This is a genomic window from Streptacidiphilus melanogenes, assembly GCF_000787835.1.
Lineage (GTDB): Bacteria > Actinomycetota > Actinomycetes > Streptomycetales > Streptomycetaceae > Streptacidiphilus > Streptacidiphilus melanogenes.
This window is the reverse complement of record NZ_BBPP01000020.1, coordinates 32,377-73,075: the sequence shown is the minus strand read 5'-3', so window position 1 is coordinate 73,075 and position 40,699 is coordinate 32,377. Positions and strand designations below refer to the sequence as shown.

The 40,699-nt window shown below is 72.0% G+C and carries 34 protein-coding genes, 2 pseudogenes and 1 riboswitch; of the genes and pseudogenes, 14 read left to right on the top strand and 22 right to left on the bottom strand.

The genetic code is table 11. From position 1 onward, the window contains the following. A partial coding sequence (locus TR49_RS21540; RefSeq protein ID WP_042383893.1) for a GntR family transcriptional regulator occupies nucleotides 1–327 on the bottom strand: 327 nt, incomplete at its 3' end. Nucleotides 328–374: 47 nt separating this feature from the next. On the opposite strand from TR49_RS21540, the gene TR49_RS21535 reads away from it, so the two are divergent. Next, nucleotides 375–863: a carboxymuconolactone decarboxylase family protein gene (locus tag TR49_RS21535; RefSeq protein WP_084725207.1), complete on the top strand. Its 489-nt coding sequence runs from the start codon at nucleotides 375–377 to the stop codon at nucleotides 861–863. Here TR49_RS21535 and TR49_RS21530 read toward each other — a convergent pair. The 4 genes from TR49_RS21530 to TR49_RS21515 all read right to left on the bottom strand — a co-directional run bounded on the left by TR49_RS21530 (nucleotide 853) and on the right by TR49_RS21515 (nucleotide 4,876). Continuing rightward, the gene (locus TR49_RS21530; RefSeq protein WP_042383892.1) at nucleotides 853–2,499 is read right to left on the bottom strand and encodes an NRAMP family divalent metal transporter; all 1,647 of its coding nucleotides are present in this window, start codon (nucleotides 2,497–2,499) and stop codon (nucleotides 853–855) included. The genes TR49_RS21535 and TR49_RS21530 overlap by 11 nt on opposite strands. 285 nt (nucleotides 2,500–2,784) lie before the next feature. Then, nucleotides 2,785–2,952: riboswitch (M-box (ykoK) riboswitch) on the bottom strand. A gap of 71 nt (nucleotides 2,953–3,023) precedes the next feature. After that, the gene (locus tag TR49_RS21525) at nucleotides 3,024–3,563 is read right to left on the bottom strand and encodes a tetratricopeptide repeat protein (RefSeq protein WP_084725181.1); all 540 of its coding nucleotides are present in this window, start codon (nucleotides 3,561–3,563) and stop codon (nucleotides 3,024–3,026) included. 9 nt (nucleotides 3,564–3,572) lie between these two features. Further along, entirely contained in the window at nucleotides 3,573–4,217 is a 645-nt protein-coding gene (locus TR49_RS21520) for an HhH-GPD-type base excision DNA repair protein (protein ID WP_042383888.1), read from the bottom strand. A 107-nt stretch (nucleotides 4,218–4,324) separates the two neighbouring features. Then, nucleotides 4,325–4,876 carry a DinB family protein gene (locus TR49_RS21515; RefSeq protein WP_174501596.1) on the bottom strand — a complete coding sequence of 184 codons (552 nt, stop codon included), beginning with the start codon at nucleotides 4,874–4,876 and terminating at the stop codon, nucleotides 4,325–4,327. A gap of 221 nt (nucleotides 4,877–5,097) precedes the next feature. Here TR49_RS21515 and TR49_RS21510 point away from each other — a divergent pair, with 221 nt between their 5' ends. The 4 genes from TR49_RS21510 to TR49_RS21495 are packed head-to-tail and all read left to right on the top strand — an operon-like array spanning nucleotide 5,098 to nucleotide 8,842. Further along, a complete protein-coding gene (locus TR49_RS21510; RefSeq protein WP_042383887.1) occupies nucleotides 5,098–6,078 on the top strand; it encodes a metal ABC transporter solute-binding protein, Zn/Mn family in 981 nt (326 codons plus the stop codon). 8 nt (nucleotides 6,079–6,086) lie between these two features. Further along, entirely contained in the window at nucleotides 6,087–7,046 is a 960-nt protein-coding gene (locus tag TR49_RS21505; protein ID WP_236653475.1) for a metal ABC transporter ATP-binding protein, read from the top strand. 6 nt (nucleotides 7,047–7,052) lie between these two features. Further along, nucleotides 7,053–7,958 carry a metal ABC transporter permease gene (locus TR49_RS21500; protein ID WP_042383885.1) on the top strand — a complete coding sequence of 302 codons (906 nt, stop codon included), beginning with the start codon at nucleotides 7,053–7,055 and terminating at the stop codon, nucleotides 7,956–7,958. Next, on the top strand, nucleotides 7,955–8,842 hold the full coding sequence (locus TR49_RS21495) for a metal ABC transporter permease (protein WP_042383883.1): 888 nt from the start codon (nucleotides 7,955–7,957) through the stop codon (nucleotides 8,840–8,842). Before TR49_RS21500 ends, TR49_RS21495 begins: the two co-directional genes overlap by 4 nt. A gap of 214 nt (nucleotides 8,843–9,056) precedes the next feature. On the opposite strand, the gene TR49_RS40220 is transcribed toward TR49_RS21495, so the two are convergent. From TR49_RS40220 to TR49_RS21425, 13 genes are read right to left on the bottom strand one after another with little or no spacing between them, the layout of a single operon-like run. Further along, nucleotides 9,057–10,298 carry a hypothetical protein gene (locus TR49_RS40220; protein ID WP_152627393.1) on the bottom strand — a complete coding sequence of 414 codons (1,242 nt, stop codon included), beginning with the start codon at nucleotides 10,296–10,298 and terminating at the stop codon, nucleotides 9,057–9,059. Nucleotides 10,299–10,316: 18 nt separating this feature from the next. After that, entirely contained in the window at nucleotides 10,317–11,597 is a 1,281-nt protein-coding gene (locus tag TR49_RS21480) for an MFS transporter (RefSeq protein ID WP_084725179.1), read from the bottom strand. Continuing rightward, nucleotides 11,594–12,904: an ATP-grasp domain-containing protein gene (locus TR49_RS21475; protein ID WP_042383879.1), complete on the bottom strand. Its 1,311-nt coding sequence runs from the start codon at nucleotides 12,902–12,904 to the stop codon at nucleotides 11,594–11,596. The genes TR49_RS21480 and TR49_RS21475 overlap by 4 nt, the downstream gene beginning before the upstream one ends. Nucleotides 12,905–12,921: 17 nt before the next feature. Continuing rightward, nucleotides 12,922–13,674 carry an SDR family NAD(P)-dependent oxidoreductase gene (locus TR49_RS21470; protein ID WP_042383877.1) on the bottom strand — a complete coding sequence of 251 codons (753 nt, stop codon included), beginning with the start codon at nucleotides 13,672–13,674 and terminating at the stop codon, nucleotides 12,922–12,924. Further along, nucleotides 13,667–15,232, bottom strand: coding sequence for an aromatic amino acid ammonia-lyase (locus TR49_RS21465; protein ID WP_063770145.1), 1,566 nt, complete (start codon nucleotides 15,230–15,232; stop codon nucleotides 13,667–13,669). Before TR49_RS21465 ends, TR49_RS21470 begins: the two co-directional genes overlap by 8 nt. Before the next feature lie 12 nt (nucleotides 15,233–15,244). Continuing rightward, entirely contained in the window at nucleotides 15,245–16,531 is a 1,287-nt protein-coding gene (locus tag TR49_RS21460; protein ID WP_042383876.1) for an amidase family protein, read from the bottom strand. Further along, a complete protein-coding gene (locus TR49_RS21455) occupies nucleotides 16,528–17,775 on the bottom strand; it encodes an AMP-binding protein (RefSeq protein ID WP_052434504.1) in 1,248 nt (415 codons plus the stop codon). Before TR49_RS21455 ends, TR49_RS21460 begins: the two co-directional genes overlap by 4 nt. After that, complete coding sequence (locus TR49_RS21450) at nucleotides 17,772–18,875, bottom strand: class I adenylate-forming enzyme family protein (RefSeq protein ID WP_052434503.1); 1,104 nt, start codon at nucleotides 18,873–18,875, stop codon at nucleotides 17,772–17,774. The genes TR49_RS21455 and TR49_RS21450 overlap by 4 nt, the downstream gene beginning before the upstream one ends. Next, nucleotides 18,875–19,162: a phosphopantetheine-binding protein gene (locus tag TR49_RS21445; RefSeq protein ID WP_042383875.1), complete on the bottom strand. Its 288-nt coding sequence runs from the start codon at nucleotides 19,160–19,162 to the stop codon at nucleotides 18,875–18,877. The genes TR49_RS21450 and TR49_RS21445 overlap by 1 nt, the downstream gene beginning before the upstream one ends. Beyond that, nucleotides 19,159–19,587, bottom strand: a complete 429-nt coding sequence (locus TR49_RS40215) for a hypothetical protein (protein ID WP_052434502.1) — start codon at nucleotides 19,585–19,587, stop codon at nucleotides 19,159–19,161. The genes TR49_RS21445 and TR49_RS40215 overlap by 4 nt, the downstream gene beginning before the upstream one ends. Nucleotides 19,588–19,604: 17 nt before the next feature. Continuing rightward, nucleotides 19,605–21,365 (bottom strand): prenyltransferase/squalene oxidase repeat-containing protein, encoded by a 1,761-nt coding sequence (locus TR49_RS21435; protein ID WP_052434501.1) that lies wholly within the window; start codon nucleotides 21,363–21,365, stop codon nucleotides 19,605–19,607. Further along, nucleotides 21,362–22,693: a phenylacetate--CoA ligase family protein gene (locus TR49_RS21430; RefSeq protein ID WP_063770148.1), complete on the bottom strand. Its 1,332-nt coding sequence runs from the start codon at nucleotides 22,691–22,693 to the stop codon at nucleotides 21,362–21,364. The genes TR49_RS21435 and TR49_RS21430 overlap by 4 nt, the downstream gene beginning before the upstream one ends. After that, nucleotides 22,680–24,053, bottom strand: a complete 1,374-nt coding sequence (locus tag TR49_RS21425) for an aspartate aminotransferase family protein (protein ID WP_042383874.1) — start codon at nucleotides 24,051–24,053, stop codon at nucleotides 22,680–22,682. The genes TR49_RS21430 and TR49_RS21425 overlap by 14 nt, the downstream gene beginning before the upstream one ends. Before the next feature lie 366 nt (nucleotides 24,054–24,419). Between TR49_RS21425 and TR49_RS21420 the strand changes: the two genes are divergently transcribed. The 3 genes and pseudogenes from TR49_RS21420 to TR49_RS21410 all read left to right on the top strand — a co-directional run bounded on the left by TR49_RS21420 (nucleotide 24,420) and on the right by TR49_RS21410 (nucleotide 27,813). Beyond that, nucleotides 24,420–25,385 (top strand): helix-turn-helix domain-containing protein, encoded by a 966-nt coding sequence (locus TR49_RS21420; protein ID WP_152627392.1) that lies wholly within the window; start codon nucleotides 24,420–24,422, stop codon nucleotides 25,383–25,385. A gap of 114 nt (nucleotides 25,386–25,499) precedes the next feature. Beyond that, nucleotides 25,500–25,976: pseudogene (locus TR49_RS21415) on the top strand (endonuclease III domain-containing protein); the annotation flags it as partial. A 40-nt stretch (nucleotides 25,977–26,016) separates the two neighbouring features. Continuing rightward, nucleotides 26,017–27,813, top strand: coding sequence for a recombinase family protein (locus TR49_RS21410; RefSeq protein WP_052434498.1), 1,797 nt, complete (start codon nucleotides 26,017–26,019; stop codon nucleotides 27,811–27,813). Between the two features lie 96 nt (nucleotides 27,814–27,909). Here TR49_RS21410 and TR49_RS46775 read toward each other — a convergent pair. Both TR49_RS46775 and TR49_RS21400 read right to left on the bottom strand, forming a co-directional pair. Continuing rightward, a pseudogene (locus tag TR49_RS46775) lies at nucleotides 27,910–28,407 on the bottom strand (recombination directionality factor); the annotation flags it as partial. 170 nt (nucleotides 28,408–28,577) lie between these two features. After that, entirely contained in the window at nucleotides 28,578–29,087 is a 510-nt protein-coding gene (locus TR49_RS21400; protein WP_042383871.1) for a helix-turn-helix transcriptional regulator, read from the bottom strand. Between the two features lie 341 nt (nucleotides 29,088–29,428). On the opposite strand from TR49_RS21400, the gene TR49_RS42995 reads away from it, so the two are divergent. From TR49_RS42995 to TR49_RS21370, 6 genes are all read left to right on the top strand, one after another. After that, nucleotides 29,429–30,421, top strand: coding sequence for a hypothetical protein (locus tag TR49_RS42995; protein ID WP_152627391.1), 993 nt, complete (start codon nucleotides 29,429–29,431; stop codon nucleotides 30,419–30,421). Between the two features lie 278 nt (nucleotides 30,422–30,699). Then, nucleotides 30,700–31,734 carry a DUF2637 domain-containing protein gene (locus TR49_RS45755; protein ID WP_236653474.1) on the top strand — a complete coding sequence of 345 codons (1,035 nt, stop codon included), beginning with the start codon at nucleotides 30,700–30,702 and terminating at the stop codon, nucleotides 31,732–31,734. Between the two features lie 419 nt (nucleotides 31,735–32,153). Then, nucleotides 32,154–32,693: a plasmid mobilization protein gene (locus tag TR49_RS21385; RefSeq protein WP_042383868.1), complete on the top strand. Its 540-nt coding sequence runs from the start codon at nucleotides 32,154–32,156 to the stop codon at nucleotides 32,691–32,693. Further along, nucleotides 32,690–34,471, top strand: coding sequence for a relaxase/mobilization nuclease domain-containing protein (locus TR49_RS21380; RefSeq protein WP_052434495.1), 1,782 nt, complete (start codon nucleotides 32,690–32,692; stop codon nucleotides 34,469–34,471). Before TR49_RS21385 ends, TR49_RS21380 begins: the two co-directional genes overlap by 4 nt. 153 nt (nucleotides 34,472–34,624) lie before the next feature. Beyond that, on the top strand, nucleotides 34,625–37,297 hold the full coding sequence (locus TR49_RS21375) for an ATP-binding protein (protein ID WP_152627390.1): 2,673 nt from the start codon (nucleotides 34,625–34,627) through the stop codon (nucleotides 37,295–37,297). Between the two features lie 146 nt (nucleotides 37,298–37,443). Continuing rightward, complete coding sequence (locus tag TR49_RS21370; RefSeq protein WP_042383867.1) at nucleotides 37,444–37,752, top strand: hypothetical protein; 309 nt, start codon at nucleotides 37,444–37,446, stop codon at nucleotides 37,750–37,752. A gap of 45 nt (nucleotides 37,753–37,797) precedes the next feature. Here the strand turns inward: TR49_RS21370 and TR49_RS40195 are convergent, their stop codons facing one another. Continuing rightward, a complete protein-coding gene (locus TR49_RS40195; protein ID WP_052434493.1) occupies nucleotides 37,798–39,444 on the bottom strand; it encodes a serine/threonine-protein kinase in 1,647 nt (548 codons plus the stop codon). Nucleotides 39,445–39,580: 136 nt separating this feature from the next. Further along, on the bottom strand, nucleotides 39,581–40,699 hold a 1,119-nt coding region (aspS, locus tag TR49_RS21360; protein WP_042383866.1), incomplete at its 5' end, for an aspartate--tRNA(Asn) ligase.

Below are 40,699 nucleotides of genomic sequence, written 5' to 3'. Positions count from 1 at the left end.
TCGGGGCGGTGGCGGTGGGCGCGCGCGGGTCGCCCGCCGCTCGGGGCGGGCGACGTCCGCGACGCGGGTGCCCGAGCCGTGACGGGCGATCAGATAGCCCTCGGCGGTCAGCTGGTCGTAGGCGGCGCTGACCGTCCCCCGGGAGACGCCGAGCTCGGCGGCGAGGACGCGGGTGGCCGGCAGCTGCGCGCCGGAGGAGAGGCGTCCGCCGCGGATCGCGTCGCGCAGCGACCGCTCCAGCGCGGCGCGCACCCCCTCGCCGGAGGCCCGCCCCGCGGTCAGGTCGAGGTGGAGGTCGACACCGAAAGTGGACCATTCATCTGCCATGGAAATGGACCTTATCGTGGGTCCACTGCTGGACCAGACTGATGGGCATGACGACGAACACGAACACCGCAGCCAAGAACGACAACCCTCAGATCGCCGTCCGCATCGCGGCGGACAAGCTCGCCCCCGCCGCGATGCGCGCGATGGTCGCCCTCGACAAGGCCACCGCCGGAAGCGACCTGGAGGCCGGGCTCAAGGAGCTCGTCCGCGCCCGTGCCTCGCAGATCAACGGCTGCGCCTACTGCGTCGACACCCACAGCGCCGACGCGCTGGCCGGCGGCGAGGACCAGCGGCGGCTCCTGCTGCTGCCGGTCTGGCGGGAGACCGGTCTCTTCTCCCGCCGCGAGCGCGCCGCCCTCGCGCTCACCGAGGCGGTGACCCGCCTCTCGGACGGTCCGGTGGGCGACGAGGTGTGGGCGGCCGCGGCCGAGGAGTTCGAGGAGACCGAGCTCGCCGAGCTGGTGTGGCTGATCACCACCATCAACGCCTGGAACCGCGTCAGCGTGGCGGCCCAGGCCTGGCCCGTCAACGAGTGAGGGCGACCTCGACGATCTTGACGATCACCAGCACCATCGCGACGAGCAGGTAGCCGCGGAGGGCGCTCATGCCGATCTTGCGGCCGGTGGCCATGACGGGCCGGGTGAGCGTCTCCAGCGGCGGCATCCGCCAGCTGTCCCGGCCCGTGCGGTCGAGCTCGTCCTCCACCGTGGCCGTGCGGCGCTTGGTGAAGGCCGCGTACCCGGCGGCGAGGACGCCCGCGACACCGCAGGCGGCCATGATGTCGACGATCGCGCCCGCGCTGATGTCCGGGAACAGCACCGAGGCCGTCAGCACGACCGACAGTGTGACCAGCACCCCGACGACGGCCGCCGTGAAGGCGTTCGTCTTCGGGCCGTTCACCCACGGGCCCAGCACCTGACGGTCGTTGCAGAGCAGCAGCAGGAACACCGTGGCCGAGGGGAGCAGCACGCCCGCGAGCGTCTGCACGCCCTCGGTCAGCAGGCCGAGCGGCGAGCCGGGGACCAGCACGACCGCGGCCGCGAGGCCCACGATGCCCGCGTAGACGGCGTAGAAGCCCTTCGCGCCCTTGAGGCCGCGGTGCAGCGAGTGCTTGATGCCGAAGACGTCGCCGATGGCGTAGGCCGTGGAGAGCGAGACCGCGAACGCGCCGATGACCGAGGCGTCCAGCAGCGCGACGGCGAACAGCACCCCGGCGACCCTGCCCGCGTGGGCCTCGATGCCGTGGGCGAGGCCCGCCGCGTCGGTGAAGCCGCCGGAGCCCGAGGTGCCGGCGAAGGCGGCCGCGGTGGCGCCCATCAGTGCGGCGGCGCCGAGGACGACGACCACGATGCCGAGCCACAGGTCGGCCTTCTCGTACGTCATGAACCGCGGGGTGATCCGCTTGTCGATGACGTAGCTCTGCTGGAAGAACAGCTGCCACGGCGCGACGGTCGTGCCGACGATGCCGATGACCAGCAGCATCACGCCGGCGAGCTGCCCCTGACCGCCCGGCAGGTTCGGCACTGCGAAGTCGTGGACCATCTGTGAGGTCCTGGGGTGGGACAGGAAGTAGACCGGCACCAGCAGCAGCGAGCCCGCGCACAGCGCGACCGCGATCCGCTCGAACCGCTGGAAGGAGCCGGTGAACGCGGAGGCGATGATGACCGCGGCGGCCAGGACCACGGCTGCGGCCCTGGGCAGGCCCAGGTAGCCGGCGGCCAGCGTGATGCCGATGAACTCCGTCACCAGTGTGAGCGCGTTGAGGACGAACAGGTCGACGACGCTGAACGCGCCCCAGAACCTGCCGAAGCGCTCCAGGATCAGCCGGGCGTGGCCGACTCCGGTGACGGCGCCGAGGCGCAGCACCATCTCCTGGTTGACGTAGAGCACGGGGACGAGCAGCAGCAGCGTCCACAGCAGCTGGGTGCCGTAGTTCTGCCCGGCCTGGCCGTAGGTGGCGAAGGCGCCGGCGTCGTTGTCGCCGACCATGACGATCAGTCCGGGGCCGACGATGGCGAGCAGCGTCTTGAGCTTGGCGGACAGGCCGGTGCGGGCACCGTGTTCCTCCAGCCTGATCGTGCCGAGCGCGCCGCGGATGTCGCCCAGGTGCGCGTCGTCGAGCACCGCCGAGCGGGTGGCGCCGGTGACCTGGGGGTCGAGCGTGGTGGTCATGAGAATCCCTCCCTGGGGCGCCACGGGCGGGCCGTGGGCCGGTCGGAGGGCATGCAGCAGCCGGCCGCCCCGCGCGCGTCGGCGCACGCAGGCGGAGCGCCTCGACGGGCGCAGGGGCAGGTGGTTACCGCATGCCGAAAGAAGACGAGGTCAAGCGGGTTTCGTGGGGTCGTTTCCGACCCGGACTACTGCAGTCCACTGCTTCTCGCCTCCCTCCGGTCATGACGCGTCAGTCGCGTCGCAGCGGCAGGGGGCACACCGGACCCGGACCGTCGGAACCGGTCCGGTACACCCCAACTCGTCAGAGCTTTGGCACTCCACGGCGTAGCGCTGCGCGCAGCCACTTGGCCTCAACCCTTAGGTCGGGAGGAGGTGTCCTGATCCGGAGCGTCTCTCGACGGTTGGGATCAGTGGCCTGTGTCCGTGGAGACGCCTCACCGAACGAGGTGTCTCATCTCAACAACCCGTCCAGGTTCGCCCCGCTCTGAGAACTCTGTCAAATCCGTTTACGCGTTCCTGACGCGTCAGTCCGCCCCCAGCGAGTCCCGGAGAGCCCGCGCGTCCGCAGCCTCCGGGACGTCCAACTGCTCGTAGAGCTCCGCGGCCCGGCCGGCGTGCTCGCGCGCCTCACCCAGCCGCGCGAGGCGCTGCTCCGCGCGGGCGAGGCCTTCGTGGGCGCGGGCGCGTTCGGGGCGGCTGCGCGACTCGGCGGCCAGCAGCAGCGCGGCCGTGTGCTCCGCCACCGCCCGGTCCGGGGTGTCCGCCGCGAGCGCCGCCTCACCCAGGCCGTTGCGCGCGGCGGCCTCGCCCAGCCGGTTGCCCAGCGTGCGGTGCAGCGCGAGGGCGGCGTCGAAGGCGTCGTGGGCCTCGTGGCACAGGTCCGAGCGCTCCAGCACCTGGCCGAGGTTCCCCAGCAGGTGTGCCTCGCCGACCTTGTTGCCGGTGGCGCGGGCCAGCGCCTCGTCGTAGCAGGCCCGTGCCTGCTGCAGCTCTCGGAGCCGGAACGCAACGTTGCCAAAGGTGTTGAGTGCCCGTGAGCGATCGTAGGCGCCGCCGTTCGGCAGACCGTCGGCTCAGCCGGTCTTGGCCGCCTTCGCGGCCTTCGCCGCCGCCTTCATCTCCTGCTTGTGGGAGCGGACCTTCTCCAGGGACGCCGGGCCGGTGATGTCCGCGACCGAGCGGAAGCTGTCCTTCTCGCCGTAGGCGCCGGCCGCCTCACGCCAGCCCTTGGGCTGGACGCCGAACTGCTTCCCGAGCAGCGCGAGGAAGATCTGCGCCTTCTGGCGACCGTAGCCCGGCAGGTCCTCCAGCCGGTCGAGCAGTTCCGTCCCGCTGGAGACGTCCCGCCACAGCGCCTCGGCGTCGCCGTCGTAGTGGGCGTCGAGGTAGGCGCACAGCTGCTGGATGCGCTTGGCCATCGAGCCCGGGTAGCGGTGGACGGCCGGCTTCTCTGCGCACAGCGCCGCGAAGGCCTCGGGGTCGTAGTCGGCGATCGCGTGCGCGTCCAGGTCGTCCCCGCCCAGGCGTTGCAGGAGCGTGTAGGGGCCGGTGAAGGCCCACTCCATGGGCACCTGCTGGTCGAGCAGCATCCCGATCAGCGCGGCCAGGGGGCTGCGGCTGAGCAGGGCGTCCGCGTCCGGGTTCTGGGCGAGGTGGAGGTCGGTCGCTACGGCGCTCTCCTTACGGTCCTGGGCACGCTCCTGGGCCCACGGACCCATGTGCCCACACAGGTGCCATTTTCCGTGTGCCCGCCCTTCGACGCCCGGCGAAACGCCGCGCTGCGCGCAGCCCGCGGATCGTCGGGCGTCGAAGAGCCCTGCGGAGCTCAGAGCCCGACCGCGCCGTCGATGCGTTCGCGCAGCAGATCGGCGTGGCCGTTGTGGCGGGCGTACTCCTCGACCATGTGGATCAGCACCCAGCGCAGCGAGACCGGGCCGCGCCACGAGTCCTCGCCGCTGACGTCCAGGTCGGGCGCGGCGGCGGTGAAGGACTCGGCGAACGCGACCTCCTCGTGCCAGCCCGCCCAGGCGGCCGCGACCTGAGCCGGATCGCCCGTCGCGGCGTCGAAGTCGGCGTCGGGCCGCTCCGGCGTGGCGTAGCGGTCCGGGGCGTCCTGTCCGGCCAGGACGCGCCGGAACCAGCGCCGTTCGACGTCGGCGAGGTGCCGGACCAGGCCGAGCAGCGACAGTGTCGACGGCGGCACCGAACGCGTGGCCAGCTCGGCTCCGAGGCCGGCGCACTTGGCCTCCAGCGTCGCCCGCTGGGCGCCCAGCACGCCGATCAGCACCTCCCGCTCGTGCCCGACGGCCGGCGTAGCGAACCGGGGGTCGCTCTCCGCGCCCTTGAACAGTTCGGCCCGCCTGCGGGGCTGGCTCATCGCTCGACATCCCTTCGCCCGGTGTTCCCGTGCCTCGGTGCACCCCTGCTCCCGTGCCCTCGGGGTCGCACCCCTAACCACCCCGAAGCCGCCCGGCTCCGCCGCGGTCAAGATTCGGTAATGATTTTCATCCCACACCCGTTCGGGCTAGAGTATGAAAACCGTTTCCATTTAATCTGGAGGCGCCAGCTCCGGCCACGTCTGCCCTGGGGGTCACCACCATGCGCTCGTCCGTCCCGTCCCGTTCGGTCACCCGCCGCGTGTCCCGTGCGGTGTCGTCCGGTGCGGTGATCGCCCTGGTGGCGACGGTCAGCGCGTGCGCGACGACGGCTCCGCCCGGCTCCCGCCCGGCCACCGCCTCCGGCGTGGCGGCGGACCACGGCAGGGTGATCCAGGTGGTGGCGGCGGAGAACTTCTGGGGTTCGATAGCCACCCAGCTGGGCGGCTCGCATGCGCACGTGACCAGCATCATCAGCAACCCGGACACCGACCCGCACTCCTACGAGCCGACCGCCGCCGACGCGCGCACGGTCACCGGCGCGCAGTACGTGATCGTCAACGGCATCGGCTACGACGCCTGGGCGGACAAGCTGCTGGGGACCAACCCTGGCAGCGGCCGCAGCGAGCTCAAGGTCGGCGACCTGGTGGGCGTCCAGCCGGGCGGCAATCCGCACCGCTGGTACTCGCCGGACAACGTGCACCAGGTGATCGAGAAGATCACCGCCGACTACAAGAGGATCGACCCGGCCGACGCCGCCTACTTCGACCTGCAGAAGCAGACCTTCGAGACGCGGACCCTGGCGCGGTACGACCAGCTGGTCGCCGACATCAGGGCGAAGTACGCCGGCACCCCGATCGGCGCCTCGGAGTCCATCGTCACCCCGCTCGCCGAGGGCCTGGGCCTGAGGATGATGACGCCGGAGACGTTCCTGGACGCGATGAGCGAGGGCACCGACCCGACCGCCGCCGACAAGGCGACCATCGACCAGCAGATCAAGAGCAAGCAGATCAAGGTCTACGTCTACAACAGCCAGAACTCCACCCCCGACGTAGTCGCCCAGGTGAAGCTGGCCAGGTCCGAGGGCATCCCCGTCACCACCGTGACGGAGACCCTCGCGCCCGTGGGCGCGACCTTCGAGCAGTGGCAGACGGCCCAGCTCCAGGGCATCGAGCAGGCCCTCCACCAGGCCACCGGGAAGTGAGGACGCACGTGAACCCTGTCGTGGCGGCCGAGCCGCAGCACAACGCGGAGCAGCAGGATCCCGCCTCCGCCCCCCTGCCCGAGTCGGGCGCCGGGGCGGACCTCGAGACGAGCGGTCAGGCGGCGCCCGTGCTGCGCCTGCGCGGCGCGGCGGTGCGCGTCGGCGGCCGTACGCTCTGGTCCGGCGTCGACCTCGAGGTCCGGGCCGGGGAGTTCGTCGCCGTGCTCGGCCCGAACGGCGTCGGCAAGTCGACGCTGGTCAAGGTGCTGCTCGGGATCGTGCCCGCGGCCGAGGGCGAGATACGCGTGCTGGGCCGACGCCCCGGCGAGGCCGGCAGCCGCGTCGGCTACCTGCCGCAGCGCCGCAGCTTCGACCCGGACCTGCGCATCCGCGGCGTCGACGTAGTCAGGATGGGCCTGGACGGGGACCGCTGGGGCGTGCCGCTGCCCTGGTCGCGCAACCGGCGCGAGCAGGAGCAGCGCGTCGACGAGGTGATCGAGCTGGTCGGTGCGTCGGCGTACGCCCACCGGCCGATCGGACAGTGCTCGGGAGGCGAGCAGCAGCGGTTGCTGATCGCCCAGGCGCTGGTCCGCCGCCCCGAGGTGCTGCTGCTGGACGAGCCGCTGGACAGCCTGGACCTGCCCAACCAGAGCGCGGTCGCCGCGCTCATCGGCCGGATCTGCCACCGGGAGAACGTCGCGGTCGTCATGGTCGCCCACGACGTCAACCCGATCCTGCACCACCTCGACCGCGTCGTGTACATCGCGGAGGGCGGCGCGGTGTGCGGTCCGCCGAGCGAGGTCGTCAACTCGGAGACGCTGACCCGCCTCTACCGCACCCCGGTGGAGGTTCTCTCCACGCAGGACGGCCGCCTCGTCGTGGTCGGCCAGCCCGAGGCGCCCGCCGTCCACACCGACCGTCACACCGGCCACCACCATCACGGTCACGGCGACCGTCGCGCGGGGTGAGCTGAGATGGGGACACCGGTCTTCTCCTGGAACCTGCTCTACGACTTCCAGCTGATGTGGTCCTACCCGTTCATGGTCAACGCCTTCCGCGCGGGTGCGATCGTCGCCGTCGTCGCGGGCGCCGTCGGCTGGTTCATGGTGCTGCGGCGGCAGACCTTTGCCGGGCACACGCTCTCCGTCGTCGCCTTCCCCGGCGCGGCGCTGGCCACGCTGGCCGGATTCAGCCTGAGCCTCGGCTACTTCGGCTTCTGCGTCGCCGCCGGGCTGGTGCTGGCCCTGATGCGGCGCGGCCGCGAGCCCGGAGGCTCGGAGGAGTCGGCCGCCACCGGGGTCGTGCAGGCGTTCCTGCTGGCCTGCGGCTACCTGTTCATGGCCCTCTACAAGGGCCTGCTGGAGGGACCGCAGGCGTTGCTCTTCGGCAGCTTCCTCGGGATCACCTCCGGGCAGGTCGCCACGCTCGCCGTCGCCGGGCTCGCGGTCCTGCTGGCGCTGACGGTGCTGGGCCGCCCGCTGCTGTTCGCCTCCGTCGACCCGCAGGTCGCGGCGGCCCGCGGGGTGCCCGTGCGCGCTCTGTCCGTCACCTTCCTGGTGCTGCTGGGCGTGGCCACGGCGGAGGCCGCGCAGATCACCGGCGCGCTGCTGGTCTTCGCGCTGATGGTGCTGCCCGCCGCGACGGCGCAGGTGCTGACGGCCCGTCCGGGCCTGAGCCTGCTGCTGACCGTGGTCCTCGGCTTCGCCGTCACCTGGGCAGGCCTGGTCGCCGCCTTCTACTGGCCCTACCCGCTCGGATTCTTCGTGACCTCGTTCGCCTTCGGGCTCTTCCTGCTCGCCCACGTCGCGCGCTCCACGGCGCGAGCGTTGGAGCGCCGTCGTGACGCCTCGGGCGCCGCCCTCGCCGGGGGCGCGGCATGAGCGTCCTCCTCGCCTCGGCACCGTCCGCGGCGCCGGCGTCGGCCTGGTCCCAGCCGTTCTTCCACCACGCGCTGCTGGCGGGCACGTTCATCGCGCTCGCGGCCGGACTCGTCGGCTACTTCCTGGTGCTGCGGGCGCAGATCTTCACCGGCGACGCGCTCAGCCACGTCGCGTTCACCGGCGCGATGGCCGCGCTGGCGGGCGGCTACGACCTGCGCCTGGGGCTCTTCGTCTCCTGCGTCCTGGTCGGGCTGCTGCTGGCCGGGGTCGGCCGCCGCGGCAAGGCGGACGACGTCGTCATCGGCAGCGCCTTCGCCTGGGTGCTCGGCCTCGGGTCGTTCTTCCTCACCCTCTACACGACCTCTGCCAGCGGCAACGGCAACGGCGGGGCCGGCACCTCGGTGCTGTTCGGCTCCGTCTTCGGCCTGGACGGCGGCCAGACCCTGGTCGCGGTGCTGATCGCGCTCGCGGTCTCGCTCGCCGTCCTGCTGATCGCCCGGCCGCTGCTCTTCGCCACCCTCGACGAGAACGTCGCCGCCGCGCGCGGGGTCCCCGTCAGGGCCCTCGGCCTGGGCTTCCTCGCCCTCGTCGGCGTCACCGCGGGCGAGGCGACGCAGGCCGTCGGATCCCTGCTGCTGCTCGGCCTCCTCGCCGCCCCGGCGGGCACGGCGATCCGCCTCACCGACCGCCCCTTCCGCGGCCTCGCCCTCGCCGCGGGCCTCGCGGTGGGCGAGATGTGGGCCGGTCTGGCCGTCGCGGCCTGGATCCCGCAGTGCCCGCCGAGTTTCGCCATCATGACCGCGGCCACCGCCGCCTACGCGGCCACGTGGCTGCGCCCGCGGCGGGACCGGCACACCTCCGGCCTGGCGACCGCCGAGAGCTGACCACGTCGGACGGCGGCCGAGCCCGCCCACCGGCGGCCGGACACGACCACGGCGTTGCAGGGCACGACCACGGCGTTGCCGGGCACGACCACGGCGTTGCCGGGCACGACCGGCCGCATCGCGCCCGCTTCGTGCGGGCCGGGCGGGGCCGGTCGTGCGTTCGGCGCGCGACGCCGCCTGCGCGGCAGCACAGCGGCTGGAGCCGGCCGTGCCATCACTTCGTCCCGGCGACGGCCTCCGAGGTTTCGTAGCGGACCGCGTTCCCGGCCCAGTCGGCGAACTGCTCCAGGCGGTCGAGCACCTCGGCCCGGGTGTCCCCGGTGACCAGACAGCTCGCGACGGCGTCGATGCTGGACCCGGCGCCGTACAGGCGGTCCCTGGCACGGACCGAGACCGATGCCTCCACCATCCACCCCTGGTCGAAGTGGCCGTCCGGTTGCGAGGCTGCGAGAACGGTTCCCGTGTGCGGCGGTATCAGGGCCCATCCGGCGCACTGCCGCGGTCGGGCAGGAGGGGTGGGCTCCTCCTGCCCGAGGACGGCCAGCCGGACGTACCGGCGCATCAGATGGACGTCGAAGGCCGCGCGGACCGCCGGGCCGATCTTGCCGCCCCCCTGGCGGGCGGCGATCTCGTTCATCAGCAGCGTGCCGTCCGGCGTCCGCCACAGCTCGGCGTGGAAGATCGCGAGTTCGGTGGAGGGCAGGCCCTCCAGGCTGCGCCTGACCAGGTCCCGGCAGTCCGCGACGGCCGGGTCGTCCGGGTCGAGCATCGCGCTGAAGGTGGGGCGGCGCTCGTGGAAGCCCAGCAGCGAGGTGATGGTCGACGGCCAGGCGATCTCCATCTCCCCCGCGTTGTAGAGGCCGTCGACGTGCAGCATCTCGCCCTCGACGAAGGACTCCACCATCCAGGTCGAGATGTCGGAGAGCGGCAGTGACCAGCACTCGGTGAGCCACCGGTGGACGTCGTCCTCGTCCCTCAGGACGGCGACCGCGCGGGATCCCGTGCCCAGACGGGGCTTCACCACGACCGGGAAGCCGTGCTCGCCGACGAAGCCCGCGAGGTCGGCCGCGGTGCGCAGCGGCGCGTAGGCGGTCGCCGGAACGCCCGCGTCCCGCCAGTGGTCCTTCATCACGACCTTGTCGCGGAAGGCCAGGGCCCCGGCATAGTCCTGTCCGGGGAGCCCGAGCACCTCGCGCAGGCGTCCCGCGCGCATCAGGTCGTACTCGGAAAGGGCGATGATCAGGTCGTAGGGGCGCTCCCGGTACATCTCGACGGCGGCCTGTTCCACCAGACCGGAGGAGTCGTAGTCCTCGATCACGACCACCCCCTCGGGCGCCGGCCGCCCCCCGAGGGCGCCCGGGCCGGTGATCATCCGGATGTCGATGTCAGGGCCGAGCCACTCCCCGTAGGGCATGTGGATCAACGGGGGGCGGTTCAGTACCAGGATGCTCGTCATGGTGATCACCTCACTGGATCAGGAGTTGCTGGTGAGCGGCGGTTCCGGCAGCCGCGAGCGGGCGGCCCAGGCGGCCACGGGAGGGACGGCCAGGCCGGTGACGGCCAGCCCGATCCCGAGAACGATCCATCCGGGCCGGCCCCACTCCAGACAGAGCGTGGTCAGCACCAGTGGCGAGGCCGAACGGGCCAGGCCGGCCGCAAGGTTGAACACGCCTTGGTACTGCCCCTGGGCGTGGTCCCGGGCCAGGCCGTAGCCGAGCTCGAAGGTGCCTGCGGCGAACCAGAGTTCACCGACGGAGTGCACCAGCACGCCCCCGGCGAGCAACGGCAGGGCAACCGCTGCGGGCGTCCCGGCGGCGAGCGCGATGGCGGTGCAGCTGACCAGGAAGACCACGGCCGAGCGTCGCGTCACGCGGCCCGCGCTGGTCACGTCGACGACGCCGCGCGCCGCCCGGACCTGGAAGAGCACGATCACGGCCGTGTTCCCCACCAGCAGCAGGGACAGCGACCAGCGCGGGGCGCCGGTCTCCTGCACCACCCACAGCGGCAGGGCGACGGACATGACGTCGTACTGGAAGGCCAGAACGCCGCTGAGGGCGGCGACGGCCAGGTACGGCCGGTCCCGCAGGGCTTCGGCCCGGCTCGCCTGCGGCGGCGCCTGACGCGGAGGCACCCGCGGCAACCAGAGCAGGATGACCGCGGCGAGCAGGAAGGTGAGGCCGTTGCCCAGGACCAGCAGGACGTAGTCGTGCCGGGAGTTCGCCTGCAGGGCGAACCCCGCGGCCGCGACCCCGACGGCCGTGCCGGCGTTGATCACCGAGCGGAGGTAGGCCCGGGTGCTGGTGCGTCGTGCGGGCGTGGCGATGTAGGCGATCAGCGCCCCGCCCACGGCCGTGCCGCCGCGCTGTCCGACCGCGGCGACGACGACCACCGCCAGGAAGGCCGGGAACCCGTGCACCAGGGGGAAGAGCATCATCGCGGCGGCCTGGACCAACTGCAGTGCGATGAAGACCTCACGCGCCCCCAGGCGGTCCGCCAGATGGCCCAGCGGCACGCCCGCGAAGACGCCGACGACGGCGCACACGGCGAGCCCCTCGCCCACCTCGGTCGTGGACAGCTGCACGACCCGTGTGAAGAAGAGCATGCTGCTGGCCAGGTAGAAGCCGTTCCCCACCATGTTGACCAAGGTCGCCGCGGCGAGCACGCGCGCCGAGCGATCGGACGGCAGCAGCCGGCCCAGCAGCGAGGTCGCCGCCACGTCCGGAGCCGGATCCGTGACGCCCGTCGGTGCCGTCATCGGGTCGCCCCCGGTGCCTGGACGGCCGCCGGGGCCTCTTCGACGGCGCCCACGCGCAGGTGCAGGGCCGCCTCGGCCGACCTCTCCTGGGCGTCGAGCGCTCCGATGTCCGGCGCGTCGACGATGTAGGTGACGGCGCGGTCCTGATTGCTGGTCAGCCGGCCGAGCAGAGCGCCGCGCGGCTTGATCACGGTGATCGCCCGCAGTGTCCCCGGCTCCGACCGGTCGGCCGGCCCCGGTATCCGGCGCACACCCTCCTCGGCGAGCCAGACCGGGGTCGGTGCGCCCTCCGCGACGTCGAGGCCTTCGAGCACACCCGGCCGGTGGCGCACGTACACCTGCCGCGCCCAACGTCGTGGCGCAGGCATGGTCACCGGCTGTCCGACGGCCAGCGCGACGACGGCGTCCTCCAGCGAAGCGCCGGTCGCCAGGCGGTACAGCGCCGGGATGCTCCCTCCCGGGCAGCGTCCGTTGACCTCGGTGAGGACGACCCTCCCGGTGTCGGTCACCCGGTACTCGGCGTGGATGATCCCGTCACGCACGTCGAGTCGGCGCAGCACCTGACGGTTGGCCTCCAGCAGCGCGTCACCGAGCGGCGCGGAGACGTCCGCGGGCACCGTGTGGGCGACTTCGACGAAGCCGCCGTCCGTCTCCTCGGTGGTCCGCTTCCCGGTGATCCCGGAGAAGACCACGTCGCCGCCGCGCACGAGGGACTCGACCGAGAACTCGGGGCCGTACACGCGCTCCTCCAGCAGGAGCGGCTCGTCGTCCGGGTAGGCGGTGAGGGCTTGGCGCAGTCCGTCCCGGTCGGCGAGCGCGACAACGCCCGAACTGGCGGACCGGCCCGTGGGCTTGAGCACCGCCGGGAAACCGTCCCAGTGGCTCGCCGCACCGCGGTCCCCCGGAGGGAGGACCGTGTGGCGCGGGCTCCAGGCGGCCAGGTAGCCGCGCTGCAGGGACTTGTCGCGGCAGGCCCGACTCGCGCGCAGGCCGATGCCGGGCGTCTCGAGGAGGTCGGCGGCGAGGCCCACCGGCTCGACCCAGTCCTCGCGCAGCGCGCAGATCCCGACGACTTCGTACGCGCGGGCCCAGTCCCGGACGACGGCCAGCAGCGCGGAGGTCTCCCCGGCGTCGACCCACGCCAGCGCGTCCGGCCCGGAGTCGCCGGTGAGCAGTGCGGAGTCGGCATAGCGCGCAGCCGGCGTCTCCACGGCCAGAACGCGCAGGCCGCGAGCGCGTGCGGCGTGCAGGAAGTCGGGGTTCCAGCTCAGGGCCGCTGCACCGCAGAAGATGACGGCGTCGCTCATGTGGTGGTCCTGTCCTCTCAGCGTCCGAACGCCCAGCCGCCGTTCACGTGCAACACCTGGCCGGTGACGAACGAGGCCTCGGCGGAGGCGAGATAGCGGGTGGCGGCGACGACGTCGTCGGTGTGGCCGGCGCGGCCGACGGGGGTCTGCGCGACGATCGACCGGATCCGCTCCTCGGGCCAGTCACCGGTGAAGCCGGTGTCCGCGACGAAGCCGGGGGCGATCGCGTTGGCGGTGATCCCGGACGGCCCGAGTCCGCGGGCCTGGGAGTAGGTCAGCCCGATCAGTCCCGCCTTGGCGGCGGCGTAGGCGAGGGCGGCGCTGCCGCTCCCGCCGGTGACCGCGGCGATGGAGCTGATGTTGACGATCCGGCCGCCGGGGCTCGCCAGCATCGGCATCAACGCCTGGCTGACCAGGAACGCGCCCTTCAGATTGGCGTCGACGACGGCGTCCCACGCCTCCTCCGCCTGCGGCAGGGGCGTCGTCGGCGAGACCGCCTTGAGGAAGCCCGCGCAGTTGACCAGCACGTCGACCCGCCCGTGCTGCTCGCGGAGGTGGTCGGCCAGACGCTCCACATCGGCCCGCACGCCGACGTCGGCGGTCACGCCCGCGACGCCGGTCTCCGCGCTCATGGCCGCCACCCGCTCGGGGTCGCGTCCCACGACGACCACGGTGGCGGTCCGGGCGAAGTCGGCGGCGACGGATCGTCCGATGCCGCTGGTTCCGCCGGTGACGACCACGACCTGACGGTCCTGTGCCTGCTCAACCATGATGTGCTCCTTCGTCCTCGTCCTGCGTGGGCTCGGCGCGCCGGCCCCACGAGCGGTTGTCGCCCCCGGCCGGCGACAGGACGTCCACGAGCCGGGGATCGGGGTTGTAGGCCGCCGCCAGCGTGGCCGCCGTGCGCCGCACCTCCGCCGCCAGCGGTCGGTCGACCAGCAGCGGAGGGCTGATGTCGTGCAGTCTGGCCCAGACGGTGCCCTCGGCGGGTGACGCGGCGAGGTGGTGTCCGAGCTGGGTGGCCGCCAGGGCCAACGAGGCGGTCGCCAGCTGGGCGTACCGGATCACCTCGGTGCCCACCACGGCGCCGTTCAGGGCCATCGGCACGTGGTCCTGGTTGCCCATGTTGGTCGGAAGGGCCGTCAGCCCGGACGGGTAGGCGAGCTGGCGCGCCTTCGCCACCATGGACGAGGCGGCGATCTGCACCCCCGCCAGACCGCTGTGGGGTCCGGGCGTCCAGGTGAGCATCGGCGTCAGGCCGCCGTTGTGCCGGGGATCGACGAGCAGCGCCAGCTGCCGCTCGGCCAGGAAGGCGAGTTGCTGGGCGCAGAGCGCGAGCATGTCGCTGGCGAAGGAGACCGGCATGGCGTGGAAGTTGCCGCCGTGCAGCACGCGTTGGCCGACGGTCACCGGGTTGTCGGTGACCCCGGCGGCCTCGGCGGTCAGCACCTGTTCCTGCAGGTCGAGTTGGTCGAGCACGGCGCCGATCACCTGAGGGGCGCATCGCAGCGAGTACGGCTCCTGCAGCGGTCGGCCGTCGGCCGGGTGCTGCGCCGCGGGGAGCTCGTCCCTGATCCACTCCGCGGCCTGCCACTGGCCCTTCTGGTTGCGGACCAGTTGCAGGGCGTCGTCGTAGGCCTCGGGGTTGCAGCCGAGCAGTGCGGCGACCCTGCCGGTGACGGCGGCCAGGGAGCGGGCGACCGCGCCCAGCCGCTGGTGGTTGAGGATGGCGACGGCCAGCGAGGCGCTGCTGCCGTTGACGAAGGCGAGTGCGGTGCGTGCGGTCCAGCGGACCGGTGCGGATCCCGCCGACCGCAGTGCCTCGGCTGCCGGGCGGACGGTGCCGTCGGGCGCCCAGGCCTCGCCGTCACCGGCCAGGGCGAGCGCCGCGTGGGCGAGCGGGACCAGGTCGCCGCTGGCGCTGAGGCTTCCCTCGCTGGGCACGAGCGGGACGAAGCCGCTGTCGTACAGCTCGGCGAGCCGCGTCCAGTCGGCGACGGGGACGGCCGAGTGCCCCTGTCGCATCCCGACGAGCCGGAGCCAGTACATGAGGCGGGTCTCGGACGCCCCCAGCGGGGCGCCCTGGCCGACGCAGAGGTGGTGGATCAGGCGGATCCCCTGGGCTTCGGCGTCGCCGTCGGTGCCGTAGGCGACCAGCGGGCCGAAGCCGCGCGAGATCCCGTACACCTCGCCGCCGGTCGCCAGCCGTCCGTCGAGGGCCTGGCGGCTGGCGACCATGCGGTTGCGGTCACCGCTGGTCAGGCGCAGCGGATCGCCGTGGAAGGCGTTGGTGAGCAGGGCGGTGAGCCCGCTCTGGCGTGCTGTCATGTCGTCACCCCCTCAGATGAGTTGTTCGATCAGCCGACCGGCCGACACGAGGACGTCCTCGGCTCCGCCCCGGGCGACGAGTTGAACGCCGAGAGGGGAACCGTCGGATGCGTGCGCCACGGGCAGCGCCAGCGCGGGGAGTCCGGCAAAGCTGATCCCGATGGTGAATCCCGGGCTGCCGACGGGAACCGTCGACGGGCGGTCGTCGGGCTGCACCCGGTCCGCCAGATGCGGATCGAGCGGCAGCAGCAGGACGTCGGGGCCGTGGGCGAACTGCTCGTCGGCTGCGGCGCGGGCCCGGCGCTGCCGGTCGAGCAGTCGGCGGAGCCGGGCGTCGGTGATCCGGCTGCCGCGTTCCAGCGCGGCACGGGTCGACGGCTGGTACGTCTCGGTCCCGCGCGCGGCGTGGGCGTCCCAGGCCTCGCGCAGCAGCAGCTGCCAGGCGGATTCCCGCTCGTCCCACCAGGGGGCCCGCACCTCGGAGACGGTGTGGCCCGCCTTCGCGAGCCGCTCGGCCAGGCCTCTGACAGCCGCGGCGACCTGGGGGTCGAGCGGTTCGTCGAAGCAGTCCGCCACCAGGGCGAAGCGCGGTCGGCCGGGCGCGGACCGGCCGGGCGGCTCCGGAAGCAGCGCCTCGCGCAGTCCTCGCTCCTGCCACAGCCACGCCAGGTCGTCCGCGGTCCTGGTGATCACCGCGAGGCTCTCCATCCGCGGTGACAGGGCCGTCACGCCGTCCAGCTGCGCCGGATCCCAGCCGAGCCGCAACCCGACCGCGCCGCAGTAGACGGCGGGCCAACGGGCCGATCCGCCCGAGTCGGTGCACACCGACAGGTCCGCGAATGCGGCCGCCACCGCCGCACCCGACCCGCTGCTCGATCCTCCCGCGCTCACGTCGCGGTAGCGGGGGTTGCGGCTGGGGATGACGGCTCCGATGCTGACCTCGGTCGTCGCGGCCTTGCCGACGGTCCGGTAGCCGGCCTCCGCGAGGCGGTCGACGACCCGGGCCGAACGCTCCGGGTAGCACCGGTACCCGGAGGTGATGCCGAGCCTGGTCGCCCGCCCGCGCACGTCGATCGTGTCCTTGTAGACGACCGTCGGACGCGTCGGGATGCCCGGGTCGGCCACGTCGTCGGGACGGAAGTCGGCCAGCGCGCGGATCTCCGGGTCGGTCGAGCGGATGTGCCGCAGCAGCAGCGCCCGCCAGCTCCCGGGATCGAGTTCACCCCGGCGCAGCAGCTCGTCCCGGCGGCGCAGCGGCAGGGTGAGAGCGGCGGGCGGATCGAGGACGGCCTGGGTCACGGAGCGGGCTCGACGATCAGCAGAGGGGTCTTCGCGGTGCGCGCGACGCTGCTCAGCTGCGGCACGACGACGACCTCGACCGTGTGCGGGGCGTCCGCGACCACGTAACCGAGCTCGAAGTGACGGCTCAGCACCTGCTGCCGGGCGCGTTCGCGCAGGTTCGGACGCGGCGCGGCGGTCGGCCGGACCCGGACCTGGAGCCGCTCCTGATCGCCGCCGGGGGCGACCAGCACGATCTGGGCGTCGGCGACGTCGTCCAACTCCTTGGCGATTGCGATGAGTTCCTCGGGAGAAATGAGCTGGTTGAGGAACTTGAAGTAGGAGTCGGCCCGCCCGAGCACACGCAGCGCCGGGCCCTGGCCGCCGCAGCGGCACCCGGTGAGCTCGCCCAGGTCGCCGACCCGGTAGCGCAGCAGCGGGTTGACGCAGTCCTCGTGGGTGTTGCTGACCAGGATCGCGTCGTCCTGTGCGAGTTCGACGTGCTGGTAGGGCAGCGGGTGGAAGGTGTCGCGAGGGCAGTTCGGCCCGTTCCAGCCGATGACCCAGGTCTCGGTGGAGCCGTACAGACCCCAGATCTCCGCCTGCGGCAGCCGGTCCTCGATCAGCTCCTCGGTGCGCGCGTCGAAGGCCTCGCCGACCCAGAGGATCTTGCGGACGCCCGGCAGCGTGCGCCCGGTGACGGAGCAGTGACCGAGGATCTGCTTGATCGTGGTCGGGGTGGCCGCCAGGGCCGTGGCCCCCTGCGCCTCGAAGAAGTCCAGCCACTGGTCGATCTCGTCGTCGCCCATCGCGCCGAAGGGGATCACCGCCGCGCCGGAGGCCGTGGCCAACGCGTTGTAGAAGTAGTGCGCCGACCAGAGGCGCCCCGGCGTGAAGAGGTTGACCAGCACGTCATCCGGGTCCAGCGGGGCCCAGACGGCCAGGATGTCCGCCACGAACATGTCCCCGGGGATCAGGCTCAGCCGCGGCGCGGCCATCGTGCCGCCGCTGGCGTAGAAGTACGCGCCGGTCCGCGACTTGCCGGGGAGCGAACGCAGCTCGTCCAGGGCGGTGTTGAGCTCCGCCTTGTCGAGTGCCGGCAGGCCGTCCCACTGGTCCGGGCCGAAGTCCGCGGCGTCGGGCTGGTCCGCGTACTTGGCGCGCAGCGAAGGCAGCCGACGGGCCTGACGGAGCAGACGGGCCGCATCCTCGCGCCTCAGGCCGGCGGTCGCCGCGGACGGGGAGGCGGCTGTGTCGGTGGTCATCGCAGCAGGGTCCTTTCCTTGGGAGTGCGGTGGGTGTGCTGCACCTGGCGGATGCCGCGCGGCGCCTGCCAGGGCAGCAGGACACGTCGGCAGGCTTCGGCCACGGCATCCAGCTCTGCCGACCCGCCGGCCACCAGCACCTCGTGCCACTCGCCGCGCAGCGGGTCACGGACGGCTTCGCAACTGAGCACGGCGTCGGGTACGGCGTCGAGGAGGAGCGCCTCGACCTGGCCGAGGTCGACCCGCCTGCCGTTCACCTTGACCAGACGGCTGTGCCGGCCCAGCAGCCGGAAGGTGCGCGGCTGTCGCCCGGTCAGCACGAGGTCGTCCATGAGCAGCCGGGACGGCCGGGGCTCGCCGGTCCTCCGGGCCAGCCGGGGGCTGCGGACCTCGAGCCGGTACTCGCAGTCCGGGGGCAGCGTGTGGGCGAGGCGGACGTCCTCGGCCAGATGCCAGACGTCGCCCTCGCCGTGGACCCGTGTGGCCACGAGGCCCGTCTCGGTGGAGCCGTGGAGCTCGTACAGGCGGGCCCGCCGCCCCAGGCCCGCGCAGACCTCGTCCGCCGTGGGCGGCAGATGGGCGCTGCTGTGGACGAGGGTGAGCGCGTCGAAGCGGTCCAGCGCGAGACCCGAGCGCTTCAGATGCCACCAGGCGGCGGGCAGGGTCGCGACCAGGGGGCGGCGGCCTTCGACGAACGGCAGCGGGGAGCCGAGGTCGACGTGGTACACGGGGACCCCGAGCAGGGCCGGCACCACGCAACCGAACAGGAAGCCGTACAGGTGGCGGGTGGGCGCGTAGGTGACGACCGCGTCGACCTGCGAGAGCCCCAACGTCTCGACGAGCAGCTGGCCCTCGGAGACGAGTTGCAGGCCGGCGCGCCACCAGGTGGTGGGCGGACCGGTGGTTCCGGACGTGTCGAACGGGAGCTCCGCCGGCAGCAGTTCGAGCAGTGCGACGCCGGAGGCCCCGCCGCGGGGCCACTCCACGAGCACCCGCTCGTCGGGCGAGCCCGACCCGGGATCCACGAGCTGCTGGACCGCACGGGCCAGATGCTCGGCAGGCGGCACGCGGCCGGGCGGCCGCAGCTTCTGGACGGGCATCAGAACGCGCTGTCGAGGACGGACAGGTCCGCCTTCTTGCGGGCCACCAGGCGTTCGATCGACGCCACGCTGGCGAAGCTGGAGCGCAGGTCGTCGTCGACCAGGTCGATGGAGACCCCGAGTGCCTGCTCGACCGCGCCGACGGCGTCGATCACCGCGAGGCTGTCGTAGCGCTCGTAACGCTCGTTCAGCGCGAGGTCGTCGTCCTCCGGGCGCAGGGTCGTGCCCAGCACCTCTCCCAACGCGTCCCGGATGGCCGCGGCCACGTCCGTGTGCTGGGTCGTCATCGTGGGTTCCTCTCAGCGAAGTCTGTCGGGGCCGACGGGCCAGGGCCCTCGGCGGGTCGCACGGCGGCGGCGCCGGTCACGTGCAGGGCGGGATCGACCAGGTCGAACCGGATGAAGATGCGCTCGTCCGGGACGTCCGGGCCGAGGGCCCGGACGATCTGTTCCGCGAGCTCCGCGCGGAAGCCGGGGCTCCGGGTCTCGCTGATGGAGCACTGGACGAACGCGAACGGCTGCGGCGGTCCCGACGGGGTCGCCCCGAGCGGGAACGGGCCGCTGAAGACCCGGTCGTCGGGCAGCGGCAGGAACTTGGTGATCACGTGGTTGATGTCGACGCCGTTGCGCCGCATCCACAGGCTCCACGCCTTGGCGGCGCGGCGCGGCAGCAGTGGGTCCTCGAGATTGGTTTCGACGGTGATGGTCGGCATCGCGGGCGACCCCTCCTCTACAGGTTCAGGGACGGCAGCCGGATCCGGCCGCCGGAGGCGGCGTACCGGTCGAGCACGAAGCCGAGGCAGTCGGCGAGCGGACCACCGGACCGCTGTCCCAGCGGGCTCCACGCGTAGCCGCCCGCGAGACGTACCCGGCCCAGGAACCGGGCGGTGTCCTCCGGGTCTTGCGCAACGCCCAGGGTCTGGCGGGTGAGCACCACCTGGTACGTGGTCGCCAGGTCCGGCAGGCCGCGGGTCTGGGCGGAACTGCCCCCGATGCGGCTGGAGAAGGCCACCAGCCGTGCCGCCGTCTTGTTGGCCTCCTCCCGCCGACCGAGCAGCCACAGCGCGCGGGCCGCCTGCGCCGTGGAACCCGCCGTCACCTGTCCACTGGGCGTGTAGCGGTAGTCGGCGCCGTCGGCGCAGGACGTGAGGAAGAGTTCGGTGGCGGTGGTGTCGAGCACCTCGTCCAGGGAGTGGCCGAGCTGGTGCAGCGTCTCCAGGGCGGAGACCGTCGCCACCATGTCGGAGGCGCGGCCGTGCCAGTAGCCGTGCCCGCCGTCGGGGTTCTGCAGCCGCCCCAGCCAGTCGGCCAGCCGGTCACGGTCGAGGGGACGGGCGCCCGCGGCGCTCGTCGCCGACGTGGCCCACAGCGTGCACCGGACCTCGGCACCGCGTCCGGGCATGTACATCACGCCGCCCTCATAGGGCATGTGCGCCCGGTGCAGCCAGTCGGCCAGTTCGCCGGCCCGACCTTCGTCGCCGCGTCCGGCCAGGGACTCGGTGATCAGCGCGGCCGAGGTCGCCAGGCTGTCGCCGGCGTGGTCGACCCGACGGTAGGTGAAGCCGCCGTCGGGGAGCTCGCACCCGTGGAGGAAGTCCACCACCTGGGCCCGGTCCTTCGGGGACAGGTCACCGCCCAGGGTCTGCAGCGCGCCCACGGCGCTGAAGCAGGCCCAGACGTCGGCCACCTCGTAGTCGTTCCACCGGGCGAAACCGGTCCCGGGCAGGAGACGTCCGGTGATCCAGGCGAGGCACTCCTCGGCCCGCGGTTGCGGGATCGCCAGGGCGTCGAGCGCGCGCACGGCCCGGAAGGTCGCCCACAGGCAGGAGCGGTCCGCGCTGTCGTCGAACACGAAGCCGGCGTCGGACTGCCGGCGGCCGAGCAGCCAGCTCTCCAGCTCCGCGACGCGCCACGGGGCGGGTTCGTCCGGGTCGGTGAGCGAGGCACGCCAGGCCATCGCGCCGTAGTAGCACGCCCTGGTGTCGGACGCGCGCGCCCCGGGGTACCAGCCGAGGCCGCCGTCGGCGCGCTGCAGCCGGGACAGCCAGCGGTGCACGTCGCCGACCCGCGGTACGGGCAGGGCCAGGACCTCGCTGAACGTCCGCGTGGCGTAGTAGGTCGCCCAGACGTCCGGGGCCTGGCCGGGAGTCATCGCGAAGCCGCCGTCCGCGTGCTGCAGGCCGGTCAGCCATCGGGTCAGCTCGTCGAGGCGGTCCGGTGCGACGCCGAGGTCCCGCATGGCCTGCGTGCAGTAGTAGGTCGCCCAGACATCCGAGGGAAGGCCCTTCTGCCAGGCGAAGCCACCGTCGCTGTTCTGGCAGCCCGTCAGCTGTGCGACGGCCGCGGCACGGTCGAGAGGCTCGGCGTCGAGCCAGGTCAGCGTGCGGATGGCCGCGTAGGTGCACCAGAGGTCGGCGCCGCCCTGCCTGGCTCCGCCGTCCGATGTCAGCAAGCGCTCGCCCGGCGCGTCGATCGGGGTCGTGGCGGTCATGACGGCTCCACCCACTGCACGTTGGTCCGCTTCCAGTTCTTCTGGCTGCCACCGGCCTTGGTCAGGGTCGGCAGCTGGCCGACGAGCACCACCTGGTCCCAGAGGAGGCCGTGCCCGGCGAAACGTTCCCGCACGTCGTCGCAGAGGGCCTGCTCGTCGCCGTCGAAGTCCACGTCCCGCTCCAGGACCAGGCGGGCCCGGTGTCCCTCCGGCCGCACCAGCTGGATGAGGTAGCCGGTCACGCCCGGCTCCTGGTAGACCACGGACTCGACCTCGGCCACCGAGACCGGCACTCCGTGCACGCTGATGCCGTCGCTCTCGCGCCCGTGGACGGTCAGCGTGGGGAGGGCGACGCCGCACCGGCAGTCGGTGCCGACGTCGGCCGTCACCAGGTCCCCGGTCCCGTAACGGAGCAGCGGTCGGGCGAAGTTGTTCAGGGTCGTGGTGACCAGCTCGCCGCTGCGGCCCGGCTCGAGCGGCGTCGCGCGCTCGCCGTCCCACAGCTCGACGAACTGGCCGGGCAGCAGGACGTGCAGCCGGTCGTGTTCGCAGCTGGCCGCGATGGTTCCGGTCTCGGTGCTGCCGTAGGACGCGTCCAGTGCCCGGGCGTCCCACTCGAGGGCGAGCCGGGAGCGCAGGGCCGGCGTGCTGACCTCGCCCAGCAGCATCAGGGACTCGACGCTCTCACGGACGGCCTCCAGCCGACGGCGCTGCTTGAGGATCCGCGTCCACTGGATGATCACCCCGGGAGCAGCGAAGACATGCTGCGGGCGGTAGCGGGTGAAGAGCTCCTCCAGCCGGTCCCAGTCGCACATCCCCTGGCTGAACGGATAGCTGCGCAGCAGCGTGCAGTCCAGGTACTCGGCCACCGACGCGACCAGGTCGCCCACCGGGGCGACGTCGGACGGGAGCAGCGACGCCACCCGGTCGCCGGGACGCAGCGTGCGGCGCCAGAGCGAGGCCACCGAGGCGGTGTTCCACACCGCGTCCTCGACGAGCCTCGGGGTCGGCGTCGGCGATCCCGTCGAGCCCGAGGACTCGTAGTACTTGTGGAAGGACGCCACCTCGGCGTCACTCCGCACGAACGCCCAGGGGTCCGCCTTGAGCGCCGACTTGGGGGTGACCGGCAGGCGCTCCAGGCTGCGGGCGGCGACGGCGGGCAGCTCGCGGTAGTAGGGCACCTGCACGGCCCGGTCCCACAGGGCGTCCAGCTTCAACTGCTGCTGCCGGTCGACCGCGTCCTTGGCGTAACCGTGGTCGTCCAGCTCCGTCTGCTCCCGATGAGCGGCATCGAGCAGGTCCAGGGCCCGGGAGTCACGCGCGAACATCGGCGCCACGCTCCGTGTCCGCTGTCGAAGAGAGGGCGGTGAGCGCCCCGTCGATGATGTCCACGGCCGCGGCGACCACCTCCTCGGTCACCACCAGCGGCGGCAGCAGCCGCAGCACGCCGTCCGCGCGGCCGCCGACCTCGAGGATCAGGCCGTGCTCCAGGCAGTGGCGTTGGGCGGCGCGCGCCAGCTCGCCGGCCGGACGGCCTGTCGCGGGGTCGACCAGTTCGATGCCCCACATCAGCCCGAGGCCGCGCACCTCGTACACCTGGGGGTGCCGCTTCTGCAGGTCGCCGAGAGCGGCCTGGAGCTGGTCGGCACGCGCCAGCACATTCTTCAGGATCTCGTCGCGCCGAATGATCTCGATGGCGGCGACACCCGTCGCGAATGCCATCTGGTTTCCGCGGAACGTCCCCGAGTGCGCTCCGGGCTTCCACACGTCGAGTTTCTCGTCGTAGAGAATGATGGCCGCCGGGAGACCGATTCCGCTGAGCGCCTTCGAGGCCACGACGACGTCGGGTTCGATTCCGTACTGCTCAAACGCGAACCAGGTTCCGGTGCGTCCGCAGCCGGTCTGCACCTCGTCCACGACGAGGGGAATTCCGAGTTCCCTGGTGAGTTCGCGCACGCGGACCACGAAATCCCGGCGGGCGGGGATCACGCCGCCCTCTCCCTGGACCAGCTCCATCACGACGGCGGCCGGACGAGGAATTCCGCCGTGGGTGTCCCTGAGCATGCTCTCCAGCAGCGCGACGCAGTTCGTCTCGCAGGAGTCGGGTGTCAGGCTGAGCGGGCACCGGGCGCAGTAGGAATAGGGGAAGAAGTGAACGCCCGGCATGACGTTGCCGATCGACTCCTTCTGCCCGACCCAGCCGGTCATGGAGAGCGCCGCGGTGCTGCTGCCGTGGAACGCGCCGGAGAAGGCGATCACGTCCCCGCGTCCCGTCGCGGTCTTGCACAGCTTCAGCGCGGCGTCGACGGCGTTCGCCCCGGTCGGCCCGCAGAACTGGATGCGCATGCGGTCCCGCATGGATTCCGGCAGCATGCCCAGCTGCGCCTCGACGAACTCCTCCTTCGCCGGGGTGGGGAAGTCGAGCCCGTGGACGAAGGTGTCCAGTTGGCGCTTCGCCACCTCCACGAGTTCGGGGTGGCTGTGGCCGAGGGAGAGCACGCCGGCACCCGCGAGGAAGTCGATGAACGTGTTCCCGTCGACGTCCTCCACCAGGCAGCCGGACGCGCTGGCCACGGCTATGGGGAGATTGCGGGGGTAGCTTCGCGCATTGGACTCGACGGCGGCCTGCCGCTCGAGGAGACGGCGGCTCTCCGGTCCGGGGACAGTGGTCTTCAGCTGTGGCAGCACTTCAGGTCAACCTTTCCTTGCCGGCCTTCGGTGGGTTCGTGCGTGGGAACGAGGGTCACGGCCCCCAGCCCGAATCCGCGGGGGCGGACGCGGAATCCGCCACGACACCGGTCTGGGTCGACGTCGGGGAGAGGGAGAGCAGGGCTGGGGTCGCCACGCCGCCGCAGGAAAGAAGAAATGCGAAACAGGTGGTAATGAATCTCAGTCGCACCGGTGAAGCCTTTGGTTCGATGTCGCACTTGTCGGTGTTCTCGATCATGCCAGCCGCTGGGCGCCACGATCGGCCGGTGCTGCATCATGTATGTGCACGGCACGATCATGCAGGGGTAACACATGTGCACATTCGACGTAGAATCAGAATATGTAGTGCCAAAGGAAATTTGCCCTGAAGGTCTAAGATGTTACGAATACTCGCTTAAGTCCGGATCGATTGCCGTGTCCGCGGCGCCGGACTGCCTGCTGCGCCTCCAGATGCTCCAGCCGCTCCCGGGCGACCCCGGCATCCTCGTGCCCATCCCTCCGGACGCGGCCGGTGCGGCCCTCGTCCAGGCGATCGAACAGGCGGTCCTCGACCGGCAGGCCGAGATCGCCGGTATCCGCACCGCCATGGGGCTGTACGAATCCGTCTACTCCAGAGCCCGGAGCCAGGAGGACATCCCCTTCACCCTGCTGACCGGTGACGCGGCGATCGGCGCGGCACTCAGCCACGCCGTGGGCGCCTGCACGGACGAACTGCTCACCGTGCAACCGGGCGGCGGCAGACCGACGAAGTACCTGGAGGACGCGATCGAACGCGACCTCGTGATCCTGGGCCGGGGAGTGCGCCAACGGACCCTCTACCAGCACTCCGTGCGTGCACACGCGCCCACGCTCGCCTACGTCGAAAAGGTCACCGAGGCCGGCGCGGAGGTCCGCACGGTGCCCGAGATCTACGATCGGCTGATCATCTGCGACGAGTCGGTCGCCTTCATTCCCACCAGTGACAACCGCGCCGCCGCCGCGTTGGAGATCCGTCAGCCCGCACTGATCCGTTTTCTCCGGGGTCACTTCGACCGTCAGTGGGAGGAGGCCCGCCCGTTCGGCCCGATCGACAGACAGGTGAGATCCGAGGCCGTCGTGGAGGACGTTCAACTCAACATCGCGCGCCTGTTGGTCCACGGCTTCACCGACGAAGCCATCGCCCGCCGACTGGGGCTCAGCCGTCGGACCGTCGCCACCCGCGTCAGCCAGCTGTCCCAGCAACTGGGCGGCAGCAGCAGCCGCGCGCAGCTCGGCTACCTCATCGCCCTCCAGGGCATCCTCGACACCACCAGCGAGCAGCTCGACCTCTGACCCGTCCGTGGGGTGGTGAGGCCGGGTGCGCCGCCGCGGCGCTGCGGACATCGCCGGGCGGCGGATGATCCTTTCGAGGCCTGCGTGTCCTTGCAGGGTCGTAGTCTGGCGGGTATGGCGAAGAGTGGCGTGTCCGTGACCGCCGGCGCTGCCGGTGGGCCCGGGTTCAAGAAGGCGGCTTTCCCGAAGACCCATACGGCGAGGGTGCGGCAGGCGCGGAGGATCAACCGGGCGCTGGCGGAGGTCTACCCGTACGCGCACCCGGAGCTCGACTTCGAGAACCCGTTCCAGCTGCTGGTGGCGACGGTACTCTCCGCGCAGACGACCGACCTGCGCGTCAACCAGACGACCCCGGGTCTGTTCGCGAAGTACCCCACCCCGGCGGCGATGGCGGACGCCGACCCGGAGGAGCTGGAGGAGCTGATCCGGCCCACCGGCTTCTTCCGCAACAAGGCCAAGTCGCTGCTGGGCCTGTCCGCCGCGCTTCGCGACGACTTCGGCGGCGAGGTGCCGGGGCGGTTGGAGGATCTGGTCACCCTTCCGGGAGTCGGCCGCAAGACGGCCAACGTCGTGCTCGGCAACGCCTTCGGTTCTCTCACTTAGGTACTACGTCGCCAGGTACGCTGCTGAGGTGATTCCTTCCGCCACTCGCTTCCCGCGGCAGCACGCCGAGGTCGACCCCGAGCTGATCGAAGCGATCCACCGGATCGCCGTCAGCTACGTCCGGCAGTCCTCCGCCAAGCCGGATAAGTCCGAGGCGTCGCCCATGACGCAACGGGCCGCCAACGAGAGGGAGGCGGAGCGCTGGGGCACGTTCAGCCGGCACTACGAGGACATTGGCGTCTCCGGCTGGGATCCCGACGCCACGCGCGAGGACTTCGAGCGGATGCTCGCCGACGCGCGAGCGGGAGCGTTCCAGGTCCTGATCGTCTACAACGTCAGCCGGTTCTCGCGCCGCGACGTCGTGGACGCGATCCCGGTCGTCACGGAGCTGCACCGGCTGGGCATCACCATCGTCAGCGTCATGGAGGGCGTGTTCGCGCCGCGCGACACGATGGCGCTCATCTACCTGATCATGCGCCTGGACGCCGCGCACCAGGAGTCGCAGAACAAGAGCCAGGCCATCCGCGACGTCAAGGCTGTCCAGCGCGAGGCCGGAAGCTGGCTCGGCGGGGCACCGGTCTACGGCCTGCGCGCCGAGAAGGTGATGCAGGGCAAGCTCGCCGTCTACAAGCTGCACCATGAGCCGACGGAAGCCGAGGTCCTTCGGGAGATCTGGGAGACGATCCGCGCTCACATGGGGGAGTCGATCAAGCACGGTAGTAGGCACCCTGGGTCGCTGTCCGGGATCTGCACCGACCTCAACAAGCGCAATGTGCCCACACGAGGTCAGCGGACCGGTAAGGAGCGTGCCGACTCCCAGTGGGGGTCGCGGACGCTCAAGGGCATCCTGACCAACCCCGCAATCGCGGGGATGAGTTATGAGACGGTCTACCGCACCAAGCCGGACGGCACCAGGACGAAGACCGTTGACAGCTACCGGATCCACCGGGATGACGAGGGCAGGCCGGTCATGGTCTGCGAGCCGATCATCCCGCCCGCTCAGTGGTACGAGCTGCAGGACTGGCTGGCCGGCCGGAACCAGGGGAGCGGCCTGTCGCGCGGCACATCTGTGCTGGCCGGGCTTCGGACCGTGGACCACGAGGCGGTGCTGACCTGTGAGTGCGCCCGCCCGATGACCAGTATGAACAGCGAGTCCGAGCACCCGAAGGCGAAGCCGGTCTACCGGTGCACACGCGCAAACGGCGTTCCCACCAAGGAAGGTGAGCACCTTGGTGGGAACGCCGTGATGATGACGTACCTCGACGACCACGTCGCGCGGCGGATCTTCGACGTGATCCAGGCCGCCGAGGAGGACGAGGAGGCCTTGGCCGTGGTGATGGCGGCAACGCATGCCTTCGCCCGACAGCAGGAGGACCCGACCCGAGTCGCAGAGCGCGCGGCCGTCGTCGCGGAACGGTCGGACGCGCTGCGCGCGCTGAACGAGCTCTACGACGACTTGGAGGCAGGCATCTACGAGGGCAGGACGGGCAGGGAACGCTTCCTCGCTAAGAAGGCGAAGGTCGACGCCCGATCGGAGGCCGCCGAGGCGCGTCTAGCCGCGCTGAGCGGGCCGGCGGACGTCAGGCTGCCCGTCACGCAGTGGCTGCCCGCCAACCCGGACGCCGACCCGGTCGGCCCGGGATCGTGGTGGCACGGGGCCGAGCTGACCGCGCGTCGGAACTTCGTCGCGCTGTTCGTCCGGCAGATCACGGTGTACAAGGCCACCACCCGTTGGGGGCACGCCAGGCGAGGGAACTACGACGTCGGCGAGCGGGTCGAGGTCGAGTTCATGAAGACCAAGCAGCCAGAGGGATCTGCCGTCTAGGGCCTGCAGCGTCGGTGCGGTGTAGGTGTAGACCGCGCCGGACCGACTGCCGTGCTCGATCCGCGTGATGGAGAGGTCCCAGATGCTCGCGCCGGGGATGGCGGCCAGGGTTGCGCGCATGCTGGGGACGCTCTTGGCGAAGTGCCAGGAGCGGGAGCCGAACTGGAAGACGCCGAGGTGCGTGGCGCCCGCGAGCCGGAACGAGACGGTTGTGCTCGGCTGCGGCCCGAGGCCGGCCTTGGCCCGTGCCTTCCGTTCCTCGAAGGGGGCGGGGCACCCGCACGGCTGGCCCGCGCTGTTGTCGGGACTGAGCAGCCGTGCGCCGTCGCAGTGATGGAGCAGACCGGTGCGCCCCCAGCGGCGCATGGAGAACTGCACCGCGCCGGGGCCGTCGAGGATGACGCGTACGCGCGCAGAGGATGTCAGGACCTCGATCGCGTCGGTGTCGATGCTGGTGGGGCACGACTCAGGCCGTCCGCCGAGGAGGGCACCGATGTGCGTGGCCACCGGGCTGGAGCCCGTGGTCACCCGCCAGCTCGCGAGGGCCTCCGGGCGGTTGTCCAGAGAGCGTCCGAGATGGAAGGTGCCGACCACCTCGGTGGTCGGCAGCGTCAGACCCGGCGCGCGCTGGTCTGGAACCGGGCTGGCATTTCGCCGGGAGCGTGCGGGGCGGCCCGACAAAGCGCGGTGGGTGGGGGTAGTAGCGGCGTGGGGCAGAGGTAGTCCTTCCGTGGGGCTGGGTGAAGCCCGACCAGCGGCGGAGCTCAGTAGTAGCTGCCGTCCTCGATGTGCTGCCAGAGGGCGCGGGCGTAGCGGTCGTCTTCGCCGACGAGCCGGACGCACTGCTGGTGGAGGGCGTCGTTGGCGTCGGGGTGGGCTTCGCGGTAGGCGGCGAGGGCGACGAGGGCGTGATGTAGGCGGTCGCTGGCGTCGCGGTGGGCGAAGAACGCGTCCACGCATTCCTGGAGCAGTCTTCGGGCGTCTAGGTCGACCCCCTCCAGGGGCGGGGACATCAGTTCTTCGAGCGGTAGCTCGAAGACGCGCGAGAATCCGAGGGCCTCGTCGAGGGAGATCTTCCGGCGGGGGGTGCCGCTTTCGATGCGCCAGACCGCTGACTGGTTCAGGGGCACGCCGGCGGAGGTCATGCGGGTGGCGAGCTCGGTCGTGCTCCAGCCGCGCACCGTTCGCTCCAGCGCGACGCGCGCGGCCATGTTGCCCTCGCTGTACAGCAGCGGGGCCTCGTGCGGCCAGTTCTCCACTCCCACCTCTCCCATCTCGCGACCCTACGGACTATGCCACAGGGATTAGATCCGAGTCAAATTTGCATGAGGGCTGAGGTGGCGGTAGTGTGCTATCCGCGAGGGAAAGGAGACTATGCAGGAAGGGTTAGCGAGTAGTGGGGATCGGTTATATGAGGACATCTGGGGGAGCGTTTGGCTCGTGATCGAGCGCCGCGAGGCGGTGGCGCGGCCTGATATCTGACCAGCGCCACATGCAGCGAATCGGGTCGGGCGGAGCGCGCAGGACGGCTTCACTGGCCCACCAACCGAATAACAGGCGACCCCGGCGGTGCTACCAACACCCCGGGGTCCGGCACCAGGAGATGCAACTCCAGATGCACGTTCATCGTAGCCGTCACGTGCGCGGCTTCACCGCCCTGCCCAACTACCTGCTGCAGGACCGCAGGCTGTCCTACACGGCCCGTGGCCTGCTGGCCGATCTCCTCTCGCGCCCGGACGGGTGGCGGGAGGACGGCCGGCAGATGGCCGACTCCAGCCCGCAGGGCCGCACCGCGGTCGCGAAGGCGCTGCGCGAGCTCGCACGCGCCGGGTACTACCGGGTGGAGAAGATCCGGCAGACCGACGGCACCGTGGTCAGCGAGTCCCACGTCTACGACACCCCGCAGCCCGATCCGGCCGCCAAGGTTGCGGGCTCCGGCCGTCGGACGGTCGGTCGTCCTGACGCCCTTCCAAAGGACCTGGTGAAAGAACCCTCCCACCCCCACCCTGCCGACAGGGTGGACACGGCAAGGGGCTCCGGCCTGCCCGGAAACGGGGAGGGCGGGCGGGAGACCGCACCCGACACCACCACGGCACGAGGCGAGCAGGCCACGGACAGCGTGCCCACCGCGCCGGTCACGCCTGCCCCTGACGCGGTCGCCCCGCAGGTGCGCGAAGCGGCAGCGACGCTGTTCCGCGTGATCCGCCCTGAGCCGCGCCTCCGTCTGGGCACGGGCGAGGCACTGGGCCTGGCCCCGCTGGTCGCCGGGTGGCTGGAGCGGGGCGCGAGCGACCGCGACCTCGCCGCCGCCCTGCTGCCGGGGCTGCCCGCCGAGGTGCACGCGCCCGCAGCGCTCCTGCGGAACCGTCTCGCCCGCAAGCTCCCGCCCGCGCCCGACCAGCAGGCTGTCGCTGCTCCGGTGGCGGTGCGGTGGCACGAGTGCGCCAAGTGCGCCGACCCGGTCCCGAAGCCGGGAATCTGCCGCGCCTGTGCGGGCCTGCCCTCGCGCCAGCCCGCCACCGGGCTCGGCTCGGCGGCGACCGCGCGCGGCGCCGCCCTGGTCAGAGCCGCCCTGCAAGCCACCAGGCCCACCACCGCCACCGCCTGACCGCATTCCCTCAGGGAACGAGCGCGCATTCCCTTGGGGAACGCAGTCTGCGTTCCCCAAGGGCCGGGCGACAGCACGCCCCCGACCCCAGGGGCGTCGCGCTGTGCCGTATCACCTCAGGCCCAGCGATGCCTGGGCCTGACGTCCGGCCGCGTCGCCACGCCACAGGCCCGGCCTGCCCCGACACCCCTACCACCACAGTCCTCGGACGCCGCTGCCGCATGCCCGCCGCCGGCGCGACCCTCGGCGTCCCCACCCGACCTCAAGGAGCATCCGCCTTGACCACCACACCCGCCCTCCCGCCCGCCACGTCACCGACCGGCTGGTCGCCGCGCCGCGTCGGCTGGTGGGACCGCGCCGCCATCGCCCTGCTCGGGGCCGCCGGATGCGCGCTCTCCTACGACGCGCTGCGGCAGATGGCCTTCGCCATCCACGTCCGCCCCCAGCTGACATGGCTGTTCCCCATCGTGATCGACGGCTTCATCGCCTACGGCGTCCGCGCCCTGCTCGTCCTGCGCGGCGCGCCTTTCCGGGCCCGCCTGTACGTGTGGACGCTGTTCGCCGCCGCCACGGCCGCGAGCATCTGGGCCAACGCCCTCCACGCCGTCCGCCTCAACCAGCTCGACGTCGCGGGCTCGGGGGAGCTGCACCTGACCGACACCGTCGTCGGCGTGCTTTCCACGATCGCGCCGCTCGCGCTGGCCGGAGCGACCCACCTGTTCATCCTGATCAGCCGCCACGGCCACGCCACGGAGCGGTCCCGGTCCCGGGACCTCACGGCCAGTCCGGAGCCGGGCGGACCGCTCGCCGAGCAGGCGGGGACCATACGGTCCGCCCTTCCGGCCGACGCCACCACGGCGGGGACGGCAGCGGCCATGATTCCGGCCGCCTGGGTCGAGCCCGCGCAGCGGCAGCCGGTCCCCGTCAGCGGGGACACCTCGACGGTCCCGGACGAGCAGGTGGGGACCGACGCGGCCGAAGGTCCTGCCCCGGTGCCCTCGGCTGCGGACAGGGTCACCTCGGAGGGGACCGTGTCGGCCCACGGTGACGAGGTCCGCGCAGGTCAGCGCTCGGGCGGTGATTCCGGCGAAGCGGTCCGGGGCAGCCGCCTCGGTCGGCCTGCCGACGCGACCATCCCCGAGCTGGCGCAGGTCCTCGCGACCGTCCACGACGGTGACGGCCGGATCACGCGCTCCACGGCGCGGACCGCGATCGAGGCGGCCGGACTGTCCGCCGGAAACGAGCGGATCAAAGAAGCCCTCGAACTCCTCCAGTCCGCTCCCGCTGCCCTGCCGCATCCCGACGCGGACTGACTCGCCCACGCGAGCAGGGGCTGTCCGTGCCCTTCCGGCCGGATAGCCCCGCCCCCTCATCCCCACATCGCGTGGTCCGGCAGGACCTGCCCCATCGCGGTCCGCCCCCACGCCGTCCCTACCGCCTACAGATCGGAGTCCCGCCTTTGACCCCTCGCTTCTGGCCACGCACCGCCCACTTGCCCGCCCCGGCCGGCGAGCAACCCCAGCCCGCCACCCAGGCCGCGCTGCCGGTCGACATCGCCGGGGCGGGCGCCGGCCCTGCAGATGCTTCAACTCCCATGCCGACAGATGCCGTTGATGAGGCCCGCCACGTTCGGGGAGCCAGCAATAGCCTGCGACCGCCCTATGGGCGGTCGCAGGCGCAGGCCCCCGCCGAGGGCGGCGGGGGTGACCCGGCGGGGGCGCCGGGTCTGGGGGTGGTCGCGGCCGAGGGCAGCCGGGACCAGGACCTGCTGAATGCCGCGTCGCCGACGAGCGCCGTGCGCGCTTCCGCTGCTGCCGCCGCGCGCCGCAAGCCCAAGCGCCGCACCCGCAACGCCGAGCAGCAGAAGAAGTCCCGCGTCACCGTGCGGTTCGACGAGGCCGAGAAGCAGCGACTGAAGGCCGAGGCCAAGGCAGCAGGGCTGTCGATGGCCAACCTGATCGCCCGCCGCACCCTCGGCACCGACACCGCACCGACCGTCGGCAGCGGCTCGTCGGCAGCAGGGGTTGCAACGCGGGCCGAGCAGCTCGACGCGGCGGTCGACGAGCTCGCGGCAACCCGAACCGAGCTCGGCGCGTGGGGCAACAACCTCAACCAGATCGCCCGGCAGCTGAACATGGGCGGCACTTTGCCGCCTGGCCCCGCCGGTGACTTCGCGCACGCTGCGGTCGCGTTGCTGCCCACGGTGCGTGCCCTGGTGGCTGAGGTGGACGAGCGCGCGCACCGTCTCGCCAAGCTGCGGGGCCGCGCGTGATCGCGTCCATCACCCGCGGCGACCGCACCCGCGGTGTCCTGGCCTACGTCTTCGGACCCGGTGATGAGGACGAGCACACCGACCCGCACACGGTCGCCTCGTTCGAGCCGTTCCTGCCCGACCCGGGACTCGATCCGGACTTCGATGCCGCTCTCGCGCAGCTGACGGACATCCTGGACCTGCGTGTGGTGCAGGCGGGCAAGCGCGCGCCGAAGGAGCACGTTTGGCACTGCTCCCTGCGCGCCGCGCCGGAGGACCGGCACCTGTCGGACGCCGAGTGGGAGCAGGTCGCGCGTCGGGTCATGGCGGCGGCCGGCATCGCCCCTGAGGGGGATCCGGACGGCTGCCGCTGGGTCGTGGTCCGCCATGCGGAGGATCACGTCCACATCGTCGCCACCACCGTGCGCGCGAACCTCACCCACGCTCGCCTGCACAACGACTACCGGCGGGTCATGGACGAGCTCGCCCTCATCGAGCGGGATTTCGGCCTGCGGGAAGTTGACCACCGGCCCGGCCGGGCCACGATGGCCAAGGCCCCCACCCGCGCCGAGGTCCACAAGGCGAAGCGCCAGGGCCGGGAGCGCACCCCGCGCGAGACGCTGCGGATCGCGCTGCGGACCGCGTTGGCGGGCGCGGCGAGCGAGGACGAGTTCCTTGCCCGGGTTCAGGCCGAGGGCGTGCGGGTCAAGGTGCGCCGGTTGCCGTCCGGTGACGCGCAGGGCTTCTCCTTCCACCTGCCGGGCGACCGCAACCGCAAGGGCGAGCCGGTCTGGTTCCCCGGCAGTGAGCTCGGCCCGGACCTGACCCTGCCGAGGATCCGTGCCCGGCTTGCCGCCGGAGCCGACGAACCCGCCGTCAGGAGCCCTGACACAGCTGGTCCGGCGCTCGTCGAGACGGCCGGCGCGGTCCGTGCTGTGCTGCATTCCTTCACCGCCGCCAGCGGTGACGGCGAGGCAGGAGGGGGCGCCGGCGTCGTGGAGCCGATGGCCGACGCGTCCGTGGTGGTGGCGTGGTCGGCGGGGTTCGGGGAGGTCCTCGACGCCGTCGCCCAGACCCACATGGGGCCGGGCCGTGCCGAGCTGCGGGCCGCTGCCAGGGCATGGGGGCGGGCCGCGTTCGCGCACGAGCGTGCCGCTGACCGGGAGTTGCGGGCGCTGCGTTCGGCGGCACGGCAGACCCTGGCCGGCGGGCCGAGCCTCGGGCGCGGCAAGGACACGGATCCGGTGCTGATGCTGCTGGACCTGGCGCTGCTGCTCGGCATCGCCCTGTACCGGTGGCACGAGGCCGAGGGGCACCGCCAGCACGCCCGCGCCGCACGGCAGACCGTCGACCACCTGGAAGCCGCCGCCCGCCAGGCCGCCGCCGGGCCGCTGGCGGTGCTCACCGAGCAGGCCAGGTCCACCCCCGCACCGGTCCGCGACCTGCTCGCCGGAGCGGTCCGCCAGGCCCTGCCCCTGCAGCTTGCTGACCAGGTGCTGGCCGGGGCGAACTGGCCGGTCCTCGCCACTGCACTCCACCAGGCCCAGCGCGCCGGCCAGGACCCCGCCGCACTGCTGGCCGGCTCGGTGGGGGAGCGGGAGCTGGACACCGCCAAGGATCCGGCCGCCGTGCTGACCTGGCGCGTTCGGCACCACGCCGGACTACCGCCCCTCCCCGTCCGAGCGGGCCGGGCCGGCGCGGCCAAGGGCCGCAAGCAGCCCCGACCGCAGGACCACACCGTCCAGCCGCCGCTGCGGCAGCAGCCCGGCCAGCCGCCCCGCGGTGGCAGGGGCCGCTGACCCCGCGACGGCCTACGTACGACCGGTCCGCCCCAGGAGTCATCCCCTGGGGCGGACCACCCCCATCCCCTACCTCTGAGGAGCGAGCCCATCACCACTGACCTGAACAGCACGAAGTCCCAGACCGGCAGCGCCCCGGCCTTGCAGCGGACGGTGTTCTCGACCCCCAGGAACACCGAGTTCGTCACGGTTGGTGGCCTGGAGAAGCAGACCGGGCAGCCCGAGTGGCGGTTCGGCGCCGTCGTCATCAAGGAGCTGCTCGACAATGCCCTGGACGCCGCCGAGACCGCCAGCGCGCGCCCCGACGTCGCCCTCCACGTTGCCTGGGCGGGCGGCGTTGCTCTGGTGACGGTGACGGACAACGGCGCGGGGATCCCGGCCGCCGTGGTGGAGCGGCTGCTGGACTTCAACGTCAACGTCTCCGACAAGGAGGCCGTACGGTCCCCTACCCGCGGGCTGCAGGGCAACGCGATGAAGACGCTGCTGGGCATGCCCCACGCCCTCGGCGTGGACGCGCCAGTCGTGATCGACGCCTGCGGGATGCGCCACATGCTCACTGTCTCCCTCGACCCGGGCCGCAGCCTCGTCACCCAGCACACCACCACCCCGAGCAGCCGCACCACGGGGACCTCGGTCACCGTGGCACTCCCCGAGGCTCAGGTCCGCAAGGACGAGCCGGGGCGGTGGATCCGTAAATTCGCGGCGGCCAACCCCCACGCCCGCCTCCGTCTTGAGCACGGTCAGAACAGCGCCGGGCGGGGGGTCGAGATTTACGAGCCGACCGCCCCAGAGGGTTGGCGCAAGCCGATGCCGGGCGACGCCACCTCCGCCCACCACTACACCCCAGACACGATGAGGGCCCTGGTCTTCGGCCACGTCCGCGAGCACCGCAACGGTGGCCGGGACCTGCCGCTGCGCGAGTTCATCAGCTCCTTCACCGGCCTGTCGAGCACGGTCAAGGCCAAGCAGATCGCCGCCCTGGTACCGGGCATCTCCCACCTGTCCGGCTTCCAGGACCAGCCCGGCATGGTCGAGGTGCTGCTGCATGGGATGCGCGAGCACAGCAAGGCCCCGACCCCCGCCTACCTCGGCCGGATCAGCCCCGACCACTACCGGACGGTGCTGGACCAGGCGTTCGGTGTGGAGGAGTCGTGGTTCGCCCGCAAGACCCTCACCGACAACGCGGGGATCCCCTGGCTGGTCGAGGTCACCGTGGCCCGCACCCGCAGGCCGGGCTCGATGTCCTACGCGGTGAACTACTCCGCCAGCTTCGGCGACCCGCTCGGCACCACCCGCCTCACCAGCGGCGACGTCACGGCGCTGGGCGCCATCTCGTTCCTGGACGCCTGCGACGCCGCACCCCGCTCCAGCAACGGCTACCTGCGGGCCGCGGTCGTCCACCTGGTCTGTCCCGTCCCGCACTTCACCGACAAGGGCAAGACCGCCCTCACCGTACCGGCCGAGGTCGCCGAAGCTTGCGCGCAGGCCCTGGCCACCGCCACTAGGTCCCTGCATCAGGCCAGGACGGCGCGCGACCGCGAGCACGCCAGCGCCCAGCAGGCCAGGAAGAAGGCCGAGGCGCGGGAGAAGCGGGAGCGCGAGCGCGCCCAGGCGAAGGAGGAAAAGGAGAAGGAGAGGGCTGGCCGCAAGGCGTACCTGACGAAGAAGGCCGCCGTGTTCGCGGTGATCCAGGAAGCGATCGGTCAGGTCAGCGGCGGCGGCCGACTGCCATTCTCCGCGCACACGCTCTTCTACAACATCCGGCCCCTCGCGCTGAAGCTGCTGAGGCCCGGCACCAAGCTCGCCTCCCGCTACGTCGAGCAGGAGCTCATCCCCGAATGGGAACGCGAGCACGGGCCCATCGAGGGCCTGTACCGCGAGCCGCGCGGCACCCTGCACCACCCCCACGACCCGGGTGGCACGCTGGACCTGCCGCTCGGCACCCGCGAGGTCCGCGCCTACCGGCCCGCCGGCTGGTCCTTCAACAAGATCCTGGTGATCGAGAAGGCCGGCCTGTGGCCGGCGATCCACGCCTCGGGGATCGCCGACCGCTTCGACATGGCCGTCATCACCACCGAGGGCTACAGCAGCGAAGCCTGCCGCGAACTCCTCGCCCGCCTCCCCGAGGGTGACGTCCAGATCTTCGTCCTGCACGACGCCGACCCCGACGGCTACAACATCGCCCGCACCCTGGCCGAGGAGACCCGCCGCATGCCCGGCCACCGCGTCGAGGTTATCGACATCGGCCTGACCGTCGAAGACGCCCTCACCCACGGCTTGGATCCCGAGCCCGCTGTGCGCGACCGTGCCCTGCCCGCCCGCATCATTCCGCACCTGACCCCGACCGCTCTGGACTGGTTCACCGGCGAAGAAGACTCCAGCGAGAAGGGCAAGACCCGGTGGCGCTTCCAGCGCGTCGAGCTCAACGCCTTCACCTCACCCCAATTGATCGCCCACATCGAGACGAAGCTCGCCCAGCACGGCGCTGCCGGAAAGGTCGTCCCACCCGCCGTCACGATCGCCGCCCGCGCCCGCACCATGCTCGCCGCGGCCGTTGACAACGTCGCCGACAAGGTCATCACAGAGCTGGTCGACGCCTCCCGTCTCGGCGACCTCGTCCGCGCCCAGCTCCCCCTCGACGAGCTCACCGCCATCACCGACAACGACATCGCCGCCCACCTCGCCCAACACCCCGCCCGCTCCTGGCAGGACGCCGTCGACCACCTGATCGCCGCCGGCCTTGCCACCCGCCACCCCGACCTCCGCGACCAGACCCGCCAGCTCCTCACCCAGCTCCTCAACACCACCACACCCCCGGCGGAGTAGACCGCCGAAACCACCGTTCCGAGCCCCGGCGTCCGCCGGGGCTCGGAACGGTGTCGCTTCGATGTCCACGCCCGAATCCGGGAACAACCCCGAACTCCCCTGCGTCGTGTGGTCCTTGCATGGATCACCCGCACGAGAGGAGCCGCGTGAGCGAGCCCGCCGCCACCCCCACCCCGAACCTGATCCGCGTCATCCCCTACCCCGACCAACTCCACCCGACCGCCACCACGATCACCTGCCCTCGCTGTGCCGCCCGCCGCGACTGGCTCCTCCTGGAAACCTGCGGCCAGGTCTTCATGCGCTGCCGCTGCGCCCACGAATGGCCCGAACCCCGCCTCGCCATCGACTTCTTCGACGACAACTTCGCCTACGCCGAACAGGGCTGGAACGACTTCGACCGCGCCATGATCGCATTGGGCTTCGATGGGCTCCTCGCCGGAGCCGTGTGGGCGTAGGACGGACACCGCGGCCGGGGCCCTCGCCCCGGCCGCCCGGTCTGCTCAGTGGCGCCCGTGGTAGGGCCGCAGACTTCCAAGGCCGGGCCGTGTGGTGATCAGGACGGCGATCGTCGCCCAGGCCACCCACAGGGCGAGCGCGGTCAACAGGGCGAGCAGCGCAGGGAAGTGGAGCAGCCCAGTCGACAGTCCCGTCCACAGCGTCGCAACGAGCATCCCGGCGACGGCTGCATTGTTCGCGTCCGCGATCGAAGAGCGGCCGACCGCGCGGGCCATGCGGCGGACCGGATGGGTGATCCACATGAGGACGGGCGCCCCGAGCATGCAGAACAGCAGGACGCCCCACCACGGCACCGGCGAGACGAACAGCAAGACCCCCGAACTGGCCAGTACGACCGCCATCGTCAGGACGAATCCGACGACCGAGGTCTCGTCCAGGAAGTCGGGCAGCGGCTCCCTGCCGTCAGCCGCGCTGGACCGATCGGAGGACCCGTCCAACCAGAAGAGGAGGCTGAGGACCAGTCCGAGCGGCGCGGCGACTAGCCAGGCCCACAGTGAGCCCCAGCCCGCGACAGCGATCAATTGGGTGGCAACCGAGCCGCTCATGCCGCCCGCGAAGATGAGCGAGCGGACCCCTGAGGGCCCAGCCGGGGTCCTGGAGCCGGGGGCGTCCCCGCCTGCCCGCCTCTGAACAGGGGCCACCGGTTGCCCCGCCGCTGCGACCGGGGCCGGTCCGTTCGCGGGAACGCGGGGCGGCATTTCAGGGATGACCACGGGGATGCCAGCACCAGGGCGCACCCGCACACCGGCCCCGTACGAGCCCGCTCCGGCCGCCGACTGGACCTCACGCGGAGCCGACTGAGCGTGCACGAGGGCAAGAGCACGCAGCCGGTCCGCGACGGCCGCCGCGCTCGGCGGCCGTGCGTCCGGCTCCTTGCGCAGCAGCTCGTCCACGATCCCGGTTAGCGCAACCGGGAGATGCGCGCCCAGAGCCCTCAGTGAGGGCGCGGGCTCGATGACGTGCCGGCGCAGGACGCTCCAGCCTGTGCCGGGGAACGGCGGCTGCCCGGCCAACAGCCCGTAGAGCAGGCAGCCGAGCGAGTACAGGTCGCTTCGGGCGTCGACCGTGTCACCGCGCGCTTGCTCCGGCGACATGTACGCCGGGGTGCCGATCAGCCCGCCGGTCCCTGTCAGACCCGCGGTGGACTCCTCGGCCAGCTTTGCGATGCCGAAGTCCAGCAGCTTCACCGTCCCGGTCGACGTCAGCAGCACGTTGGCGGGCTTCAGGTCCCGGTGCACGATGCCGGCCTCGTGCGCTACTTGCAGACCCTCGCAGATCTGCACAGCCCAGCCCAGCACCCGTGCCGGTTCGACCGGGCCGCCGCCGGCGCCCAGCGGGGTGCCCTCGAGTAGCTCCATGACGAGGTACAGCAGCGCAGCCCCGGCCACCTGGGCCTCGCCGAAGTCGTGGAGCGTGACGATGTGCGGGCTCGACAACGACCCGACGAGCCGTGCCTCGCGGGTGAACCGGCCCACCGCAGTCTCGTCGAGATCCTGGGCCGTGCGGATCACCTTCACCGCGACCGGTCGGCCGATCCTGGAATCGGTCGCCCTCCAGACCTCGCCCATACCGCCCGCGCCGAGGACCGAGTCGAGTTGGTACCGGCCGTCCAGAACGCTCCCGTTGAGCACGTAGCCCCCGTTGCTCTACCGCCAGCGCGGCATGGACATCACACAAACCGTCCTTACCATAGCTGCCGCCTCGGACAGCAGACTTGACCCGTCGCATCTGCTGCCTCGCCTCAAGGGGGGAGTGTCACGAAGACCGCTACGGCTCCAGACGGTGGGGTCCGCGGAAGAGGAACGTGACCTCGCGGATGGTCGGCAAGTCCAGCAGCAGCATCAGTACCCTGCTGAGACCAAGGCCGAGCCCACCGTGGGGCGGGGTGCCGAAGCGGAAGCAGTTCAGGTAGCTGGCGAGAGGCTCGGTCTCCAAGCCCTTCTCGCGGGCCTGGGCGATGAGGCGTTCGTGGCGGTGTTCGCGCTGGGCGCCGGTGGTGATCTCGATGCCCTTCCACAGCAGGTCGAAGGACTCGGTGACGGTGGGGTCGTCCTCGGGCCGCAGGTGGTAGAAGGGGCGGACCGAGGCGGGGAAGTGCGTGACGAACACGAACTCGTGCCCGGTCTCCTCGGCGATCAGCGCGGAGAGCTTGCGCTCGCCTTCCGGGTCGAGGTCGTCCTTGACGCCCTCGGGGTCCCAGCCGGTGGCCCGGAGCTTGGTGATGGCGTTGGCCATGGTGATGCGCGGGAACGGCATCTCGGGGACGACGACCTGGGCGCCGAAGTGCTCGGCGATGGCGTCGCCGTGGCGCTCGGAGACCCGCTGGAGGACGCGCTGCAGGAGGCGTTCCTCGAAGGCCATGACGTCCTCGACGCCGTCGATCCAGGCGAGTTCGGCGTCGACGCCGGTGAACTCGGTGGCGTGGCGGGAGGTGAAGGACGGCTCGGCGCGGAAGACGGGGCCGATCTCGAAGACCTTGTCGATACCAGCGGCGATGGCCATCTGCTTGTAGAACTGCGGGGACTGGGCGAGGTAGGCGGTGCGGTCGAAGTAGTCGACCTTGAAGACCTCGGCTCCGGACTCGGAGGCGGTGCCCATGAGCTTGGGCGTGTGGAGCTCGGTGAAGCCCTCCTCCGCCGTGACCTCGCGCATGGCCTGCTCGACGGTGGTCTGCACCGCGAAGACGAGGTGCTGGGAGGGGCGGCGGATGTCGAGGAAGCGCCAGTCGAGGCGCTGGTCCAGGCCGGTGTGCTCGTCGATGGGCAGCTTCGGCTCGGCCGGAGAGACGACCTCGACCCGCTCGGGGATGATCTCCAGACCGCCGAGCTTGACCTGCGGGCTGTCGACGACCTTGCCGGTGATCTTCACGGCGGTCTCGGCGGGGGT

What these genes read in the sequence shown, in the direction of transcription:
- TR49_RS21450 (WP_052434503.1), bottom strand. Translation starts at nt 18,875, where the DNA reads ATGCCCGTCCAGAAGCTGCGGCCGCCCGGCCGCGTGCCGCCTGCCGAG.
- TR49_RS21480 (WP_084725179.1), bottom strand. Translation starts at nt 11,597, where the DNA reads ATGACGGCACCGACGGGCGTCACGGATCCGGCTCCGGACGTGGCGGCG.
- TR49_RS21475 (WP_042383879.1), bottom strand. Translation starts at nt 12,904, where the DNA reads ATGAGCGACGCCGTCATCTTCTGCGGTGCAGCGGCCCTGAGCTGGAAC.
- TR49_RS40220 (WP_152627393.1), bottom strand. Translation starts at nt 10,298, where the DNA reads ATGACGAGCATCCTGGTACTGAACCGCCCCCCGTTGATCCACATGCCC.
- TR49_RS42995 (WP_152627391.1), top strand. Translation starts at nt 29,429, where the DNA reads ATGCACGTTCATCGTAGCCGTCACGTGCGCGGCTTCACCGCCCTGCCC.
- TR49_RS21400 (WP_042383871.1), bottom strand. Translation starts at nt 29,087, where the DNA reads ATGGGAGAGGTGGGAGTGGAGAACTGGCCGCACGAGGCCCCGCTGCTG.
- TR49_RS21510 (WP_042383887.1), top strand. Translation starts at nt 5,098, where the DNA reads ATGCGCTCGTCCGTCCCGTCCCGTTCGGTCACCCGCCGCGTGTCCCGT.
- TR49_RS21495 (WP_042383883.1), top strand. Translation starts at nt 7,955, where the DNA reads ATGAGCGTCCTCCTCGCCTCGGCACCGTCCGCGGCGCCGGCGTCGGCC.
- TR49_RS21515 (WP_174501596.1), bottom strand. Translation starts at nt 4,876, where the DNA reads ATGAGCCAGCCCCGCAGGCGGGCCGAACTGTTCAAGGGCGCGGAGAGC.
- TR49_RS21500 (WP_042383885.1), top strand. Translation starts at nt 7,053, where the DNA reads ATGGGGACACCGGTCTTCTCCTGGAACCTGCTCTACGACTTCCAGCTG.
- TR49_RS21520 (WP_042383888.1), bottom strand. Translation starts at nt 4,217, where the DNA reads ATGGGTCCGTGGGCCCAGGAGCGTGCCCAGGACCGTAAGGAGAGCGCC.
- TR49_RS21435 (WP_052434501.1), bottom strand. Translation starts at nt 21,365, where the DNA reads ATGACCGCCACGACCCCGATCGACGCGCCGGGCGAGCGCTTGCTGACA.
- TR49_RS21465 (WP_063770145.1), bottom strand. Translation starts at nt 15,232, where the DNA reads ATGACAGCACGCCAGAGCGGGCTCACCGCCCTGCTCACCAACGCCTTC.
- TR49_RS21535 (WP_084725207.1), top strand. Translation starts at nt 375, where the DNA reads ATGACGACGAACACGAACACCGCAGCCAAGAACGACAACCCTCAGATC.
- TR49_RS21470 (WP_042383877.1), bottom strand. Translation starts at nt 13,674, where the DNA reads ATGGTTGAGCAGGCACAGGACCGTCAGGTCGTGGTCGTCACCGGCGGA.
- TR49_RS21445 (WP_042383875.1), bottom strand. Translation starts at nt 19,162, where the DNA reads ATGACGACCCAGCACACGGACGTGGCCGCGGCCATCCGGGACGCGTTG.
- TR49_RS21430 (WP_063770148.1), bottom strand. Translation starts at nt 22,693, where the DNA reads ATGTTCGCGCGTGACTCCCGGGCCCTGGACCTGCTCGATGCCGCTCAT.
- TR49_RS21530 (WP_042383892.1), bottom strand. Translation starts at nt 2,499, where the DNA reads ATGACCACCACGCTCGACCCCCAGGTCACCGGCGCCACCCGCTCGGCG.
- TR49_RS21455 (WP_052434504.1), bottom strand. Translation starts at nt 17,775, where the DNA reads ATGACCACCGACACAGCCGCCTCCCCGTCCGCGGCGACCGCCGGCCTG.
- TR49_RS40215 (WP_052434502.1), bottom strand. Translation starts at nt 19,587, where the DNA reads ATGCCGACCATCACCGTCGAAACCAATCTCGAGGACCCACTGCTGCCG.